Origin of the sequence: Saccharopolyspora taberi (genome assembly GCF_039534165.1) — a bacterium.
GTDB lineage: Bacteria > Actinomycetota > Actinomycetes > Mycobacteriales > Pseudonocardiaceae > Saccharopolyspora_D > Saccharopolyspora_D taberi.
This window is the reverse complement of record NZ_BAAAUX010000013.1, coordinates 67,108-110,568: the sequence shown is the minus strand read 5'-3', so window position 1 is coordinate 110,568 and position 43,461 is coordinate 67,108. Positions and strand designations below refer to the sequence as shown.

At 70.9% G+C, this 43,461-nt stretch carries 37 protein-coding genes and 2 pseudogenes (1 of these 39 only partly in view); 31 read left to right on the top strand and 8 right to left on the bottom strand.

The window, feature by feature from the left end; all coding sequences use genetic code 11:
* Nucleotides 1-114: 114 nt before the first annotated feature.
* From ABD691_RS13860 to ABD691_RS13850, 3 genes are all read right to left on the bottom strand, one after another.
* Nucleotides 115-642, bottom strand: coding sequence for a hypothetical protein (locus ABD691_RS13860; protein ID WP_344680061.1), 528 nt, complete (start codon nt 640-642; stop codon nt 115-117).
* A 3-nt stretch (nt 643-645) separates the two neighbouring features.
* Complete coding sequence (locus ABD691_RS13855; protein WP_344680060.1) at nt 646-882, bottom strand: cold shock domain-containing protein; 237 nt, start codon at nt 880-882, stop codon at nt 646-648.
* A gap of 753 nt (nt 883-1,635) precedes the next feature.
* The gene (locus tag ABD691_RS13850; RefSeq protein WP_344680059.1) at nt 1,636-2,373 is read right to left on the bottom strand and encodes a TetR/AcrR family transcriptional regulator; all 738 of its coding nucleotides are present in this window, start codon (nt 2,371-2,373) and stop codon (nt 1,636-1,638) included.
* On the opposite strand from ABD691_RS13850, the gene wzt reads away from it, so the two are divergent.
* Both wzt and ABD691_RS13840 read left to right on the top strand, forming a co-directional pair.
* Nucleotides 2,363-3,121: a galactan export ABC transporter ATP-binding subunit Wzt/RfbE gene (gene wzt, locus ABD691_RS13845; RefSeq protein ID WP_344680058.1), complete on the top strand. Its 759-nt coding sequence runs from the start codon at nt 2,363-2,365 to the stop codon at nt 3,119-3,121. The genes ABD691_RS13850 and wzt overlap by 11 nt on opposite strands.
* Nucleotides 3,122-3,124: 3 nt before the next feature.
* Nucleotides 3,125-4,174 (top strand): hypothetical protein, encoded by a 1,050-nt coding sequence (locus tag ABD691_RS13840; RefSeq protein ID WP_344680057.1) that lies wholly within the window; start codon nt 3,125-3,127, stop codon nt 4,172-4,174.
* Nucleotides 4,175-4,201: 27 nt separating this feature from the next.
* Here ABD691_RS13840 and ABD691_RS13835 read toward each other — a convergent pair whose 3' ends face one another.
* Nucleotides 4,202-5,029 (bottom strand): oxidoreductase, encoded by an 828-nt coding sequence (locus tag ABD691_RS13835; RefSeq protein ID WP_344680056.1) that lies wholly within the window; start codon nt 5,027-5,029, stop codon nt 4,202-4,204.
* Nucleotides 5,030-5,112: 83 nt separating this feature from the next.
* Here ABD691_RS13835 and ABD691_RS13830 point away from each other — a divergent pair, with 83 nt between their 5' ends.
* Nucleotides 5,113-6,015 (top strand): LysR family transcriptional regulator, encoded by a 903-nt coding sequence (locus tag ABD691_RS13830; protein WP_344680055.1) that lies wholly within the window; start codon nt 5,113-5,115, stop codon nt 6,013-6,015.
* A gap of 320 nt (nt 6,016-6,335) precedes the next feature.
* Nucleotides 6,336-6,797 (top strand): MarR family winged helix-turn-helix transcriptional regulator, encoded by a 462-nt coding sequence (locus ABD691_RS13825; RefSeq protein WP_344680054.1) that lies wholly within the window; start codon nt 6,336-6,338, stop codon nt 6,795-6,797.
* Here the strand turns inward: ABD691_RS13825 and ABD691_RS13820 are convergent.
* Nucleotides 6,754-8,640, bottom strand: coding sequence for a transglycosylase domain-containing protein (locus tag ABD691_RS13820; protein ID WP_344680052.1), 1,887 nt, complete (start codon nt 8,638-8,640; stop codon nt 6,754-6,756). The genes ABD691_RS13825 and ABD691_RS13820 overlap by 44 nt on opposite strands.
* A gap of 257 nt (nt 8,641-8,897) precedes the next feature.
* Between ABD691_RS13820 and ABD691_RS13815 the strand changes: the two genes are divergently transcribed.
* Together ABD691_RS13815 and ABD691_RS13810 are read left to right on the top strand one after the other, a co-directional pair.
* On the top strand, nt 8,898-9,713 hold the full coding sequence (locus tag ABD691_RS13815) for a DUF4231 domain-containing protein (RefSeq protein ID WP_344680050.1): 816 nt from the start codon (nt 8,898-8,900) through the stop codon (nt 9,711-9,713).
* Nucleotides 9,714-9,877: 164 nt separating this feature from the next.
* On the top strand, nt 9,878-10,570 hold the full coding sequence (locus ABD691_RS13810) for a hypothetical protein (protein WP_344680049.1): 693 nt from the start codon (nt 9,878-9,880) through the stop codon (nt 10,568-10,570).
* A 26-nt stretch (nt 10,571-10,596) separates the two neighbouring features.
* Here the strand turns inward: ABD691_RS13810 and ABD691_RS13805 are convergent, their stop codons facing one another.
* Nucleotides 10,597-13,194 carry a PEP/pyruvate-binding domain-containing protein gene (locus ABD691_RS13805; protein WP_344680047.1) on the bottom strand — a complete coding sequence of 866 codons (2,598 nt, stop codon included), beginning with the start codon at nt 13,192-13,194 and terminating at the stop codon, nt 10,597-10,599.
* 220 nt (nt 13,195-13,414) lie between these two features.
* Between ABD691_RS13805 and ABD691_RS13800 the strand changes: the two genes are divergently transcribed.
* Both ABD691_RS13800 and ABD691_RS13795 read left to right on the top strand, forming a co-directional pair.
* Nucleotides 13,415-13,933, top strand: a complete 519-nt coding sequence (locus tag ABD691_RS13800) for a MarR family winged helix-turn-helix transcriptional regulator (protein ID WP_344680045.1) — start codon at nt 13,415-13,417, stop codon at nt 13,931-13,933.
* Complete coding sequence (locus tag ABD691_RS13795; RefSeq protein WP_344680043.1) at nt 13,933-15,543, top strand: MDR family MFS transporter; 1,611 nt, start codon at nt 13,933-13,935, stop codon at nt 15,541-15,543. Before ABD691_RS13800 ends, ABD691_RS13795 begins: the two co-directional genes overlap by 1 nt.
* 189 nt (nt 15,544-15,732) lie before the next feature.
* On the opposite strand, the gene ABD691_RS13790 is transcribed toward ABD691_RS13795, so the two are convergent.
* On the bottom strand, nt 15,733-16,221 hold the full coding sequence (locus ABD691_RS13790) for an inorganic diphosphatase (protein ID WP_344680042.1): 489 nt from the start codon (nt 16,219-16,221) through the stop codon (nt 15,733-15,735).
* Between the two features lie 237 nt (nt 16,222-16,458).
* Here ABD691_RS13790 and dacB point away from each other — a divergent pair, with 237 nt between their 5' ends.
* The 10 genes and pseudogenes from dacB to folK all read left to right on the top strand — a co-directional run bounded on the left by dacB (nt 16,459) and on the right by folK (nt 29,684).
* Entirely contained in the window at nt 16,459-20,313 is a 3,855-nt protein-coding gene (gene dacB, locus ABD691_RS13785) for a D-alanyl-D-alanine carboxypeptidase/D-alanyl-D-alanine endopeptidase (RefSeq protein WP_344680041.1), read from the top strand.
* Nucleotides 20,314-20,357: 44 nt separating this feature from the next.
* On the top strand, nt 20,358-21,452 hold the full coding sequence (locus ABD691_RS13780; RefSeq protein ID WP_344680040.1) for a zinc-dependent metalloprotease: 1,095 nt from the start codon (nt 20,358-20,360) through the stop codon (nt 21,450-21,452).
* 764 nt (nt 21,453-22,216) lie between these two features.
* The gene (tilS, locus tag ABD691_RS13775; RefSeq protein ID WP_344680039.1) at nt 22,217-23,188 is read left to right on the top strand and encodes a tRNA lysidine(34) synthetase TilS; all 972 of its coding nucleotides are present in this window, start codon (nt 22,217-22,219) and stop codon (nt 23,186-23,188) included.
* Nucleotides 23,189-23,237: 49 nt separating this feature from the next.
* Complete coding sequence (gene hpt / locus ABD691_RS13770; protein ID WP_344680038.1) at nt 23,238-23,792, top strand: hypoxanthine phosphoribosyltransferase; 555 nt, start codon at nt 23,238-23,240, stop codon at nt 23,790-23,792.
* Nucleotides 23,793-23,998: 206 nt separating this feature from the next.
* On the top strand, nt 23,999-26,296 hold the full coding sequence (gene ftsH, locus ABD691_RS13765; protein ID WP_344680037.1) for an ATP-dependent zinc metalloprotease FtsH: 2,298 nt from the start codon (nt 23,999-24,001) through the stop codon (nt 26,294-26,296).
* Between the two features lie 56 nt (nt 26,297-26,352).
* Nucleotides 26,353-26,655 (top strand): annotated as a pseudogene (locus ABD691_RS33740) (GTP cyclohydrolase I); the annotation flags it as partial.
* Between the two features lie 969 nt (nt 26,656-27,624).
* Nucleotides 27,625-27,966 (top strand): annotated as a pseudogene (folE, locus tag ABD691_RS13755) (GTP cyclohydrolase I); the annotation flags it as partial.
* A complete protein-coding gene (gene folP, locus ABD691_RS13750; RefSeq protein WP_344680036.1) occupies nt 27,966-28,814 on the top strand; it encodes a dihydropteroate synthase in 849 nt (282 codons plus the stop codon). The pseudogene folE and the gene folP, both read left to right, overlap by 1 nt.
* Nucleotides 28,807-29,193: a dihydroneopterin aldolase gene (gene folB / locus ABD691_RS13745; RefSeq protein WP_344680034.1), complete on the top strand. Its 387-nt coding sequence runs from the start codon at nt 28,807-28,809 to the stop codon at nt 29,191-29,193. The genes folP and folB overlap by 8 nt, the downstream gene beginning before the upstream one ends.
* Nucleotides 29,190-29,684, top strand: coding sequence for a 2-amino-4-hydroxy-6-hydroxymethyldihydropteridine diphosphokinase (folK, locus tag ABD691_RS13740; protein ID WP_344680032.1), 495 nt, complete (start codon nt 29,190-29,192; stop codon nt 29,682-29,684). The genes folB and folK overlap by 4 nt, the downstream gene beginning before the upstream one ends.
* 21 nt (nt 29,685-29,705) lie before the next feature.
* Here the strand turns inward: folK and ABD691_RS13735 are convergent, their stop codons facing one another.
* Complete coding sequence (locus ABD691_RS13735) at nt 29,706-30,653, bottom strand: MerR family transcriptional regulator (protein WP_344680106.1); 948 nt, start codon at nt 30,651-30,653, stop codon at nt 29,706-29,708.
* A gap of 99 nt (nt 30,654-30,752) precedes the next feature.
* On the opposite strand from ABD691_RS13735, the gene ABD691_RS13730 reads away from it, so the two are divergent.
* The 13 genes from ABD691_RS13730 to ABD691_RS13670 all read left to right on the top strand — a co-directional run.
* The gene (locus tag ABD691_RS13730) at nt 30,753-31,217 is read left to right on the top strand and encodes a DUF3180 domain-containing protein (protein ID WP_344680030.1); all 465 of its coding nucleotides are present in this window, start codon (nt 30,753-30,755) and stop codon (nt 31,215-31,217) included.
* A 103-nt stretch (nt 31,218-31,320) separates the two neighbouring features.
* A complete protein-coding gene (locus tag ABD691_RS13725) occupies nt 31,321-32,652 on the top strand; it encodes a DUF6779 domain-containing protein (RefSeq protein WP_344680029.1) in 1,332 nt (443 codons plus the stop codon).
* A gap of 54 nt (nt 32,653-32,706) precedes the next feature.
* Nucleotides 32,707-33,951: a PrsW family intramembrane metalloprotease gene (locus ABD691_RS13720; protein ID WP_344680028.1), complete on the top strand. Its 1,245-nt coding sequence runs from the start codon at nt 32,707-32,709 to the stop codon at nt 33,949-33,951.
* 141 nt (nt 33,952-34,092) lie between these two features.
* Nucleotides 34,093-34,995, top strand: a complete 903-nt coding sequence (locus ABD691_RS13715; RefSeq protein WP_344680027.1) for a Rossmann-like and DUF2520 domain-containing protein — start codon at nt 34,093-34,095, stop codon at nt 34,993-34,995.
* The gene (gene panC / locus ABD691_RS13710; RefSeq protein WP_344680025.1) at nt 34,992-35,894 is read left to right on the top strand and encodes a pantoate--beta-alanine ligase; all 903 of its coding nucleotides are present in this window, start codon (nt 34,992-34,994) and stop codon (nt 35,892-35,894) included. Before ABD691_RS13715 ends, panC begins: the two co-directional genes overlap by 4 nt.
* A gap of 22 nt (nt 35,895-35,916) precedes the next feature.
* A complete protein-coding gene (gene panD, locus ABD691_RS13705; protein ID WP_344680023.1) occupies nt 35,917-36,408 on the top strand; it encodes an aspartate 1-decarboxylase in 492 nt (163 codons plus the stop codon).
* Nucleotides 36,409-36,450: 42 nt separating this feature from the next.
* Entirely contained in the window at nt 36,451-37,254 is an 804-nt protein-coding gene (locus ABD691_RS13700) for a type III pantothenate kinase (RefSeq protein WP_344680021.1), read from the top strand.
* A 122-nt stretch (nt 37,255-37,376) separates the two neighbouring features.
* Complete coding sequence (lysS, locus tag ABD691_RS13695) at nt 37,377-38,831, top strand: lysine--tRNA ligase (RefSeq protein WP_344680105.1); 1,455 nt, start codon at nt 37,377-37,379, stop codon at nt 38,829-38,831.
* Between the two features lie 162 nt (nt 38,832-38,993).
* A complete protein-coding gene (locus tag ABD691_RS13690; protein ID WP_344680020.1) occupies nt 38,994-39,347 on the top strand; it encodes a histone-like nucleoid-structuring protein Lsr2 in 354 nt (117 codons plus the stop codon).
* 272 nt (nt 39,348-39,619) lie between these two features.
* Complete coding sequence (locus ABD691_RS13685; protein WP_344680018.1) at nt 39,620-40,690, top strand: FecCD family ABC transporter permease; 1,071 nt, start codon at nt 39,620-39,622, stop codon at nt 40,688-40,690.
* Complete coding sequence (locus ABD691_RS13680) at nt 40,687-41,772, top strand: FecCD family ABC transporter permease (protein ID WP_344680017.1); 1,086 nt, start codon at nt 40,687-40,689, stop codon at nt 41,770-41,772. Before ABD691_RS13685 ends, ABD691_RS13680 begins: the two co-directional genes overlap by 4 nt.
* Nucleotides 41,769-42,626 (top strand): ABC transporter ATP-binding protein, encoded by an 858-nt coding sequence (locus ABD691_RS13675; RefSeq protein WP_344680016.1) that lies wholly within the window; start codon nt 41,769-41,771, stop codon nt 42,624-42,626. Before ABD691_RS13680 ends, ABD691_RS13675 begins: the two co-directional genes overlap by 4 nt.
* 258 nt (nt 42,627-42,884) lie before the next feature.
* Nucleotides 42,885-43,461 carry the beginning of an ATP-dependent Clp protease ATP-binding subunit gene (locus tag ABD691_RS13670; RefSeq protein ID WP_344680015.1) on the top strand. It continues 1,982 nt past the right edge of the window, so 577 of the gene's 2,559 nt are visible here — the first part of the coding sequence; its start codon is at nt 42,885-42,887; the stop codon falls past the right edge of the window.

Sequence of the window (43,461 nt, the reverse complement as noted above, 5' to 3'; positions counted from 1 at the left end):
TACGGCAGCGGGAGCGGCGTCCCCATCCGTCGCGACGTAGCCGACCCGTAGATCCACAACTACCGGCCAAGGCTCTTTCACCCTGGCCGGCCGTTGTGTCTCAGTAAACCTTGGCTACGCGGTGTACTGAATGTCTAGCGTGGAATTGAAGGGCGGGTCCTGCTCGGCTCCCTGTTGGCCGATCGGACGGTTGTGAATGGTGTAGTCGAAAGTGAACTTGAGATCGGCTACTCCTGGCCTTCCGCCCACATTCACATTGAAACGACAGTGGCCCCACAAATCCGTATGACGTTCCAGTGGAGTGGCCCTCACAGTGGAGTGCCATAGATAGGTGACCGGAATTCCTGTGTGGCGGTCACTGTAGGGAGGATCCGGCTGCACCAATCCTGCCGTGCAGTCCATCGGCGATACTGCGATAGATTCGACCGCAGGGGCGATGTCAAAGCTCCAGGCCATAGGGAAATCCGGTGCGCGGTAATCGACCTGGCCAGTGAAGGTGCCCCTCGCATCCGACGCGCTGAACGCCGGAGCGTTGGTGTAGAAGTCTTTCTGGATGTCATCAGCGCTTGCCGTTCCCGCCAGCGGGAGTAGCGCAATCAGCGCCGCTGCAACTGCTGCAACGCGAGTGGTATTTTTATCCAATTACTATGTGCCCTTCTTGATCCATGTGGCCCTCCAGTGGTATCCATCTTGTTCGGCGGGCTCGACGGTAAGCACAACGTGCTCGCCGGGCTCCAGTGAACGAAAATCGTTGGCGTCAGCGTCAATATGCGAGAAGTGTCCCCATATCCTCTGGGTCTCGTTCTCGATTCGGATTACGCCCCAGCCCTCACTGCGGTTCCACTCTTCAACTTGTCCGTTGTAGTGCACATCTTTTTTCATGCGCTAAGGATAACACCCCATGTTCATATTGAGCCGAGAACCACCCCCACGTCTTAGTCGGCTCGTAGTAATCACAGCAGTCGGCTTCAGGAAGATCAATCCGTCCTCCAGGTGACGACTTTGGTCGTCGTCTAGCTGGGCTAGGGAACCGTGCGGAGCCGGATAAGTAATAACCACCATCGACTTGGTTCCTTCTTGGGGGCCGGTGAGCATTTGTGAGCAAGGCCCGTGCGATCGGCACCGACTGGGAAACCCGGTGCGCGGCCTACTTGCTCGCAGGTGCTCGGTACTCCGGTGCTACCTGTCGTTCGAAGGCTGCGTCAATTTTAGTAATATCACTGTTTACATAACTTTGAGATGCACGGGCCAGGTGGGATTCAGGCGCGCGGAAAACTATCTGGCCTTGCGGGTGGGGGGGCGTGTGCGCCTGATGCTGGCGACGACGGTGGGGGCGGCGAAGCGACGGAGGTGCGTGATCACGGAGAGTCCTGATCGACTGAGGAGTCACCAGGTGGTTGTTCGCGAGTAGTTGATTCGCCACGGTTATCTCAGGCGTGGGGCAGATATGGAGCCAACTGCCCCACGCCTGGTTATACGACGCCATCCCCGATCGATCAAGACAGTCTTATTTGACCTGCGGTGGAGCCGTCGCGCTACGCGATGTTCCGAGGCACTACGAGTTCGAAAATACACTCGTAATGCGTAGGTCAAGGGTTCGATTCCCTTAGGCGGCTCGCTCGGAAGACCGCAGGATCACTCAGGTGACCTGCGGTTTTTCTTTTGGGTCGACGCTTCGGTGGCGAGGTAGGCCATGGCGATCTCGGTGGTTTCGTCAGCCCACGTCGTCCACGAGAGGCCGTCCGGCCAGGACTGGCAGGTGGCGGCGCGGTGCACGCACGAGCCGATGACTGTCCGGGCCGCCGCGTTCAGGGCTTGCTCGGGGTCGCGTCCGCGGATGCCGTCCAGATAGGGCTTGGCGGCCTCGGTGAGGGACCGCTGGATCACCGCGAGTGCTTGCAGGCCGCGTTCGACACCTTCGGCGCGCTGGCCGCTGAGGAGTTCCGGGAAGGTCCGGGCGTGGTGCGAGAACGTCTGCGCCATTGCGTGGGTGAAGGCGCTGATGGTGCCGCCCAGTCCGGGGCGGGCTGAGCGGAGTGCGTCCGCGACGCTGGTTTCAAGCTGTTCGAGCAGCTGTTCCTTGACGGCCTGGAGCAGTTGTTCCTTGCCGGTGAACCGCCGGTAGATGGCACCCACGGACATGCCGGCGTGCTCGGCGACCGCTGCCACGGTGAACTCGTCGATGCCGTAGGTGCTCAGCACGTGTTCGGCGGAGGTCAGCACTTTGCGCAGGGACTCCCGGCTGCGGGCTTGCTGCGGCGGGCGGAAGTGCTCGGCGTGGCTCACCGGTCCGACGTTACCCCCGCCAGGATGCGAATGGTAATTTTCATTCGCATCTGTTGGAACGTTGTGAGGACCGAGCATGGTGAGCATCGAGGTGAGGGACGCGTACGTCGACTTTCCGATCTTCGACGCCAAGACGAGGTCGCTGAAGAAGAAGGTCCTCGGCAAGGTCGGCGGCAAGATCGGCACCGGCGCGAAGGTTCCGGTCATCGAGGCGTTGCGGGACGTCACCCTGTCGCTGCGCGAAGGTGACCGGGTGGCGCTGGTCGGGCACAACGGGGCGGGCAAGTCCACCCTGCTGCGACTGCTGTCCGGGATCTACGAGCCGACGCGCGGCAGCGCGCGGATCGTGGGGAAGGTCGCGCCGGTGTTCGACCTGGGCGTGGGGATGGACCCGGAGGTCTCGGGTTACGAGAACATCATCATCCGCGGTCTGTTCCTCGGGATGACGCGCAAGCAGATGCAGGAACGGGTGGATGACATCGCCGAGTTCACCGAGCTCGGCGACTACCTGCGGATGCCGCTGCGGACCTACTCCGCCGGCATGCGGGTGCGGCTGGCGCTCGGGGTGGTGACCACGATCAGCCCGGAGATCCTGATCCTCGACGAGGGCCTGGGCGCGGTCGACGCGGCGTTCGTCGCCAAGGCCCGGCAACGTTTTGCGGACCTGGTGAACCGCTCGGGCATCCTGGTGTTCGCCTCGCACGCCGAAGAACTGCTGCAGGAGCTGTGCACCACGGCGATCTGGATGGACGAGGGCCGAATGCGGATGCAGGGCCCGCTGCGCGATGTCCTCACCGCTTACAAGGGCCACCAGCTCGTCGCTGACTCGGTTTGAGGTTTGGGGCTGAAGGGCGAGCACCCGCTGCCCGCCGACGGTTCCCAGGACATCCAGTTCGAGAAATGCTTCCTGCCTGAACACCACTACCCTGAACGCATGCTGTCGACCGCGGTACGGCGCTCGTTTCGCCCGAGCGTTCTTGTCCCGTGCGGGTTGCACGTCGTTGCGATCGATGACGTGCAACCCGTGGCGGTAGTTCTGGACAGCGATGGAGCTGTGCGGGAAACCGTGTCCTGGGAACATCTCCGGGCACCGTCGGCTTTCGCTTGGCCCACCCGTTTCGCGGTCGCCTCGGAGAAGTCCGTCGCGATCGCTTCGGCACCCGACGGTGATGCTGTCGTCGTTGATCTGTCCACCACACCGGCCACAGTCGAGTCGCTCACCGAGTTTCCCGCGACATCGGGAGCACGGCGCGCGCAAACCCGATTCTCCCGCAGTGGAAAACACGATCCATTCTGGAAGTACACGTCCCACTTGAACGGCACCGCTTGGACCGCCACCGTCGCACACGATCCTCCCGGGGGTGAGCGGCGGGAGTGGAACCTCGGCGCCGGTTCGATCAGCAGTGCAGCGCCGTTGGGGAACGGCCTCGCGGTGGCAGTTCGCAGGGCCGGGAAACGGCCGTGGGTCTTCCAGCCACCTGTCGAGCTGCTCCACATCACCGGCGACCGGGACGCTCCCCGAGCTCTCCTCCCATCAGGCGGAATCGACATCACCGCGCGGTGCTGGCCACCGGTCGACCTGCCGCCGCCTGATGTGATCGCGGACCACCACCTGCCGTTCGGCGCTTCGCAGTGCGCGCAGATCGTCAAGCTGGGAGCCCGGCAGATCGACCTCACCCTCGCGGCACTGGATTCCGCGCCCCGCATGGAGATCTCGTTCACGCACGACTCGCGCCCCGGAGTCCGTTGCGTGCGAACTGACGTCCTCACCACCGAGTTGGGCCACGACTTCGGATTGTCGAAGCTCGGGATCTTCCTCGAGGAGGATTTGCAGTTCGGTCTTGTGCCGCCGGTGCAGGACGCCGTCGACGGCGTCCTGCACGTCTGACCCAGAACGAACTCAAGCCCGCTCGCCCTAACCCCCAAAAGCGGTCCCCCGCGAAATGCCCTCCCAAGCATCCAGCTCCGCCCGCACGCTGTCGAGGTGCCCGGTGATGGCGTCGACTGCGTCGCTGCCGAGGGGCAGGCGCAGCGGGGTGTCGTCCGCCTCCAACGCAGCCAGGATCGCCGCGGCGGCCTTGGTGGGGTCGCCGGGCTGGCTGCCGTTGCTGGATTCGATCATCGCGCGGGTTTGGCCGACGGTGTCGGCATAAGTCGTGGAGGGCTCGCTGGCGCTGCCGTTGGTGAACAGGCCGGTGCGGAACGCCCCGGGTTCGACGATCAGGACCTTGATGCCGAACGGGCGGACCTCGTCGGCGAGGGCTTCGGAAAGTCCTTCGAGGGCGAACTTCGTGGCGCTGTAGGCGCCGAAGCCTGCGAAGGACAGCTGGCCACCCATGCTGCTGAGCTGCACGATCGCGCCGGAGCGGCGGGTGCGCATGTGCGGGACGACCGCTCGGACCAGGGCCGCGGGGCCGAAGAAGTGCACGTCGAACAGCGAGCGCAGTTCCTCGTCGGTGCTTTCCTCGACCGCGCCGACGTGGGTGCGGCCTGCGTTGTTCACCAGGACATCGATGCGGCCGTGGCGGGTGACGACGTCTTCCACCGCGGCGTCGATCGACTTCTGGTCGGTGACGTCCAGGGGGAGGGCTTCGACCTGGTCGGGGTGCGCGGTGACCAGGTCGTCGAGCGCCGCGACGCGGCGGGCGGTCGCGATGACCACGTCTCCCGCTTCGACCGCCGCCTCGGTGATCGCGCGGCCGAAGCCGCTGTTGGCGCCGGTGACCAGCCAGACCTTGCTCATGTTCGCTCCTTCGCGTTGATCTGCGACCAGCTTGCTTCCCGCCGTGCTTGTTCGTCCAAGACCCGGCGTGATAGCCAATGGTTATGGACGTCCACGGGCGGGAGCTGCGGTACTTCGCCGCGGTCGCCGAGGAGTTGCACTTCACCCGGGCCGCCGAGCGGCTCTACGTGTCGCAGCCCGCGCTGAGCAAGCAGATCCGGATGCTGGAGCGCCAGCTCGGCGCGCCGCTGTTCGAGCGGGACCGGCAGCGGGTGCGGCTCACCGAGGTCGGCACCGCGCTGCTCCCGCACGCCCGGCGGGTGCTGGCCGAGTGGGACGCGGCGCTGGCCGAGGTCGAGCGGGTCAAGGCCGCGCACCGGTCGACCATCGTGGTGGGCATGAGCACCAGTCCCGGCCGCGGCGGGCTGCTGCCCGCCGTCCGGTCCCGGTTCACCGCCGCCTTCCCGGACGCGGCGGTGAAACTGCGCCAGGTCGGCTGGGAGGACGCCAGCGCCGGGCTCGCCGACGGCTCCAGCGACGTGGCGTTCGTGTGGCTGCCGATCCCTGATCAGGAGCGGTACCGGACCGTCCTGGTCGCCGAGGAACCGCGGCTGGTCGCGATGCCGGAAGGGCACCGCCTGGCGACGAGCGAGGTCGTCGACTTCGCCGATCTGCTCGACGAACCGTTCCTCGCGCTCCCGCCCAGCGCCGGGCCGCTGCGCGACTACTGGCTCGCGACCGATGCGCGGGGCGGGCGGACCCCGCGCATCGGCGCCGTGATCGCGAGTCCGGACGAGACCTACGAGGCGCTGGTCGACGGTCGCGGGATCTGCTTGCTGGCCAACGGGAACGCGCCACTGCTGACCCGGGGCGACGTGGTGACCCGCCCGGTCCGCGGGCTGTCCCCGAGCAGGCTCGCGCTCGCGTGGCGGGCCGACGACCAGCGCCCGCTCGTGCACGCCTACGCCCGCGCGTGCGCCGAGGCGACCGGGGGCGGGTCAGCGTGATCGCCCCCGCCGGGCGGTCGACCCGGAGATCGGGTTGTGCGCGAGTTCGGCCCGCGCGCTGAAGGGGCTGTCCGCCAGGACCGAGCGGACCAGGGCGTGGCTCGTGGCAGCCAGCCGACGTGCCCGTCCGGGTAGGCGAGCGGGCTGAGGGGTTCCTCCGCCCGGAGCCCGCACCAGCTCGGCGGGCGGGTCGAAGGGACATCTTCGGTGCGCGTGGTGGGAAGCGCTGGAGGGGCGGATGTGCTCATGGCGGCTTCTTCCAATGCAGTTTCCCGTTGCAGTGGAATGAAGGTGAACGCACCCCGAATACACTCGGGCTGGTGAACGACCGAGACGCGCAGGAGATCGCCGAACTCCTGGGGCTGGTGCCGCTGCTGGCCGCCTACTTCCGCCGCGCGCACTCCGAGATGCCCGCCGAGATGCGCGAGGCGTTCACCACCCACGGCCTGACCGCGCGGCACGGCGCGGTGCTGACGCAGCTGATCGCCGGCGACGAGCTGTCGGTCACCGAGCTCTCGCACCGCCTGGGCGTGTCCCTGCCGACCGCCAGCGAGCTCGTCGGCGACCTCGCCCGCGCGGACTGGGTTCAGCGGCGGGAAGATCCGGCCAACCGGCGCCGCACGCTCGTTTCCCTGCCGCCGGAGCGCCGCGCCGCGCTGGAGGGCTTCGTCGCGACCCGCGCCCAGCCGATCCTGCGGGCCATGGAAGGACTTTCCCCGGAACAGCGCGAAGGATTCCTCACCGGTCTACGGGCATGGGCGCACGAGGTGCGTAACTGGTGACCGGCGTGCGCTCGGGGAAGTGCTCGACCGGCTTGTCCCGCAGGTACGCCTCCATGAACCGCTCCCAGATCCCGCTCGGCAGCCTGTCCCCGGTCCGGAGCATCGGTTGCGGCCTGCCCCCGGCGTCGCTGGCGCTGATCGACACCGCCGCGGCGATCTGCGGCGTGTATCCGGCGGTCCACGCCGTGAGCGCCTTGTCCGGCGAGCCGCCGAACTGCGCGATCCCGGTCTTGACCGCCAGCGGCCGGTCCGGGATCGACACCCCGCCCTCCGCGGCTCCCCAGCGCAGGGACTCGGTGACGTCGGCGGCCACCTGCTCGCTCTCGGCGTGGTCGCGGGAAAACGCGTCGTACGCGGGGGAATCGAACGACCGGACCTCGTTTCCGTTGCTGTCCAACACCTTCCGCACGAAGTGCGGCTCGCGCACCACACCGCCCGCGGCCAGCGTCGCGTAGCCGCGAGCGACGCCGACAGTGCTCGCCGGGTAGTCGCCCGTCCCGGCGGCGAGACCCGGCGCGGAGTCGCCGACGTCGAGGTCCAGACCCGCCCGGCGCGCGGCGTCGACCACCGCCACCGGACCGAATTTCGCCGCCATGTTCACGAAAGCGGTCTCCGCGGACTCGGTCATCGCCGCGCGGACCGTGCACCGCTCGGCGCATCCCGGCCCGGAGTTGCGGTAGGTCGCGCCCTGGATCTCCTGCGGTGAACCGCCGTTGTAGGTCTCGTCGAGCCCGTGGCCCCGCATCAGTCCGGCGGCGGCGACGAACGGCTGGATCGCCGCGCCCGGCGACTGCGCCGCCCTGGCCCAGTCGAAGCCGCCGATCTGCCGGTCCCCGCTGTGGTAGGCGCGGATTCCGCCGGTCGCGGGCTCGATCGCGACCAGCGCGGAGCGCAGGTTCTGCGGCTGGTCGCGGTTCATCTCCGCGACCGCCTCCTCGGCGGCCCGCTGCGCGTCGCGGTCGATGCTGGTGACGATCGTGTTGCCGTTGCGGTGCAGGTCCTGCGAGCTGATCCCGGCCCGCTCCAGTTCTTCGAGCACCCGCTCGCGGATGTGGTACAGCGGCCCGGACATCTGCTCGCCCCGCCACGCGAACCGTTCCCTGGTGGCGGGAATCCGCATCCCGTCCCGTTCGGCCGGGGCGATCAGCCGGTTCGCCAGCAGCTGGTCGGCGACGTAGGTCCAGCGCTTCTCGGCCGCGGCCGGGTTGACCCGCGGGTCGTTCTCCACCGGTTTCTGCACCATTCCCGCCAGGACAGCGGATTCCGACGAGTCGAGATCGCGCGGGAGCTTGCCGAAGTAGGCGTTGGCGGCGGCGTGGATGCCCCACGCGCCGCGGCCGTAGTACGCGGTGTTGAGGTATGCCTTGAAGATCTCGTCCTTGGGCAGCTGGTTGGTCATCTTGGCCGCGAGCACGATTTCCTTGAACTTGCGCGTGTAGGTGTGCTCGTCGTCGCCGGTGGCGAGCTTGACGTACTGCTGGGTCATGGTCGATCCGCCACCGGGGCTGTTGGTGGCCTGCGCGTACGCCGCCCGCGCGATGCCCAGCGGGTCGAAACCGCCGTTGGTGTAGAAGGAAGCGTCCTCCGCGGCCAGGGTCGCGTTGCGCATCGGCAGCGAGACCTCGTCCAGATCCCTGATCATGGTGCGGTTTCCGGAGTCGGGGACGATCCGGGTCATCTCGCCGCCGTCGGCGTAGGTCAGCACGATCGACTGCTGCGTGCCGTCGGCGACGACCTGCGGGTCGGGCACCTCCCAGACCGCGTAGCCGACCGCGAACGCACCCGTGCAGGCGAGCACCAGGCCGAGGAGGCCGAACAGGCAGACGCGCCGGAACCGTCGCATGATGACCCTCAAGGAATTCACTCTCTCGGTGGGAGAAGGGATGCCAGAACTTCATACGGATGGGTGATGAATGGGGTTGCATCCCACTTCGATTTCCGGTGCCGGTGCCGACGCTGCCAGAGTGGCAGCCCCCAGGTAGTCGCCAGTGCGGCGAGATTCCGCTCGCGCCGAGCGCCCGACCATCACCCTGGCGGCCGATTGTCGGCGGCCCGCCGCGGCTACTTCGATGCACTGCAGACGCCGGAAGGATCAACGCGATGGACCAAGTGGAGGCCGCGGGAATCATCGGAGGCGGTGTGATCTCCGAGAACCCGCGGGCGCAGGACTGGGAACGCCGGATCGCCGAGCGGTCGGAGCAGCTGTACCGGGCCCGTCTGGTGCGGCGGTTCCTGCTGATCTGGGTGTACCCGGTCAACGTGCTGCTGGCGGTGCTGGCGATATCCGGATTCGTCTTATACGGCCCGTCCTCGGTGACGGCCGCCGCCGCCGTGGTCGTGCTCGCTTCGATCGCGGTGTCGGCGCGGCTCGGATACGTCCAGCACTTTAAAGTTCGCGCGATGGAATTCGATCTGCGCGCGCTGGAGCAGGGCCACCGGGAACACCTGCTTGAGGAATTCGGATCCGGCGATCTGCTCGGGGTCCGCAAGCACTACCGGGCGCACCTGCCCGACGTGATCGACCGGTACCGCGCGGAGGCCCGCAGGCACCGCAGGCGGGACGGGCTGCTGCAGAGCGTCGTCGTCGCCGGGTCGATCGTGGCCGCCTGCGTCACCGCGATCTCGATGTCCATTGTGGACGCCAGATGGGGTGCGGTGCTGCTCAGCCTGGCCGTGGCGCTGTCCGCCGCGTTCGCCGGGCACGCCCGCTTCGCCGAGCGCGGGGTCCTGCTCCAGCGGACCGCGGACTCGCTGGAGCGCGAGTACGAGTCGGTCGAACTGCGCGTCGGCCGCTACCGGCGGCTTTCCGGCGAGGACGAGGCTTACGCCGAATTCGCCGACACCGTGGAGTCGCTGCGCGCCGACCAGGCGAGGCAGTTGGGGCCGATGCCGCGAGCCGATGCGCTCGGACAGTAGCGAGAATTCCTGATACCCCTCGAAAGTGAGACGCGAAGGCGGAATGTTGATCACGATCCGTTTAGGTTTCATCCTTGTGTGATCGCTGAATCGTGTTCGTTGATCGCTCCGTAATCTCCGGCGATGCGCACAGGATCCAGCCTGTGCAGAAAGGAGCTAAGGCGATGAAACGCACCCTGACCGCCGCGGCCGCCGTGCTGGCCGGTGGCGCGGGCGCTGTCGGCTTCGCCGGCACCGCCACCGCCGCCGAGATCCCGGAACTCCCCCGCGAACTGCCCGTCGACAACAGCGTCGCGGACACCGCGTACCACCTCGCGGGCACCGTGCACTCCGGCGTGCGGACGGTCGGCGAGGTCCTGCCCGAACCCGCACCCGCACCCGCACCTGTACCCGCACCCGCGCCGACGCAGCCGCGCGCCGACGCGTCGGCGCTGGTGGAAACGGCCGGTGACCTCGTCCAGGGCGGTCCGGCGGGCAAGGTGGTCGACCCGGTCGTCGACCGGATCACCCCGCGCGGCGCACCGGTGGACGTCATCGGAGACGTCATCCCCGCCGGTCCGAACCTGCCCACCGGCCGGTCCGGAGCCCTCCCGGTCAACGACGTGGTGGACCCGCTGCTCGGCGACGGCGGCGGTTCCCCGCTGGGCGGCGCCGTCGGCAGCCCGCTGCGGACCGTGCTCGACTCCAACGGCAGCACCCCGCTGGTCGGCGACGCGCTGAACAACCCGGGACCGCGGACCGCCGCGAACCCGGTCGAGGCGATCGGCTCGGTGACCGGTGGCGCGTTGCCCGACCCGGCCCGCGCCGTGGGCGACGTGGTCAGCAACGGCCCCCTCGGTGGCGACCTGAACCTCTGACCCGCGGTCTCCCGACGGCCCTCGCCTCAGCGGCGGGGGCCGTCGTCGTGCTCGGGGAGGTGCACCAGGCCGGCCGAACCGTCCACGGTGATCCGGTCCCCGGTGCGGATCGTGGTCGTCGCGTCCGGCACGGCGACCACCGCCGGGATCCCGTACTCGCGGGCGACCGTCGCGCCGTGCGAGTTCGGCCCGCCCATCTCCATGACCAGCCCGCCCGCGGTCAGGAACAGCGGTGTCCAGCCGGGATCGGTGGACGGAGCCACCAGGATCTCCCCGGGCTCCAGCCGCGCGCCGACCGGATCGCGCACCACCTTCGCGGTGCCGGTGATCGTGCCCGCCGACGCGGAGGTCCCGGACAGCGCGCCCGGAACGGTCTCGGCGGGCATCGTCGCCTCCGGCTCGGTGCCGTCGGAGAGCAGCAGCCGGGGCAGGTGCCTGCGGCGCAGCTCCCGCTCGTGCACCTCGCGCCGCTGCGCGACCAGCGCCCGCTGGTCGGCACCGCCGACGGCCCGCTCCGCCTCGTCGAAGTCGAGGAAGAAGACGTCCTCGGCGCGGTCGAGCCGGCCCGCCGCGGCCAGATCCGCCCCCACGGCGAGGAGTTCGCGCCGGGCGTGCGCGATTCCCAGCACCAGGCAGAACTTCGGCATCTCCCGGATGCCGACGATCGCGCGCACCCGGTTCATCGTGAACGCCGCGATCCGGGCGCGGACCGGGCCGAGCCTGCCGACGATCTCCTCGGCCTTCGCCTCGGCCTCGCGGACTCCTCGCAGGTACTGCTCCTCGGCCGAATGGCCGGTCGCCGCGGTGCGGACGTAGTTCCCGATCAGGTCGAAGACCTGCCGCGGATCCTCCGCCCAGCGCGGCATCCCGGCGTCGATCTCGGCGACCGCGCGGTGCCCGTGCTCGGCGAAGAACGCCTCAAGTCCACTTTGGACAGAAGGCGGCAGGGTGCCGTCGCGGTAGGCGGTGGCCAGGTCGTCGGCGTCGCCGACCTGCTGCGCCAGCCGCCACAGCTCCAGGTCCATCTCGGTGGTGACGTTGTGCGGGATGCCGCGCAGCACGATCTGCGCCTCCTCCGCCGACACCTCCGGCCCGAGGATCGACGGCATCAGGCGGCTGAGGACGATCCCGGTGAACAGCTTCGGCACCAGCGGGGCGAGCCTCGGCGTGACGACGTCCTCCAGCGCGCAGCGCGCGGACTCCAACGCCGCCCGGGTCGTCGCGGGGTGCGGTCGCGCCAGCTCCGCGCGGATCTCGCGGGCGATGCCGAAGGCGTGCTCGCGGGCGGTGTCCGGGCGGGCGAGCGTGCGCGCGACGGCGACCGGCGCGCGGAGCCGGAGGGCGATCCCGGCGAGCCTGCGCACCAGCGGCCACGGCGAGCGGCGGCCGACCGCGAGCCGGGGGTCGTCGAGCAGGCGGGCGAGGACCCGGCCGGTCCGGGCTTCCATCATCGCCAGCAGCTTCGGGAAGATCCGGCGTCCCAGCGGGTGCCGGACCACCCCGCCGACGTCGAAGAACAGCCAGCCGTCGACCTGCCGCCACATCGGCGGCGAGTCCTGGTCGACCGGGAGCCCGGCCCGGCGCATGAACCCGCGCGCGGCCGTGCGCATCACCGCGGCGCCCATCGGCGTGATCGGCCGGTAGACGCCCTGCGCGACGTTGACCGAGAAGTAGACCCGCAGGTCGTCGAGCTTTTCCTGCGGCAGCGGGAAGAGCGTGGTGATCGGCCGCGACTGGGTCAGCCACGGCACGCCCTCGGCGTCGATCGCCCACTCGACGTCCTGCGGCGCGCCGAAGTGGCTCTCGGCCTTCTCCCCGGCCGCCGCCAGCGCCCGCAGCTGGTCGTCGTCCAGCGACAGCCCGCCATCGCCCGCGACGGTCCGCGTGCCGCCGCCGGGGGCGGGGCGGACGCTGACGGTCTTCTCGCCCGGTTCCCGGGAGAGCACCGAGCCGGTGGCGGTGTCGACGACGAAGTGGTCCGGGTTCACCGCGCCGGACACCACCGACTCGCCGAGGCCGGTGTTGGCGTCGATGACGGCCTCGCCGCGGCGGCCGGTGACCGGGTTGGCGGTGAACAGCACGCCCGAGACCTCGGCGTCGACCATCCGCTGCACGACCACCGCCAGCCGCACCGCGCGGTGGTCGATCCCGTTGGCGTCCCGGTAGGCGACCGCCCGGTCCGTCCACAGTGAACTCCAGCAGTGCCGGACCGCGGTGAGCAGCTGGTCCGGGCCGATCACGTTGAGGTAGGTGTCCTGCTGGCCGGCGAAGCTGGCGTGCGGCAGGTCCTCGGCGGTGGCCGAGGAGCGGACCGCGACCGGCACGTCGGTGCCGAGCCGGGCGTAGGCGGCGGTGACGGCGTCGGCCAGCGCGGCGGGGAGCTCGGCCCGCGCGAGCCGGTCGCGGATCTCCGGCGCGGTGCCGGGCAGGCCGGGCAGCAGCTCGGCGACCGCGGGCGCGCAGACCTCGTCGTAGCAGCGGGTGGTGAGGCAGAAGCCGGGCGGGACCGCGGCTCCGGCGGCCAGCAGCTCGCCGAGGTTGGCGGCCTTGCCGCCGACGAGTTCGCCCATGTCCGCGTCGACCGCGGCGAGGTCGAGCAGGACTTCGGTGTCGAGCGTGCTCATGGCCGCCTCCCGGGGACTTCGGTGTCCTGCTGGAAAGGTAGCGCGCCGGTTGCCGTCAAATCAACGTGCGTTGAATTACTTGTTCCGCTCGTGGTCGAGCGCACAGAAAACCTGGTTGCCGGGCCGGGATGGCCGATGCATGCTTGTGCCCGGCAACTAGTTGGTTGCCGCAAACAAGGGCATCGCTTCGGCGGACCGCACTGGGGTCGGGGGACTTGAGTTGGACGCGGACCTGCTGGCCGGCGTCGGCGGCGTGGCCGAGGCGCTGGGCAGGCTCGGGAGGCTGTCCAGCCACGTGGACATGCACGCCGCTCGGATCGGCGCGGACCGCGCGAGCTTCATCATGCTCAAGCGGCTCGCGGCCGACGGCCCGTTGCGGTCCAACGCGCTCGCGGAGGCGATGCACGTGGACCCGTCGACGATCAGCAGGCACGTCGCGCAGCTGGTCCGCGACGGCCTGGTCGAGCGGACTGTCGACCCGGTCGACAAGCGGGCCAGCCCGCTTGCGGTCACCGACCGGGGCCTGCGGTGGCTGGCGGAGATGCGGCGGCGGCGCGACGAGCTGGTGTCGGAGCTGCTGCGCGGCTGGTCCCGCGCGGACCGGGAGGCGCTGGCCTCGCTGCTGGGCCGCTTCGTCGACGAGTACGAGCAGGCGTTGCCGGACCTGCTGGCCGCGATGACGAAACACGGGCCGTACCTCGGCCCAGCGCCGGAAACGGCGCCGAGAGGGGAGAACTGATGTCGGACACGGCCGAGCGGGCCGCACCCGCGTCACCCGGCGTGGGGCTGACGCACCGGCAGATCCTGACCGTTCTGACCGGACTGATGCTGGGCATGTTCCTCGGTGCCCTCGACCAGACCATCGTCAGCACCGCGATCCGGGTGATCGCCGACGAGCTGCACGGCCAGACCGCGCAGGCGTGGGTCACCACCGCCTACCTGATCGCCTCCACCATCACCACACCGCTGTACGGCAAGCTCTCCGACATCTACGGCCGCAAGCCGCTCTACCTGACGGCGATCTCGCTGTTCCTGGTCGGATCGGTGCTGTGCGGGATCGCGAACTCGATCTACGAGCTCGCCGCGTTCCGCGCCATCCAGGGCCTCGGTGGCGGCGGCCTGATGTCGCTGGCGCTGACGATCATCGCGGACATGATCCCGGCCCGGCAGCGCAGCAAGTACCAGGGCTACTTCATGGCGGTCTTCGGCATCGCCAGCGTCGTCGGCCCGGTGATCGGCGGGCTGTTCTCCGGGATGGACAGCTTCCTCGGGTTCGCGGGCTGGCGCTGGGTGTTCCTGGTGAACATCCCGGTCGGGCTGATCGCGCTGGTGGTGGTCGCCAAGGTCCTCAACGTGGCGACCGAGCGGGTGCGGCACCGGATCGACTACTGGGGCGCGGCGGCGCTGGTCGTGCTGCTGGTGCCGCTGCTGACGGTCGCCGAGCAGGGCCGCGAGTGGGGCTGGGGCTCGACCGCCTCGGTGACCATGTACGGCCTCGGCGCGGTCGGCCTGGTGCTGTTCGTGCTGGCCGAACGCCGGATGGGGGAGGAGGCGCTGCTGCCGCTGCGGATGTTCCGGCAGCCGTCGTTCCGGCTGGGCAACATCCTCAACTTCATCGTCGGCATCGGGATGTTCGGCGGCCTGATGTCCATGCCGCTGTACCTGCAGATCGTCAAGGGCCTCACGCCCACCGAGTCCGGCATGCTGATGCTGACCATGACGGCGGGGATCCTGTCGGCCAACATCGTCGCGGGCAAGCTGATCTCCCAGACCGGTCGGCTCAAGGCGTTCCCGATCATCGGTGCGGCGGTGATGACCGTGTCGCTGCTGCTGTTCAGCCTGCTGACCGTGGACACCTCGCTGGTGCAGGTCGGGGCGACCGCGCTGGTGATGGGCGCCGGGCTCGGTCTGCTGATGCAGACGCTGACGCTGGTCGTGCAGGCCGACGCGACCCGCACGGATCTCGGTGTCGCGACGGCGTCGGTGAACCTGTTCCGGCAGACCGGCGGCACTGTCGGTGCGGCGGCGTTCCTGTCGATCCTGTTCTCGACCGTCGGCGGGCGGATCGCCGACGCCATGCGGTCGACCGGGCCGGAGTTCGCCGCGGCGATGCGGGATCCCGCGGTGCTGGCGGACCCGGCGAACCACGCGTTCCTGTCGGCGATGCAGAGCGGTGCGACGCCGGACCTCAACGACACGTCGTTCCTCTACGGGCTGGACCCGAGGCTGGCGCGGCCGGTGCTGGAGGGTTTCGCCAGCGCGATGGACACCGTGTTCTTCGTCGGCGGCTGCGTGATGGTCATCGCGTTCGTGCTGACCTGGTTCCTGCGCAACATCCGCCTCGACTGAGGCTGTGGATGAGTTCCGGAGTTGTCCACAGGCTTGTGGACAACTCCGGAACTCTGTGGAGAACTCGGTAAGTCCTGTGGATAGTTCTGTGGGTTGTGGACAACTCGGGAGGCTGTGGACAACCCGGACAGCGAAAAGCCCTCACCCGGAACTCCGCGGGTGAGGGCTTCAGCCGTCCTGCTGGGCTTTTCAGTGCCCCTGGCTCTTGGCCCGCTCGTAGGAGCGCTTGATCTCCTCTTCGGCCTCGGTGCGGCCGACCCACGTCGCGCCCTCCACGCTCTTGCCCGGCTCCAGGTCCTTGTACACCTCGAAGAAGTGCTGGATCTCCAGCTTGTGGAACTCGGCCAGGTGGTGGATGTCGCGCAGGTGCTCCTGCCGGGGGTCGTCGGACGGAACGCAGATGACCTTGTCGTCGCCGCCCTTCTCGTCGCGCATCCGGAACATGCCGATGGCGCGGGATTTGATCAGGCAACCCGGGAACGTCGGTTCCTGGACCAGCACCAGGGCGTCCAACGGGTCGCCGTCCTCGCCGAGGGTGTCCTCGATGAACCCGTAGTCGGCCGGGTACTGAGTGGCGGTGAACAGCGTCCGGTCGAGACGGATCCGGCCCGTCTCGTGGTCCACCTCGTACTTGTTCCGGTTCCCCTTGGGGATCTCGATCGTGACGTCGAAGTCCACGCGGTTCCTCACTCGTCTTGCGTCGGATGCGGCCACCCGCTCGCCACGAGCAGCCACGTCTAGTGTGGACCACGCGAGTCGCCGGAGCCCCACCGCAGTGCGGGAGCTCGCATCTGGGAGCCTGGTTCCGGGCTGTGTCGGAGTCCGGTACCGGTCACTCGTCCGGGGGTGAACCGGGTGTGGGATCGGAACGCGGCTCGGTGAGTGCGTCCGCAGCGGCCCGTCGAGGAGGAACACGTGCCGGAACCCCAGAACACCCGGGGTGAGGTGGCTTCCCCCGACGTGGCGGAGGAGATCTGGCCGACCGCCGCCGAGGCGGAGGCCGCGGCCGGGGCTGTTTCCGGCGCGGGGGCTGCGGAGGCGGAGGCGGCGGGCGTAGACGAGGTCGGCGCTGGCGATGAGGCTGGCGACGCCGAACCTGCCGCCGAATCTGCTGACGAGCCGGCGCCCGCTGAGGAGCCCGGGACCACTGGCACCGAGGGGTCCGAGTCCGCTGAAGCCGAGGCCGAAGCGGCCGAGTCTGCGGATGAGCCCGAGCCTGCGGAGCCGACCGAACCTGCTGGAGCTGCGGAAGAGCCGGAGCCCGCCGCGGCCGCCGGGACTGCCGAGGAGACGGAAGCCGCCGAGACCCCTGCCGAGTCTGCCGCCGCCGAGCCTTCCGAGGCTCCGGCCGCGGAGCCCGCCGCCGACGAGAGCTCGGCGACCGAGCCTGCTGCCAAGACACCGGCTGCCGCAGCCGAGCCCCCTGCCGCAGCCGAGACCCCTGCCGACGAGACGCCAGCTGCTGAGCCCCCTCCGGCTGAGTCCGATGCCGCCGAAGCTCCTGCGGAGGAGCCGTCGGCGACCGAACCTGCCGCGACCGAGACTCCGGCGGCCGAGGCTCCCGCTGCCGAAGCTGCTGCGACTGAAGCTGCTGCTGCCGAAGCTGCTGCCGACGAGTCTGTCCCTGACGAAGCTCCCGCTGCCGAAGCTCTGGCTGCCGAAGCTCTGGCTGCCGAAGCTCTGGCTGCCGAAGCTCCGGCTGCGGAGACTCCCACCGCCGAGCCCGATGCAGCCGAGACTCCGGCCGTCGAGGCTCCCGCGGACGAGCCTGCCGCCGACGAAGCCCCCGATGTCGAAGCTCCCGCGGCTGGGGCTCCAGCGGCTGGGGCTCCGGCCGCCGAAACGCCTGCTGCCGCAACACTCACCGACGAAACACCCGCTGCGGAGACAGCTGCGGCCGAGGCTGCCACCGACACTCCGGCAGCTGACACGTCGGCCGCCGAGGCCCCGGCCACTCCGACCGCCGAGACTCTGGTCACCGAGACCGGCGCCGCCGAGACCGGCGCCGCCGAGACTCCCGCCACCGAGGCTTCGGCGGCGGAGCCTGCTGCCGCTGAGCCTGCGGCCACCGAGCCTGATGCCGCCGAGTCTGCGGCCACCAAGGCTGCTGCCGCCGAGCTTGCGGCCGCCGAGGCCCCGGCCACAGAAACTCCGGCCGCCGAGGCTTCGGCGGTGGAGCCCGACGCCACAGAGACTCCCGCCACCGAGACCGGTGCTGCCGAGCCTGCGGCCCCCGAGACTCCGGCGGCGGAGCCTGCTGCGGCTGAACCCCCTGCTGCGGTCGAGCAAACCCAGCAGATCGGCCGCGTCGAACAGACGCAGCAGGTCAGCCGGGCCGAAGAGGCGCAGCGGGTCAGCCGGGTCGAGGAGACCCAGCAGATCAGCCGGGCCGAGCTGACCCAGCAGATTCCTCGGGTCGAGGAGACGCAGCAGATCAGTCGCGTCGAGGCCGACTCGTCGCTGGACTCCGGTCCTGCGACCGATCCCGGTCCGTCGAAGGTCGGCGCTTCGGTGCAGCCCGATGACCCGTCCAAGCCCGGCGACCTATCGGCGCCCGGTGGACCAACCGCGCCCGGCGGACCGTCCCAGCTCGCCGGACCATCCGAGCCAGCCGGACCATCCCAGCCCGCCGGACCGTCGAAGTCCGACGGGCCGCCGACGACCCAGATCCCGGTCGTGCCGCCGGTCGCTCCGGCCGAGCAGACCCAGCAGTTCCCGCGGCCGGACTTCGATGAGCCGCCGCCGCGGGCCGCGCAGCCGCACGACTTCGCCGCGCTCACCGGGCAGGCTCCGGTCGTCCAGCCGCCGCAGCAGACCCAGCAGGCGCCGACCCAACAGCCGCAGTCGAGCCAGCAAACGCAGCCAGGCCAGCAGCCGCAGCCGGGGCCGACCCAGCAAGTCCAGCCGACCCAGCAAACCCAGCAGACCCAGCCGGTCCGGAAGCCTCAGCCGGAGCCGGAGGCCGCGCGGACCCAGCAGATCCCGCTGGTCCCGCCCGCTCCGCGCCCGGCTCAGGAGCAGCCCGCTCCGTCCGACAGCGAGTCCACCTCGCCGCAGGGGGCCGTGCCGTCGGAAGGCCAGTCCGGTCTCGTGCCGGGCCTTCCTCCGCAGGGGCAGCCGCAAACCCAGTCCCCGGCACCGCAAACCCAGCACCCGGCGCCGCACCAAGGCCAAAACGGTCTCCCGCACCAAAGCCAAAGCGGCCTGCCACCGCAGAGCCAAAACGGCGTCCTACCGCAGGGCCCAAACGACCTCCCACCGCAGGGCCAAAACGGCCTCCCGCCGCAAGGCCACTTCACGACGCCCCCGCCGCAGGGCCAACCCGCCGCACACCCGCAAGCCCAGCCCCAGCCCACCCGGCAAACCCCGCCCGAACCCGCCGAACCCGCGCGCAAGCGCCGTCGCGGCGGGCTGATCGCGGTCGCGCTGGTGCTGGTCGTCGGCCTGGGCCTGGGCATCGCCTTCGGCCCCGCGCTGGTCGAGCGGCTGTCCGCCGCCCAGATCGCCGACCCGCCCGCGCCGGTGCGGCTCACCCCGCAGATCCGGCCCCTCGCCAGCTCCGCGCCCGTTCCGACGCAGCAGGGCATCGGGGCCGCGCTGGCCGGTCCGCTGGCCAACCCGGCGCTGGGGACGTTCGCGGGCACCGTCGTCGACGCCGAGACCGGCGACGTGGTCTGGCAGCAGAACGCCAAGCAGCCGCTCACGCCCGCGTCCACCGGCAAGCTGCTGACCACCAGCGCCGCGCTGCTCGCACTGGACCACCAGCAGCGCCTGAGCACCAAGGTGGTCCGCGGGCCGGAACCGGGCAGCGTCGTCCTGGTCGGCGGCGGCGACTCGACGCTGTCGTCGCTTCCCGCGGGCCAGGAGTCCGTCTACCCCGGCGCGGCCAAGCTCGACGACCTGGCGAACCAGGTGCGCGCCGCCACCGGCGGCTCGGTGAGCCGGATCTACGTCGACACCAGCCGCTACACCGGCCCGAAGATCGCGCCCGGCTGGCTCCCGGAGGACATCGGCATCGGCTTCGTCGCGCCGATCGAGTCCGTGATGCTCGACGGCGGCAGGAACAACCCGACCGCGGCGAACAGCCCCCGCACGCAGACGCCCGGCCTGCAGGCCGGGCAGGAGCTGGCCGAACGCCTGGGCGTCGGCAGCGGCATGGTCTCCGAGGGCACCGCGCCGCCGCAGGCGCAGGCGCTCGGCGAGGTGCAGTCGCCTCCGGTGCAGGACCTCGTCGAGATCGTCCTGCAGCACTCCGACAACGTGCTCGCCGAGACGCTGGCCCGGGAGGTCGCGATCGCCACCGGCAACGAGCCGTCGTTCGCCGGCTCGGCCAAGGCGGTGCGCGACGTGCTCCAGCGCGAGGGCTTCGACCTCTCCGGATCGGCCATGGTCGACGGCAGCGGCCTCTCCCTCGACGACCGGGTGACCCCGCAGCTGCTCGGCTCGCTGCTGGGCGCCGCGACCGCTCCCGCCGGTCCGGAAGGCGGCCTGGCTCCCCGGAGCGCGAAGCTGCGCGCCGAGCTGCCCGGGCTGCCCGTCGCCGCGGGCAGCGGCAGCCTCGCCGACCGCTACCAGGGCAGCTCCGGCCGGGGCTGGGTCCGGGCCAAGACCGGGACCCTGGACGGCGCGAACAGCCTCGCGGGAACGGTGGTCACCAAGAGCGGGCGGCTGCTGGCGTTCGCGCTGATGTCGAACGGGACCATGGCGCGGGAGGCCCGCCCGGCCCTCGACGATCTCGCAATCGCGCTGCGTAACTGCGGCTGCGACTGATCGAGCGGTATACCGGGGCCACCCGTCGGGGTACGGTCGAACGTGTGAATGCTCGACCGTCCACCCTGCCCCCGCGGACCGAGGCGCCGCTGGACTGGAACGTGGCGGTCAGCACCGCCATCCGGCTGATGAAGCCCGGACCTGAGGTGCCGCGCGCGGAGGCCGAGCACGCGGTCCGGTCGCTGCGGCTGGCCAGCGTCGAGGCCGAGACCCACGTGCGCGAGCTGACCGGGCTCGGCGCGCACCTGCCGGTGCTGGAGGGCGACGTCGTCGACCGCCCGGACTGGGTGCGCGGCGCGGCGCGCGGGCTCGCGCGGCTCACCGAGGCTGCTCTGTCCACATCGGACAGAGCTGAGCGCGGTGCGGTGGACGTGCTCGGCGCGCTCGGCAGCCGGGGCGCCGGGATGCAGGCCGGCGTGGTGCTGGCCTACCTGGGCGGCAAGGTGCTCGGCCAGTACGACCCCTTCGACGCGGACGGACGCGGCGGGCCCGGGCGGCTGCTGCTCGTCGCGCCCAACATCGTGGCCGCGCAGCGGTCGCTGGAGGTGCCCGGCGAGGACTTCCGGATGTGGGTCTGCCTGCACGAGTCGACGCACCGGCTGCAGTTCACCGCCGTCCCCTGGCTGCGCGACCACTTCGCGGCGAGCCTCGGCGAGCTGCTGACCGAGATGGACGGCACCACCGGTGACCTGCTCGGCAGGCTGCCCGCCGTGCTGCGCGAGGTCCGGGCCGGGCGCGGCGACTCCAGCCCGGGGATGCTCGGCGTGATCGAGCTGCTCCAGTCGCCGCGGCAGCGCGCGGCGCTGGACCGGATCATCGCCATCTCCACCCTGCTGGAGGGCCACGCCGACCACGTGATGGACGCCGTCGGGCCGCGGGTGGTGCCCAGCGTCGCGACCATCCGGCAGCGGTTCACCGAGCGCCGCAAGGGCGGGAGCCTGTTCGACCGGATCCTGCGCAGCCTGCTCGGTGTCGATGCCAAGATCCGGCAGTACGCGCAGGGTGCGGCGTTCACCCGGCACGTCGTGGACGCCGTCGGGATGGACGGGTTCAACGCCGTGTGGGCTTCGCCCGAGCACCTGCCGCTGCGGTCCGAGATCACCGATCCCGGGGCTTGGATCCGCCGCATCCACGGCTGATCCGGCTCGCGCGGAACCGCGAGGCGGCGGGGGGTTTCGGGGAGTACCGGCTTCGCGCGCAGTCCGCAGGAGGACCTGCGGCGCGCAGGACCGGACCTGGCCAGCGCAGGACCGGACCTGGCCAGCGCAGAATCGGACTTACGCAGCGCAGGACCGGTCGCCTCGCCCGGCGGCTTCCTTCAGAACCGCCTGCCCGCCGACTTCGCCGGAACCGCCCGCCCTGACTTCGCCACCTCGGCTGCGCCGCCCCAGGCTGCGTCTCGCCTGGCTGGCCCATCCCGGCTGCGCAGTCCCGGTTGCGTCTTGCTCGACCGACTCCGCCCCCGGCTGCCCTTCCCGGCTTCGCCAGAACCGCCCACCCCGGCTGCGCCTCCCCGGCTGGCCCATCCCGGCTTCGCCTCGCCCGGCTGTGCCGCCCCGGCTTCGCCACCTCGGCTGTGCCTCGCCCGGCTTCGCCACCTCGGCTGTGCCTCGCCCGGCTTCGCCACCTCGGCTGTGCCTCGCCCGGCTTCGCCACCTCGGCTGCGTCTTGCCCGGCTTCGCCTCACCCGACTGCGCCGCCCCAGGCTGCGCCATCTCAACTGCGCCGCGCCCGGCTGAGTCTTGCCGGCTTCGCCGCCTCGGCTTCGCCGCCCCCGGCTGCGTCTCGCCCGGCTGCGCCAGAACCGCCCGCCCCGGCTTCGCCGCGCCCGGCTTCGCCACTCCACCTGCGCCACCCCCGGCTTCGCCGGAACCGCCGCCCCCGGGTCGGCGACAATGTCGCCGTGACCCCGGCTCCCGCCGTCAGCGCCACCCGCTCCGCGGTCCGCCGCCTGCTGGCGGAGGCGTCGTGCGACGCGCTGCTCGTCGCGTGCTCCGGCGGAGCCGACTCGCTGGCGCTCGCCGCCGCCGCCGCGCACTGCGCGCGCCGCGCGGACCTCCCGGTCCACGGCGTGGTCGTCGACCACGGTCTCCAGGCCGGCTCCGCCGCTGTCGCGGCGCGGGCCGCCGAGCAGCTCGCGGAACTCGGCTGCGACACCGCACGGGTCGTGCCGGTGTCGGTCGACGGACCCGGCGGGCCGGAGGCCGCCGCGCGGCGGGCGCGGTACGCGGCGCTTGAGGCCGCGCGTCCGGCCAACTCGCTCGTCCTGCTCGGGCACACCCGCGACGACCAGGCCGAGACCGTGCTCCTCGGGCTCGGGCGCGGTTCGGGGGCGCGGTCGCTCGCGGGCATGCGGGCGCTGGATCCGCCGTGGGCCCGCCCGTTCCTGGGGATCACGCGCGCCACCACCGAGGCCGCGTGCGCCGCGCTCGGGCTCCAGCCGTGGCAGGACCCGCACAACGCCGATCCCCGGTTCACCCGGGTGCGGCTGCGCGCCGAAGTCCTCCCGCTCCTCGAAGACGTCCTCCAGGGCGGGGTCGGGGCCGCGCTCGCGCGGACCGCGGCGCAGCTGCGGGAGGACGCCGACGCGCTGGAGGTGGTGGCCGCCGGGCTGCGCGGGCGGGTCGAGTCCGGCGGGCTGATCGACGCCGGCGCGCTGGCCGCCGAGCCCGCCGCGCTGCGGCGGCGGGTGCTGCGGGAATGGCTGCTCGACCGGGGCGTCCCGGAGCTCAGCGACGCGCACCTGAGATCAGCCGACGAGCTTGTCGGCAACTGGAAGGGACAGGGACCACATGCGTTGCCGGGCGGCTTTGTCCTGCGCCGGGCGCATGGGACGCTTCAGGTGGAAGCGGTGGGGGAACCGCCGAGTGGCTGATCGGTGAGAATGTCGTGAACGCTCACCGAATCGGGAGAGGGGATCCGGGGTGTACGAGGGCGACATTGCCTCCGTGCTCATCACCGAGCAGCAGATCAACGACAAGGTCGGCGAGCTGGCCAAGCAGGTGGCCGAGGACCACCGGGACGGGCAAGGCGACCTGCTGCTGGTCGGGGTGCTCAAGGGCGCCGTCATGTTCATGACCGACTTCGCCAGGGCGCTGCCGCAGCCGGCGCAGCTGGAGTTCATGGCGGTCAGCTCGTACGGGTCGTCGACGTCGTCCTCCGGTGTGGTGCGCATCCTCAAGGACCTCGACCGGGACATCGCGGGCCGCGACGTGGTGATCGTCGAGGACATCATCGACTCCGGCCTCACCCTGTCCTGGCTGCTGAAGAACCTCGCCTCGCGCAACCCGGCCTCGCTGGAGGTCTGCACGCTGCTGCGGAAGCCGGACGCGGTGCAGGTCGACGTGCCGGTCCGCTACGTCGGCTTCGACATCCCCAACGAGTTCGTGGTGGGTTACGGCCTCGACTACGCGGAGCGCTACCGTGATCTGCCCTACATCGGCACCCTCGATCCCAAGGTCTACACCTCGGGGGTCTGATCGCTGTTCGTGCCTGAACGCCCGCCCTGTGTCCCGGTCGGCGGTATCGTGCGAGGTACGCTGGCAGTCCTGCGTGATGCTCGGCGTAGTCGTGCGGTCGTATCGGCCGGTACGCTGGTCTGAAGGGGTTGACGGCGGTGGCGAAGTGTGCCGTAGCCCGAAGTGACAGTCAGGGAGGGTCGAGGCCGCCCGACGGCCGTAATTGAATGGACCGAAAGCGCCTTCTCCGGAACCCGCTGCTATGGATCTTGACAGCATTCCTGCTGATCTATGCCTTCAGCGTGCTCTTCGACGAGACTCGCAACTACCGCGAAGTCTCGACCTCGCAGGCTCTGGCGCAGATCGCGCAGGGCAAGGTCGAGGAAGCGACCATCGAGGACAAGGAGCAGCGGGTTCGCCTGACCCTCAAGCGTGACCAGACCTTCGAAGGCAGTTCGCAGCTGATCGCGCAGTACCCGGCGGGCTCCACCGACCAGATGGTCGAGGAGATCCGCAAGGCCGAGGTGCCCAGCTGGAACACCAAGGTCACCCAGGACTCCTTCTGGGTGCAGATGCTGTTCTACCTGATCCCCATCGGCCTGCTGGTGCTGCTGCTGATGTGGATGATGAACAACGTCCAGGGCGGTGGGAACCGCGTCCTGAACTTCGGCAAGTCCAAGGCCAAGCAGCTGACCAAGGACATGCCCAAGACGCTGTTCACCGACGTCGCTGGCGCGGACGAGGCCGTCGAGGAACTGCACGAGATCAAGGACTTCCTGCAGAACCCGGGCCGCTACCAGGCCCTGGGCGCGAAGATCCCCAAGGGCGTGCTGCTCTACGGCCCGCCGGGCACCGGCAAGACGCTGCTCGCGCGCGCCGTGGCCGGTGAGGCCGGGGTGCCGTTCTACTCGATCTCCGGTTCCGACTTCGTCGAGATGTTCGTCGGCGTCGGCGCCTCCCGGGTGCGCGACCTGTTCGAGCAGGCCAAGCAGAACGCGCCGTGCATCGTGTTCGTCGACGAGATCGACGCGGTCGGCCGCCAGCGCGGCGCCGGCCTCGGCGGCGGTCACGACGAGCGCGAGCAGACGCTGAACCAGCTGCTGGTCGAGATGGACGGGTTCGACTCGCGCGGCGGGATCATCCTGATCGCCGCGACCAACCGCCCCGACATCCTCGACCCCGCGCTGCTGCGCCCCGGCCGGTTCGACCGGCAGATCCCGGTCTCCGCGCCGGACCTGCGCGGTCGCCGCGCGATCCTGGGCGTGCACTCCAAGGGCAAGCCGCTGGCCCAGGACGCCGACCTCGACGGCCTGGCCAAGCGCACCGTCGGCTTCTCCGGCGCGGACCTGGAGAACGTGGTCAACGAGGCCGCGCTGCTGACCGCCAGGGAGAACGGGCAGCTGATCACCGCCGCCGCCCTGGAGGAGTCGGTGGACCGGGTCATCGGTGGTCCGCGCCGGAAGAGCAAGATCATTTCCGAGCGGGACAAGAAGATCACCGCCTACCACGAGGGCGGGCACGCGCTGGCCGCGTGGGCCATGCCCGACCTGGAGCCGGTCTACAAGCTGACGATCCTGCCCCGAGGCCGCACCGGCGGGCACGCCCTCGTCGTCCCCGAGGACGACAAGGACATGATGACCCGCTCGGAGATGATCGCGCGGCTGGTGTTCGCGCTCGGCGGGCGCTCGGCGGAGGAGCTGGTCTTCCACGAGCCGACCACCGGTGCGTCCAGCGACATCGAGCAGGCCACCAAGATCGCGCGCGCGATGGTCACCGAGTACGGCATGACCGCCCGGCTGGGTGCGGTGAAGTACGGCAAGGAGGAGGGCGACCCGTTCCTGGGCCGCTCCGCCGGTCAGCAGCCGAACTACTCGCTGGAGGTCGCCCACGAGATCGACGAGGAGGTGCGCAAGCTCATCGAGGCCGCGCACACCGAGGCGTGGGAGATCCTCAACACCTACCGGGACGTGCTCGACGAGCTGGTGCTGGAGCTGATCGAGAAGGAGACGCTGGTCCGCAAGGACCTGGAGCGGATCTTCGCCAAGGTCGTCAAGCGCCCGCGGATCACCGCGTTCAACGACTTCGGCGGGCGCACCCCGTCGGACAAGCCGCCGATCAAGACGCCCGGCGAGCTGGCCAAGGAACGCGGCGAGCCGTGGCCGCCGGTCACCGAGCAGCCCGCGCCCGCCCCGACTCCGGTCGGTGCCGCGCAGCCGAACCAGGCCAACGGCCAGTACGGGCAGCAGCACCCGGGAACGGTGCAGTTCCCGCACCCGGGACAGCAGCAGTCCGGCCAGCAGGTCCCGCAGGGGGTGCCGCCGAACTACGGGGCGCCTCCGGGGTGGACCCCGGCGACCTCGCCGTCGTCGGGTTCGCAGCCGAGCGGCCAGTACAACTGGGTTCCGTCCTGGGAGCGGCAGCCCAGCGGTGAGGCGTCCGGTTCGCAGCCGGAGCAGAGCGCGCCGCAGTCCGGGCAGAACCAGGACTCGGCCGAGGAGAACGGCAACGGCAACACCACCAGGTAGCCGCTGAGTCCGGCGACGGCGCTCGCGCGCCCGGTACCGGTGGAGGAACGAACGAATTGACCAGCACGGTCGGCGAACCGGTCGGGCCGGGAGACGACTCCCGGCCCGACCGGTCCGCTTTTGACGAGCCCGCGTTCGACCAGCAGCGCGCCGAAGCAGCGGTGCGGGAGCTGCTGCTCGCGGCGGGCGAGGACCCCGACCGCGAGGGCCTGCGGGACACCCCCGCGCGCGTGGCCCGCGCCTACCGGGAGCTGTTCGCGGGGCTCTACACCGACCCCGACGAGGTGCTGGACCGCACCTTCGACGAGGCGCACGAGGAGCTCGTGCTGGTGCGCGAGATCCCGATGTATTCGCAGTGCGTGCCGAGCAAGCAGGTCGTCAACCTGGTCGGTGGCGCGAAGCAGGCGCGCGAGGTGCGCATCGGCGACCACTTCTGGACCCTCGTGGACGGCAAGATCGAGCAGACCGAGGTCGTCGAGGTCAGCTCGCACCAGAGGCGCGAACTCGTCGAGGTCGTCACGGAGAAGGGCAGGTTCCAGGTCACTCCGGACCACCCCTTGGCGACCCCGCAGGGTTGGCAGGAGGCCAAGGACGTGGCGGGCACCTACGTTGAGTGGACGCCACCGAGGAAGCTGTGCCGCCGGCGCTGGCAGCCGAAGGTCGGGTACGACCTCGGTTACGTGCTCGGTGCCTTGTGCTCGGACGGCACAGTCGGCGACCGGTACGTGTCCTTGGTGGTCAACGACCGCGACTTCGCGAAGAACTTCGCCTACGCGCTTGATCAGGCGTTCGGCATCGATGCCGAGATCGAGGAGATCGAACGGCCGTCCGGTTACCTGCAGCAGCAGGTCGCGGGTTTCCGGGTGCGGGTCGTGTCGTCGTACCTGGCGGACCTCGTGCGCCAGTACGTCGGCGGCGACGCGCACCACCAGCGGCAGCGGTTTCCCAGGGTCGCGCTGTCGAACGAGATCACGTTCCGAGGCTTCCTCGACGCCTACGTCGACGGGGACGGATTCCGGTCCCGAACCGGTCGCGGCAGGGTGATCGCGAGCATGAACTCCGGCTTCCTGGAAGACATTGCCCAGGTGATCGGGGCGAGGTTCTCGCCGCGGATGTCGGACGCGTCGCGCCTCTGGATCGCCGACGACTGGATCCTGCGGCACGGGTTCGCGCAGGAGTCGCACCGCACCGATCTGATCGAGTCGGAGTGGGTCAAGGTCGAGTCGGTGCGTCCGGTGGAGGCAACCGGGACGAAGCCGTACACGGTCTACAGCTACAAGTGCGAGCCGCATCCGACATTCCTGATAAATGGACATCTAACGCACAATTGCGAACACCACCTCCTGCCGTTCCACGGAGTCGCCCACGTCGGCTACATCCCGAACGAGCAGGGCCGGGTCACGGGGCTGTCCAAGCTCGCCCGGCTGGTCGACCTCTACGCCAAGCGCCCGCAGGTGCAGGAGCGGCTGACCTCGCAGGTCGCCGACGCGCTGATGCGCAGGCTCGAACCGCGCGGGGTGATCGTCGTGGTCGAGGCCGAGCACCTGTGCATGGGCATGCGCGGGATCCGCAAGGCCGGTTCGATGACCACGACCTCGGCCGTGCGGGGCATCTTCCGCGACTCGGCCTCGTCGCGGTCCGAGGCGCTCTCGCTGATCAGGGGCAGCTGATGCACCACAAGCTCCCGAACCCCCGGCGCTGTGCCGTGATGGGGGTGCTCAACGTGACCCCGGACTCGTTCTCCGACGGCGGGCGCTACCTCGACCGCTCGGCGGCCGTGCGGCACGGCGTCGACATGCACCGGGCGGGCGCCGACATCATCGACGTCGGCGGGGAGTCGACCCGGCCGGGATCCGAGCGGGTCGACGCGGCCACCGAGATCGAGCGGGTGCTGCCGGTGGTGGCCGAGCTGGTCGCCGCCGGGGTTCCGGTCAGCGTGGACACCACCCGGGCGCGGGTCGCCGCGGCGACGGCCGAGGCCGGGGCGTTGATGATCAACGACGTGTCCGGCGGGCTGGCCGATCCGGAGATGGCCGCGGTCGCCGCTGACACCGGGCTGCCCTGGGTGCTGATGCACTGGCGCGGGCACAGCAAGAGCATGAACTCGCTGGCCACCTACACCGACGTGGTCGCCGAAGTGCGCGACGAGCTGCTCAAGCAGGTCGACTCGGCGCTGGCCGCCGGCGTCGCCGAGGACGCGATCGTGCTCGATCCGGGGCTGGGCTTCGCCAAGACCGCCGCGCACGACTGGCAGCTGCTGCACCGGCTCGACGTGCTGCTCGGCCTCGGGTTCCCGGTGCTGGTCGGCGCCTCCCGCAAGCGCTTCCTCGGCAGGCTGCTCGCCGATGCCGAGGGCACCCCGCGCCCGCCGTCGGGCCGGGAGACCGCGACCGCCGTCGTGTCGGCGCTGGCCGCCGACCGGGGCGCCTGGGGCGTCCGGGTGCACGACGTGGTCGCGTCGTTGGACGCGGTGGCGGTCACCGCGGCGTGGAACAGCGGAGGAGAACCCGTTGGCTGACCGGATCACGTTGACCGGGCTGAAGGTGCGCGGAAACCACGGCGTCTTCGACCACGAGAAGCGCGACGGCCAGGACTTCCTCGTCGACATCACGGTCTGGGTCGACCTCGCGGGTGCCGCCGCGGACGACGACCTGAAGCAGACGCTGCACTACGGCGAGCTGGCCGAGCGCGCGGCGGCGATCGTCGCGGGGCCCTCGCGGGACCTGATCGAGACGGTGGCCGCCGAGATCGCCGACGACATCATGTCCGACGAGCGCGCCCACGCCGCCGAGGTGACCATCCACAAGCCGTCGGCGCCCATTCCGCTGACCTTCGCCGACGTGGCCGTGACGATCCGGCGGTCCCGCCGCGGCGGTCGCGGGGGGAACGCGGCATGAGCCGCGCGGTGCTGTCGCTGGGGTCGAACCTCGGCGACCGGCTCGGGTACCTGAAGCTGGCGGTCGACGGCTTCGCCGACGTGCTGGTCGCGGCTTCGCCGGTGTACGAGACGGCGCCGTGGGGCGTCACCGACCAGCCGGATTTCCTCAACGCGGTGCTGATCGTCGAGTCGGAAGAGCTCGATCACTGGGGTTGGCTGCGGCGCGGCCAGGAGCTGGAGCGCGCGGCCGAGCGCGTGCGGGAGCAGCGCTGGGGCCCGCGCACGCTGGACGTCGACGTGGTCTCGGTGGACGAGGTCCGCAGCGACGACCCGGAACTGCTGCTGCCGCACCCCGGAACGCCCGACCGGGCCACGGTGCTGATCCCGTGGCTGGCGGTCGATCCTGACGCGCAGCTGCCCGGCCGGGGTTCCGTCGCGGCGTTGCTGGAAGCGCTGCCGCAGGACGAGATCGACGCCGTCCGCCGACGGGACGATCTCGTCCTGCGTTGAACGATCCGCTGATAACAGCGACTACCGCACGCTCGCTCGCAATGCGGTGGCAAGCCACTGCGTCGCCGCCGCGGTGGTGGGGTGCGATTCCCAGCCGTTGATGGCCGCCAGCAGTTCCCAGTAGCGGGACAGCCGCTCGTCGTGCTGCTCGTAGTACTGGGAGGCGAGGGACTCGCGGTGCTCCGGGGTGTCCGGCCTGCCCTGGTCCTCGGCGGTCATCGTCGCGATCCGGTCGGCCAGTTCCCTGGCCTGCTCCGATTCCGGGGACACCCCGGCCTCGGCCGCGATCCGGGCCGCGTCGGTGATCTCCCACATCTGCCGCGCGCGTTCCGGGCTGGGCATCCTGGTCGGCGTGCCCTTGTCGCGCAGCGCGGCCTGCTGCTCGTTCAGCGCGCGGACGGTGCGGCGGAAGTCGGGGTCCTGGACCATCTCCGCCAGTTCGATCCACGCCTCCACCTGCTCCGACGACGGGTCGTCCGGCAGGTTGGGCTTGGCCGAGCGCATCCACTCGATGAACTCGGCGTCGACGTTGAGACCGGCGATCGTCTCGTCCCAGAACTCGTCGATGAGCCGGTTGCGCTCCTCGTCGGACATCTGCGCCAGCTTGTGCATGAGCCTCACCTCTTCGGTAGTTCGTCCGAGCTTCACGACCGCGCGCAGCACCGCCCTGCGGGTCCGCAGCAGGCGCATCTGCTGCTCGACCAGCGCGAGGTGCGTTTCGGCCAGCTGGGGCAGCGTGGTGTCCCTGGCCAGCACGCTGCGCACCTCGTCGAGACCCGCGCCCAGCTCGCGCAGGGTGCGGACCAGCTCCAGCCGGGAGATCGCGGAGACCTCGTAGAGCCGGTAGCCGGAGTGCGTGCGGTCGGCGGGCGGCACCACGCCGCTGTCGGAGTAGAACCGGATCGTCTTGACGCTCAGCCCGGTCCGCCGGGCCAGCTCGCCGATCGTGTACAGCCTGGTGTCGTCCACGTCCATGACCCTCGTCTCTCCAGTCGGTGGAGACTCAAGCCGGATTCTGCTCGGCGGGGGTGGGATGCTGGAGGCGTGGGTCCACGGCACGGAGAGCAGATGTCCTTCACCCAGCCCCGGCAGCTGATCGCCGCCGCCCTGGTTCCGGGTGTGCTCGTCTACCTGGTCGTCCGGCTGGTCTACGGCGGGCTGCCGCAGCTGCCGGTCCTGGCGGGCGGCACGCTGCTGCTGATCGCGCTGGTCGACCTGGTGCTGGCGCTGGTGATGCGCCCGCGGATCAAGCGCAGGCCGGGCACCGAGCCGGTGGAGCCGCTTACCGCGGCCCGCGCGGTCGCGCTGGCGAAGGCGTCGTCGCTGGCCGGGTCGATCATGGGCGGCGTGTGGCTCGGCCTGCTGGCCTACCTGCTGCCGGAACGCGCGACCGTGGAAGCGGCCAACGCCGACACCGCCGCGGCGGTGGTCGGGCTGATCAGCGCGGCGGCCCTGGTCGCCGCCGGGCTGTGGCTGGAGAACTGCCTGCGGAACCCGGACGAACCGGAAGAGCCCTACGACGACGAGGAATGATCACCCGTCCGGCGGCACCACCGCTGGTCCGAATCGATCAAAGTGGAGTCCGCTCGCTCGGTACCAGGTCTCGAACAGATAAACGCCCGGTACCGTGGTGACCATGTCCGACGGTGGCAGTCCCGAACCAGCGCCCCGGGAGAGGGGCTCGACGGCGCTGTGGGTCGGCGCGGTGCTCCTGGCCGCCGCGGCGACAGCGGTCCTCGTGCTCAGCGACGACTCCCGGCTGCTCAAGCTGGGGCTGGTCGCGGCGCTGTGGGCGGCGCTGATCGGCGCGTTCGGGGTGGCCCGCCTGCGCGGCCGCGTCGCCGACGACGACCGGCGCGCCGCCGAGCAGCAGCGGGTCTACGAGCTGGAGCTGGAGCGCGAGATCGCCGCGCGCCGCGAGTTCGAGGCCGAAGCCGAGGCCGAGGCGCGGCGCAAGGCCGCCGAGGAGTCCGACAACGAGATCCAGGCGCTGAAGGCGGAGCTGCGCAACCTGCGGGAGAGCCTGGAGCAGATGCTCGGCGGGGACGTGCTGTTCGAGCGCTTCGAGCGGATCGCGCTGCGCGCCGAGTCCACCCGGGTGCGGTCGCTGACCGATCACGGGCCGGCAGGCCAGGGGCAGGCGGTCCAGGCCCAGGCGGTGCAGCAGAGCTGGAGCCGGGAGCTGCCCGCCGGGCACACCACCGGACAGGTCGTCGGGCACGTCAGCGGCGGGGGTTCCGACTACGTCAGCGGTGGGACGGCTGGGTATGTGAACGGCGAGACCGCTGGGCACGTCAACGGCGGGACGGCTGGTTATGGCAGCGGTGGGAGCGCCGGGCATGTCGCCGGTGGGACGGCTGGTCATGTGAACGACGGGTCCGCTGGTCATGTGAGCGCTGGGAGCGCTGGGCACGTCAGCGGCGGGTCCGCCGGGCATGGCAGCGGCGGGACGGCTGGGTATGTGAACGGTGAGACCGTTGGGCATGCCAGCGGCGGGACCGCTGGGCACGTCAGCGGCGGGACAGCTGGGCATGGCAGCGGTGGGAGCGCCGGACATGCCTCCGGCGGGTCTGCCGGGCATGGCGGCGGGGGCAACGGCGGGGTCACCGGGAAGGTGACCGGAACCGTCGCCAACACCGAGATCATCGGCCGCGTCGACGACCAGCGCAGGCCCCCGACCCGGCCGCCGCGGCCCAAGCCGCAGCAGCCCGCCCGCGGCGAGCAGCCCCGGCGGGACAAAGCGCAGTACGAGCGGCCGGAACCGGCCCAGCCCGCGCGGACCAAACCATCGGGTGGCGATCCCCGTCCCGCCGAGCAGCCCCGGCCGGAACGTGCGAAGGCCCGGCCCGCTGCGGCGTCCGCGCAGGTCGAAGCCGGTGCGCACGCGGAGGGCACCTCGGTCAGCGACCTGCTCGCCGCCTACGGCGGGGACGGCGAGGGCAAGCGCAGGCGCCGCCGGAAGGACTGACGTTTCCCGGTGGCCCGGTAACGGCGGCGGCGTCCGCGTTTTAGGGTTTTGTCCGTGTCCACTGCTGATCTTCGGGAACCGGCATCCGACCTCTCCGGGGCGCGCAGGCTCCAGACCCGCAAGCACCACGTCGTCGGGTGGCCGATCGCGGGCCTGATCGTCCTCGGCATCTGCGGCCTGGTGATGGTCGGGGTGACCACGTCCAGAGTCGGGGTGCTGCCCGCGCTCGTCGGCGCGGTGGCCGCGCTGCTGCCGGTCGGGGTGGTCTTCGCCGCCATCGTGTGGATCGACCGCTGGGAACCGGAACCGCCGCTGCTGCTGCTCGGGGCCTTCCTGTGGGGCGCGGGCGGCGCGACCGCGTGCGCGCTGCTGCTCAACGACGCCGTGACCGGCCTCGGCGACCTGCTGCTGGGGGCCAACGACCACCGGTTCTTCAACCAGGCGGTGATGGCGCCGCTGGTGGAGGAGGCGGCGAAGGCGCTGTTCGTGGTGGGCCTGTGGTTCCGCCGCCGGTCCGAGTTCAACGGCATGGTCGACGGCATCGTCTACGCGGCGCTGACCGCGGCCGGGTTCGCGTTCACCGAGAACATCCTGTACTTCGGCAAGGCGTTCGCCGAGGGCGGGCTCGGCGGGGTCAGCGGCGGGGTGGTCGCGGTGTTCATCCTGCGCGGGGTGCTCGCCCCGTTCTCGCACCCGCTGTTCACGTCGATGGTCGGCATCGGCATCGGGCTCGCGTCCCGGACCCGCAGCAAGCGGCTGCGGGTGCTGTGGCCGGTGATCGGCTTCCTCGCGGCGGTGCTGCTGCACGCGGTGTGGAACGCGTCCACGCTGCTCGGCGGCGTGGAGTTCCTCAACATCTACTTCCTGATCATGGTCCCGATCTTCCTCGGCACCTTCTGGGGCGTGGTCTGGCAGCGCAAGCGGGAGCAGACGATCGTCGCCGCGCAGCTGCCGCTGCTGCAACGCGCCGGGCTGATCGTGCGCAGCGAGGTCGACATGCTGGCGAGCCTGGCGGGCAGGCGCGGCTGGCTGCGCAAGGTCCGCCGCAGCGCCGGGCCGGAGGCGGCGAAGGCGGTGCGGGACTACCAGATCGCGGTCACCGAGCTGGCGTTCCTCCAGCACCGGGCGTCGGAGGGGCGCACGACCAGCGCGGTCCGGCGGGCCCGCCGGGAGAAGCTGATCGAGGAGCTCAAGCAGGCGCGCCGGTCGGCCGCCGGCACGCAGCACGCCATCCAGACGGCCCGGATCAAGATCCACGAACTGACCCAGATGAACCTCCGCAAACCGCCGAGGCGCTAGGGAAAGGCTTCCGAAGCGGCAGGACCGCTTCGGTGTGGGGCGTGCCACCCGGATGGCACAGCCGCGTCCACTTCGGGCTACTCTCGCGCTGCTGTCCGGTACCCGGCAGACGGGACTGGAACGGTTCTCAGGAGGACGAACGTGGCTGCTCCTCGACGTGGAGAGGGCCCCCGGCTGCGGGTCGGAGTTGTTTCCGCCGGTCGGGTCGGTGCCGTGCTGGGCGCGGCGCTGCTCCGCGCGGGCCACCAGGTGGTCGCGGTGTCCGGGGTCTCCGCCGCGTCGCTGCGCCGCGCCGAAGAGCTGCTGCCCGGTGTGCCGGTGCTGCCGCCCGACGAGGTCGCCGCGCAGGCCGACCTGGTCCTGCTCGCCGTCCCCGACGACGCCATCCCCGGGCTGACGCGCGGTCTGGTCGCCACCGGATCCCTGCGCCCCGGGCAGATCGTCGTGCACACCTCCGGCGCCCACGGCGTCGACGTCCTCGCCCCCGCCGCCGAGATCGGGGTGCTGCCGCTCGCGCTGCACCCGGCCATGACCTTCACCGGGCGCGCCGAGGACGTCGAGCGGCTGTCGACCGCGTGCATGGCCGTCACCGCCGCCGGTGACGAGGCGGGCTGGAGCGTCGGGGAGGCGCTCGCGCTGGAGCTGGGCATGGAGCCGGTCCGGGTGCCCGAGACCGCCAGGAAGCTGTACCACGCCGCCCTCACCCACGGCGCGAACCACCTGGTCACACTGGTCAACGAGTGCGCGGAACTGCTGCGCGCGGCCGGTGTCGAGATCCCGGAGCGGGTCATGGCGCCGCTGCTGTCGGCGTCGCTGGACAACGCGCTGCGGTTCGGCGACCGCGCGATCACCGGCCCGGTGGTGCGCGGCGACGCCGGTACCGTCCGGGAGCACCTCGCCGCCCTCCGCGACGCCGACCCCGAAGTGGTCTCCGGGTACCGGGCGCTGGCGAAGCGGACGGCCGAGCGCGCGGTGCGGTCCGGTGCGCTGCGGGAGGACCGCTCGGTGGAGGTGCGCGAAGCGCTGGACGAGGGGGAGGCATGACCGCAGCCGAGAACGCCGGCGCCGGCCCCGGGTACGCCCGGGGTTCGCTGACCGTGCACCGCCGTCCGGCGGAGCTGGCGAAGGTCACCCGCGCGCTGCGCGCGACCGGCCGCCGGATCTCTCTGGTCCCCACCATGGGCGCGTTGCACGAGGGCCATCTGGAGCTCGTTCGTCGCGCCCGGCGGGACACCAACAGCGTCGTGGTGGTGTCGATCTTCGTGAACCCGCTGCAGTTCGGGGAGGGCGAGGACTTCACCCGCTACCCCCGCACGTTCGAGGCCGACGTCGACGCGCTGCGCGCCGAGGGCGTGGAGCTGGTCTTCGCCCCGGACCACGAGGAGATCTACGGCGGCGACCCGCAGATCACCGTCCACCCCGGACCGCTCGGCGACCAGCTGGAGGGCGCGAGCAGGCCGGGGCACTTCGCCGGGGTGCTCACGATCGTGGCCAAGCTGCTCGGGATCGTGCGCCCGGACCTGGCGCTGTTCGGCGAGAAGGACTACCAGCAGCTCGTGCTGATCCGCCGGATGGCGCGGGAGCTGAACCTGGACGCCGCGATCCAGGGCATCCCGATCGTCCGCGCCGCCGACGGGCTCGCCCTGTCCTCGCGCAACGTCTACCTCACCGACGAGCAGCGCTCCGCCGCGCTGGCGCTGTCCGCGGCGCTGGCCGCCGGGGCGCACGCCGGCTCCGCCGGTGCGGACGCGGTGCTGGCGGCGGCCCGCGAGGTGCTGGCCACCGAACCGCTGGTGGACGTGGACTACCTGGAGTTGCGCGACACCGAACTCGGGCCCGCGCCCGCGGAAGGCGAGGCCCGCCTGCTGATCGCCGCGAAGGTCGGCGAGACCAGGCTCATCGACAACGCTCTGGTGCTGCTGGGCGGCGCCCCGACGCCGTGAGGGCCCTCGAAGGAGGTCTGCGATGTTCCGCACGATGCTGAAGTCCAAGATCCACCGCGCCACGGTGACCCAGGCCGACCTGCACTACGTCGGGTCGGTCACCGTCGACGCGGACCTGATGGACGCCGCCGACCTGCTGGAGGGCGAGCAGGTCGCGATCGTCGACGTCACCAACGGCGCCCGGCTGGAGACCTACGTGATCACCGGCGAGCGCGGCTCCGGCGTGATCGGCATCAACGGCGCCGCCGCGCACCTGATCGAGCCCGGTGACCTGGTCATCCTGATCTCCTACGGGGTGATGGACGAGCTGGAGTCGCGCAGCTTCCGGCCGAAGGTGGTCTTCGTCGACGCCGACAACAAGGTCGTCGAGCGCGGCCAGGACCCCGGGCACGCGCCCGCCGGTTCCGGGCTGGCCAGCACCGCCGCCTCGGTCACCTCGGCGATCACCGAGGCCGCGGCCGAGACCGACGACGCGGCCAAGCTCGACGCCCTGCTCCAGCAACCGGAGCACTGAGACCGGGCCGCTCGGCGGACCCAAGCGTGGAAGGAAGACCCGGTGCTGCTCGCCATCGACGTCGGTAACACCAACATCGTGCTCGGCCTCTACGCCGACGAAGCGGTGCAGGACAAGCAGGCCGACGCGACGCTGGTCCGCGACTGGCGGATGCGCACCGAGCCGCGGATGACCGCCGACGAGCTCGCGCTGACCGTGCGCGGCCTGCTCGGCGACTACGTCGACAAGATCACCGGCATCTCGGCGCTGTCCACCGTGCCGTCGCTGCTGCGCGAGCTGCGGGTGATGCTCGGGCGGTACTGGGGCGACGTGCCGCGGGTGGTGGTGGAGCCCGGGGTCCGCACGGGGGTTCCGCTGCTGGTCGACAACCCGAAGGAGGTCGGCGCCGACCGGGTGATCAACACCCTGGCCGCGCACCACCTGCACTCGACCAACTGCGTGGTGGTCGACTTCGGCACCTCGACCAACGTCGACGCGATCTCGGCGAAGGGCGAGTTCCTCGGCGGCGCGTTCGCGCCGGGCATCGAGATCTCGCTGGACGCGCTGGCCTCCCGCGCCGCCCAGCTGCGCAAGGTCGAGCTCGTCCGGCCGCGGTCGGTGATCGGCAAGAACACCGTCGAGTGCCTCCAGTCCGGGATCCTCTACGGGTTCGCGGGGCAGGTCGACGGCCTGGTGCGGCGGATCGTCGCCGAGCTGGAGGCCACCCACGGCGGCCCGACGACGGTGCTCGGCACCGGTGGTCTCGCGCCGCTGGTGGTGACCGAGTCGGACACGATCTCCCACCACGTCCCGGACCTGACGCTGCTCGGGTTGCGGCTGGTCTTCGACCGCAACTTCCGGTCCTGAGGTTCCTCCCCGCCTGGTGTCAAGCCGCACGGGGCCGGTCCGTACCCTTGTTCCCCGTGACTGACCAGGAACTTCCCACCACCGCCGAGGGCGCAGACGGCGCCGACGACCTGCCGGAGCAGATGCGGGTCCGGCGGGAGAAGCGGGAGCGGCTGCTGGCCGGGGGCGTGGACCCCTACCCGGTGAACCTCCCGATCACGCACAGCCTGGCCGAAGTGCGCGCGGCGCACCCGGACCTGGCCCCCGACACCGCGACCGGCGCCGAGGTCGGCGTGGCCGGCCGGGTGATGTTCCTGCGCAACACCGGCAAACTCTGCTTCGCCACGCTGCGCGCCGGCGACGGCACCGAGCTGCAGGCGATGCTGAGCCTGAAGAACGTCGGCGACGACTCGCTGGCCGCGTGGAAGAGCGACGTCGACCTCGGCGACCACGTGTTCGTGCACGGCGAGGTGATCACGTCCCGCCGCGGTGAGCTCTCGGTGATGGCCGACGAGTGGCGGATGGCGGCCAAGACGCTGCGCCCGCTGCCGGTGGCGCACAAGGACCTCGCCGAGGAGACGCGGGTCCGGCAGCGCTACGTCGACCTGATCGTGCGCAAGCAGGCGGGCGAGACCGTGCGGACCAGGGCCGCGGTGCAGCGCTCGCTGCGGGACTCGTTCCACCGGCGCGGATTCGTCGAGGTCGAGACCCCGATGTTGCAGACCCTGCACGGCGGGGCCGCGGCGCGGCCGTTCGTGACCCATTCCAATGCCTTCGACATGGAGCTGTATCTGCGGATCGCGCCGGAGCTGTATCTGAAGCGGTGCGTGGTCGGCGGCATCGAGAGGGTTTTCGAGATCAACCGGAACTTCCGCAACGAGGGAAGTGATTCTTCCCACTCGCCGGAGTTCGCGATGTTGGAGTTCTACCAGGCGTACTCGGATTACGACGGGATGGCCGCGCTGACCAGGTCGCTGGTCCAGGAGGCGGCCGAGGCGCTGACCGGATCGCAGGTGGTGACCTGGTACGACGGTACCGAATACGACCTGTCCGGCGAGTGGTCGGCCATCACCATGTACGGGTCGTTGTCCGAGGCGCTGGAATCCGAGATCACGCCGGAAACCTCGGTGGCGGCGTTGCGCAAGCACGCCGACTCGGTCGGTTTGGAGACGAATCCCGCGCACGGGCACGGAAAGCTCGTCGAGGAGCTGTGGGAGCACCTGGTCGGGGATCATTTGCACGCGCCCACCTTCGTGCGGGACTTCCCGCTGGAGACGGCCCCGCTGACCAGGCAGCACCGCAGCAAGCCGGGGATGGCCGAGAAATGGGACCTCTACATGCGGGGATTCGAGCTCGCCACGGGTTACTCCGAACTGGTGGACCCGGTGGCCGAGCGCGCCCGGCTGGAGGAACAGGCCAGGTTGGCGGCCTCGGGCGATGACGAGGCGATGCGGCTCGACGAGGACTTTCTGCGCGCCCTGGAGTACGGAATGCCGCCCAGTGGGGGCGTCGGAATGGGGATCGACCGGTTGTTGATGGCGTTGACCGGCCTCGGTATCCGGGAGACGATCCTGTTCCCGCTGGTCCGCCCCGAATGACCCGATCCGGCAGGACGGGAGAATTTTCCTCCCCGGGGTGAGTGCATTATCGGAGTCCCTGCGCTAGCCTACCCCCAGATTGACTCGGTGACGGATATTGGTGCACTCGAACGGAGCTGACCGACGTCCCGTTTTGCAATAACTCCGGGGAGGACTTCGAAGATGGCACAGAAGGTCACGGTCACACTTGTCGACGATCTGGACGGCGGGCAGGCCGACGAAACCGTCGAGTTCGGGTTGGACGGCGTCTCCTACCAGATCGACCTTTCCAACGAGAATGCGACGGAGTTGCGGGACGCGCTGGCGAACTACGTCTCCAGCGCCCGTCGCGCCGGTGGACGCAAGAAGCCGGGCCCGCGCCCGGGTGCGGGCCGCGCAGCCGCGGGCGGTTCCACCAGCGCCGACCGGGAGCAGAACCAGGCTATTCGCGAATGGGCCAGGAAGCGGGGCCTGAAGGTCTCCGACCGGGGCCGTATCCCGGCCGACATTGTCGACCAGTACCACAAGGCGAACTGAACACCTCACGCACCAGGCTCAGGGGCGTTCCCGGCTTTCCCGGCTGGGAGCGCCCCGGTGTTTCTTTCGGAGCAACGGCCGTGTCAATGCCACTGATTGGCGAACTGCGATCACCTGATGGTGATTGCTCACCCGGTCACGATTCGGTGACGAGAACCTTTCGCGTGACCTGATCGATCTCCGGCCGTCCCACCCTGGCCATGGGTTAGCCTTAGGGCGACCTAACCTAGCCATGCCTAACTTCGGCGTGGCGGCGGCAGGAGGAGAAGGACGTGACGCGCAGCGCGACCGTGGGCGATCCGCCCGACGCAGGGCGCGAACCGGCCGCGGGCGACCGGCTGCGGGCCCGGCGCAGGCGCCGCGTCGTCGGCATCGTCGTGCTGGCCGCCCTGCTGGTGCTGAGCTGCCTGCTCAGCGTCCTGCTCGGGGCCAAGCCGATGTCGCTGGAGTCGGTGTGGAACGCGCTGTTCGCGCCCACCGGCACCGAGGACGACCTGATCGTCCGGGAGCTGCGGCTGCCCCGCACCGTCGTCGGCGTGCTGGCCGGGTCCGCGCTGGGCCTCGCGGGCGCGCTGATGCAGGGCCACACCCGCAACCCGATCGCCGATCCCGGCATCCTCGGCATCACCCACGGCGCCGCGCTCGGCGTCGTGCTCTCCGTCTACGCCTTCGGCATCACCAGCCTGTTCGGCTTCATCTGGTTCAGCTTCGGCGGTGCGCTGCTCGGCGCGCTCGCCGTGTTCGCGATCGGCTCGCTGGGCCGCGGCGGGCCGACGCCGGTGACGCTGGCGCTGGCGGGCATGGCGATCGGCCACCTGCTCCAGGCGGTCACCTCGGCGCTGGTGCTGGTCGACCAGCAGAGCCTGGAGACCTACCGGTTCTGGAAGGTCGGCTCGATCGCGGTCACCGACGTCGCCGTGATCTACCAGGTGCTGCCGTTCCTGCTGGTCGGCCTGGTCATGGGGCTGGCCAACGCCTCCGGGCTGAACGCGCTGTCGCTGGGCGAGGACATCGCCCGCTCGCTGGGCCACCGGGTCGAGTGGGCGCGGCGGATGGGCATCGCGGCGATCGCGGTCCTGGTCGGCAGCGCGGTCGCGATCTGCGGGCCGATCGGGTTCGTCGGGCTGGTCGTGCCGCACGTCGCCCGCTACTTCACCGGCGCCGACTACCGCTGGCTGCTGCCGTTCGCGGCGCTGCTCGGCGCTTCGCTGGTGCTGCTGGCCGACGTCGCGGGCAGGCTGGTCGCGCGGCCGGCCGAGGTCCAGGTCGGAGTGATGCTGGCGGTGATCGGCGCCCCGTTCTTCATCGGACTGGTCCGGCGCAGGAAGCTGGTGCGGCTGTGACGACTACTGCCACCGAACCGAAGGTCGCGGGCCGCAGGCCGTGGCGCGTCGGCCCGGCCTCCGGCGTGCTGCGCTGGCGCCCGGTGCTGGTGCTGCTGGCCGGTCTCGCGCTGCTGCTGGCGGTGTTCGTGCTCAACGTCGGGCTGGGCGAGTACCAGATCAGCCCCGGCGAGGTGCTCGGCGCGCTGTTCGGCGGCGGTGACCGGGCCGGGCAGGTGATCATCTGGGAGCTGCGGATGCCGCGCTCGCTGACCGGGCTGCTGGTCGGCGCGGCGCTCGGCGCGTCCGGCGCGATCATGCAGGCCATCGCCCGCAACCCGCTGGCCACCCCGGACATGCTCGGCATCACCTGGGGCGCCGGGACCGCCGCGACCGCGGTGATCGTGCTCGGCGGCAGCGTCGGCGCCGTCGGCGGCTCGCTGGAGTCGGTCGGCCTGCCGCTGGTCGGCCTGGCGGGCGGCCTGCTGGCGGGGCTCGCGGTGTACGGGCTGTCCTACCGCGGCGGCGTCGACTCGTTCCGGCTGGTGCTCGTCGGCGTGGGCATCAGCGCCCTGGCGGGCAACCTGACCTACTGGCTGCTCTCGGTCGGCGACGTCAACGACGCGGGCCGGGCGATGGTGTGGCTGACCGGCAGCCTCAACGCGCGCGGCTGGGAGCACGTCACGCCGGTGTCGCTTGCGCTGCTGGTGCTGGTGCCGGTCGTGCTGGTCGGCACGCACGTGCTCGGCGCGCTCCAGTTCGACGACGACACCGTGCGCAACCTGGGCGTGCGGATGGACGCCGCGCGCGGGACGTTGCTGATCTCGGCGGTGCTGCTGGCGTCGGTCGCGACCGCGGCGGCCGGGCCGGTCCAGTTCGTCGCGCTGGCGGTGCCGCAGATCGCGCTGCGGCTGGCGCGCACCGCGACCCCGCCGCTGCTGACCTCGATGGTGTTCGGCGCGGCCCTGGTGGTCACCTCCGACCTGATCTCGCGCACCGCCTTCGGCGGGATCGAGATCCCGGTCGGGATCGTCACCGCGATCCTGGGCGGCCCATACCTGATCTACCTGCTCGTCCGTCGGTACCGGGAGGTCCGCGCATGACAACGATCGAGTCCGGCACCCGGCAGACCCGGCTGCACGCCCGGGACCTGCGGCTGGCCTACGGCGAGCGGGTTGTGGTCGACGGCCTGGACATCGACGTCGCCGACGGGACCATCACCGCGGTGATCGGCCCGAACGGCTGCGGCAAGTCGACCATGCTGCGGGCGCTGGGCAGGCTGCTCCAGCCGCAGCGCGGCAGCGTGCTGCTCGACGGCAAGCAGATCCACCGGATGTCGACCAAGGAGGTCGCCAGGGTCCTGGGCCTGCTGCCGCAGTCGCCGAGCGCGCCGGAGGGGCTGACCGTGGCCGACCTGGTCGCCAGGGGCAGGCACCCGCACCAGTCCTGGTACCGGCAGTGGTCCTCCGACGACGAGGCGGCGGTGGCCGAGGCGCTGGGGATGACCGGCATCGAGGACCTGGCGGACCGGACCGTCGACGAGCTCTCCGGCGGCCAGCGGCAGCGGGCGTGGCTGTCGATGGCGCTGGCGCAGGGAACCGACCTGCTGCTGCTCGACGAGCCCACCACCTACCTCGACCTGTCCCACCAGGTGGACGTGCTGGACCTGATCGGGCGACTGCACGACGACAGCGGGCGTACCGTCGTGATGGTCCTGCACGACCTCAACCTGGCCGCCCGCTACGCGGACCGGCTGGTGGCGATGCGGGACGGTGCGATCGTCGCGGAGGGCGCCCCCGAGGAGGTGCTCACCGAGCGCCTCCTGGAGGAGGTGTTCGGGCTGAACGCGCGGGTGATCGCCGACCCCGTCGTGGGTACCCCGATGGTCGTCCCGATCGGAGGCCGCCGGAGCACGACGCCGACCGCCGCACGAACGGGTGAGTTGGAAGTCTCCTGAACAGCGGTGTTCGCGCTCAGCGGACAACCCGACCCGACCAGCAGGAAGCCGGAATGCCGCAGGCCAGCGGCCCGTTGCTCAGGGTGTCGTACAAGAATGTGAACAGCAGGCTGCCAGCGGGCACGGACCGCGATGGGGTGGGACTACTACAGTGGTCTGCAAGAGTGCTGAACCCATCGCGGGCAACGGCGTGACAACAGCGGTAGCAGGTGCCGTGCCCCGGTAAGAGACCGCCGGCGCAGCAGTCAGGGAGTGCGAATGTTCGAGAGGTTCACCGACCGCGCGAGGCGGGTGGTCGTCCTGGCCCAGGAAGAGGCCCGGATGCTCAACCACAACTACATCGGCACCGAGCACATTCTCCTGGGCTTGATCCACGAGGGTGAGGGTGTCGCCGCCAAGGCGCTGGAGTCGTTGGGGATCGCGCTGGAGGGCGTGCGCCAGCAGGTCGAGGAGATCATCGGCCAGGGGCAGCAGGCTCCGAGCGGGCACATCCCGTTCACCCCGCGGGCCAAGAAGGTGCTGGAGCTGTCGCTGCGCGAGGCGCTGCAGCTCGGGCACAACTACATCGGGACCGAGCACATCCTGCTGGGCCTGATCCGCGAGGGCGAGGGCGTGGCCGCGCAGGTGCTGGTCAAGCTCGGCGCGGACCTGAACCGGGTGCGCCAGCAGGTGCTGCAGCTGCTGTCCGGGTACCAGGGCAAGGAGCCCGCCGAGGCCGGTGGCCGCGGCGAGGGCACCCCGTCGTCGTCGCTGGTGCTGGACCAGTTCGGCCGCAACCTGACGCAGAGCGCGCGCGAGTCCAAGCTCGACCCGGTCATCGGTCGCGAGAAGGAGA

What these genes read in the sequence shown, in the direction of transcription:
- ABD691_RS13855 (WP_344680060.1), bottom strand. Translation starts at nt 882, where the DNA reads ATGAAAAAAGATGTGCACTACAACGGACAAGTTGAAGAGTGGAACCGC.
- wzt (WP_344680058.1), top strand. Translation starts at nt 2,363, where the DNA reads ATGGTGAGCATCGAGGTGAGGGACGCGTACGTCGACTTTCCGATCTTC.
- ABD691_RS13850 (WP_344680059.1), bottom strand. Translation starts at nt 2,373, where the DNA reads ATGCTCACCATGCTCGGTCCTCACAACGTTCCAACAGATGCGAATGAA.
- ABD691_RS13835 (WP_344680056.1), bottom strand. Translation starts at nt 5,029, where the DNA reads ATGAGCAAGGTCTGGCTGGTCACCGGCGCCAACAGCGGCTTCGGCCGC.
- ABD691_RS13830 (WP_344680055.1), top strand. Translation starts at nt 5,113, where the DNA reads ATGGACGTCCACGGGCGGGAGCTGCGGTACTTCGCCGCGGTCGCCGAG.
- ABD691_RS13820 (WP_344680052.1), bottom strand. Translation starts at nt 8,640, where the DNA reads ATGCGACGGTTCCGGCGCGTCTGCCTGTTCGGCCTCCTCGGCCTGGTG.
- ABD691_RS13815 (WP_344680050.1), top strand. Translation starts at nt 8,898, where the DNA reads ATGGACCAAGTGGAGGCCGCGGGAATCATCGGAGGCGGTGTGATCTCC.
- ABD691_RS13810 (WP_344680049.1), top strand. Translation starts at nt 9,878, where the DNA reads ATGAAACGCACCCTGACCGCCGCGGCCGCCGTGCTGGCCGGTGGCGCG.
- ABD691_RS13805 (WP_344680047.1), bottom strand. Translation starts at nt 13,194, where the DNA reads ATGAGCACGCTCGACACCGAAGTCCTGCTCGACCTCGCCGCGGTCGAC.
- ABD691_RS13795 (WP_344680043.1), top strand. Translation starts at nt 13,933, where the DNA reads ATGTCGGACACGGCCGAGCGGGCCGCACCCGCGTCACCCGGCGTGGGG.
- ftsH (WP_344680037.1), top strand. Translation starts at nt 23,999, where the DNA reads ATGGACCGAAAGCGCCTTCTCCGGAACCCGCTGCTATGGATCTTGACA.
- folP (WP_344680036.1), top strand. Translation starts at nt 27,966, where the DNA reads ATGCACCACAAGCTCCCGAACCCCCGGCGCTGTGCCGTGATGGGGGTG.
- folK (WP_344680032.1), top strand. Translation starts at nt 29,190, where the DNA reads ATGAGCCGCGCGGTGCTGTCGCTGGGGTCGAACCTCGGCGACCGGCTC.
- ABD691_RS13730 (WP_344680030.1), top strand. Translation starts at nt 30,753, where the DNA reads ATGTCCTTCACCCAGCCCCGGCAGCTGATCGCCGCCGCCCTGGTTCCG.
- ABD691_RS13725 (WP_344680029.1), top strand. Translation starts at nt 31,321, where the DNA reads ATGTCCGACGGTGGCAGTCCCGAACCAGCGCCCCGGGAGAGGGGCTCG.
- panC (WP_344680025.1), top strand. Translation starts at nt 34,992, where the DNA reads ATGACCGCAGCCGAGAACGCCGGCGCCGGCCCCGGGTACGCCCGGGGT.
- panD (WP_344680023.1), top strand. Translation starts at nt 35,917, where the DNA reads ATGTTCCGCACGATGCTGAAGTCCAAGATCCACCGCGCCACGGTGACC.
- lysS (WP_344680105.1), top strand. Translation starts at nt 37,377, where the DNA reads ATGCGGGTCCGGCGGGAGAAGCGGGAGCGGCTGCTGGCCGGGGGCGTG.
- ABD691_RS13690 (WP_344680020.1), top strand. Translation starts at nt 38,994, where the DNA reads ATGGCACAGAAGGTCACGGTCACACTTGTCGACGATCTGGACGGCGGG.
- ABD691_RS13675 (WP_344680016.1), top strand. Translation starts at nt 41,769, where the DNA reads ATGACAACGATCGAGTCCGGCACCCGGCAGACCCGGCTGCACGCCCGG.